Source organism: Collinsella sp. AM33-4BH (assembly GCF_003469205.1).
In the GTDB taxonomy this organism is placed as follows: domain Bacteria; phylum Actinomycetota; class Coriobacteriia; order Coriobacteriales; family Coriobacteriaceae; genus Collinsella.
Map to the genome: position 1 here is coordinate 1 of NZ_QSIN01000010.1, position 45,018 is coordinate 45,018.

Here is a 45,018-nt window from a genome sequence, read left to right on the forward strand (position 1 = left end):
TTAAAGGCTTTAGCCTGTGCGGGGCGCGCAGCGCGCCGCATCAGAAACCACCCGCTATGCGGGTGGGGACAACCGGCTTTACAAAGCCGCCCCCTCGCCGGACACTTGCGATTGTTCAGGCCGCAAGGAATCCGAGTCGAGAGGGCGGTGGTGGCGTATGGCCCAGAAGGCCTACAGCCTGTCGCACACGAAGTGGATGTGCAAGTACCACGTCGTGTTCACGCCGAAGTATAGGCGCAAAGTCATCTACAACCAAATAAGGTCCGACCTTGGGGAGATCTTCAGGAAGCTCTGCCAGTACAAGGGGATAGAGATCATCGAGGGGCACCTGATGCCCGACCACGTCCACATGCTGCTGGCGATACCGCCGAAGTACAGCGTGTCCAGCGTGATGGGCTATCTGAAGGGGAAAAGCTCGCTGATGGTATTCGACAGGCACGCGAACATGAAGTACAAGTTCGGCAACAGGAAGTTCTGGGCCGAGGGCTACTACGTTTCCACCGTCGGCCTGAACGAGGCGACGATCGCGAAGTACATCCGGGAGCAGGAGAAGGCCGACATCGCGCTCGACCGGCTGAGCGTCAAGGAGTGCGAGGACCCCTTCGATAGGGGGCCGGGGCGCAAATAGCGCCGGTTTGACCGGCCCGTCACGGGTCAACCTGCAGTGCGGCCCGAACCCCGTGAGGGCCGGCGCCTTTAGACGCGTGCCGGAAATCCAAGGGTTATACCCTAAGAGCAAACCACCCCTTTTAGGGGTGGTTTTGATGCCTCGCCCTTAAAGTAGTACCTTGCACTTTACGCTATCAAAGTGCTTGCTGCAAAAACGATACTGGAGGGCATCTATGGCACCAGCTTTGTCCGATCTTCAACCGCAATCAGCGCCCAAGGCCACCGCAGCGGCGCAGACCGCTATCGGTGACGGTCTCGTTGCAGAAGCTCAGGCTTTTGCAGACGAGCTCGCTGCGTGGCGACACGATCTCCACCAGATGCCCGAGCTGGGTAATAGCCTCCCACAGACCTCTGCGTATATCCAAGCGCGCCTGACTGAGATGGACATCCCATTTGCCACGCTCGTTGATGGTTCCTGCGTTGTGGGCCTTGTCGGCGCCGGTGCCGCCGCGGCCCAAGGCAATGGCGTCTGCACGGATGAGCAGGCCGGTACGGTCATCATGCTCCGTGGCGACATGGATGCCCTGCCCGTTGCCGAAGAGTCAGGTGAGCCTTTCGCCTCTACGAACGGCTGCATGCACGCATGCGGACACGATATGCACGCAACGGCGTTGCTTGGAGCGGCGCGCCTGCTCAAGGCCCGCGAGTCCGCGCTTGTTGATGCCAACGCCACGGTTAAGCTGCTGTTCCAGCCGGGCGAGGAAACCTTTGAGGGTGCCCGCGCCGCCATCGCCGACGGTCTGCTGCAGAACCCGCGCCCCCAGGTCGCCTTTGCCATGCATGTCAATAGCCAGTCGCCGCTTGGCCTGGTGCTCTACGGCAGCCCGGCGCTCTCGGGCGTGTACGGTTTTCGCATCACGCTTCAGGGCAAGGGCGGCCATGGCTCGAGCCCCGAGATCTGCATCGACCCCATCACGGCCGGCGTCCATGTGCATCTGGCGCTTCAGGAGCTCATCTCCCGCGAGGTGCCGGCGGCCAAGGAGGTCGCGCTTACCGTTGGCAAGTTCGCCGGCGGTCAGGCCGCAAATGTCATCCCCGACACTTGTGTGCTCGAGGGAACGCTGCGTGGCTTCGACGTCGAGCTCATGGAGCGCCTCAAGACCCGCATCGCGGAGGTCGTCAAAGGCGTTGCCACGACCTATCGTACGCCGGCGACTATCGAGACACTCTCGGATGTTCCCCCGCTCGTACTCGACGACGGCATGACGCAGGCGTCGCTTGGCTACGTGGGCGCGGTGCTGCCCAAGTCCGCCTTCCTGCCGCTGTTCCACGCCATGGCGAGCGAGGACTTCGCGTTGATCTCGAGCGAGATCCCGAGCGCGTACTTTACCGTGGGCGCTGCTGTGACTGATACGGACGAGCATTTTGCTCAGCATCATCCCAAGGCACGTTTTAGCGATGCCGAGCTTCCCCTTGGCGCCGCGGCTTATGCCGCCGTCGCTTTGGGCTACATCGCCGACCACCGGTAGCACCCAATCTTGCTACTCGTTTGCTTAAAAAGGAACAGTATGTCTCAGCAACGTAAGTTCTTCCCCGGCTGGCTCGTGGTGGCCTCCGGCTTTGTGATCATGGCCACGTGCTACACCATTTTCGTCAACTGCATGAGCCTGTTCCAGCCGTTGATCGTCAGCGACCTGGGCATTTCCCTTGCGCAGTACACCATCTCCAACGCCCACTATCGCTGCGTCTAAGCAGTTTGGCATGGCCGACCTGGGTAAGGTCACGGGCACCATTACCTCGCTCGAGATGGTTGGCGGCACGGTGGGCGCCATCGTCTCGGGAATACTGTTCGATGCCACGGGCTCCTTTACGAGCACATGGATCGTGTGTCTGGCGTGCTCGGTGGCAATGCTGGTGTTCCTGCTGGCGTCTGAGCCCATCGCGGCTAAGCTGCGCGCGAGCGTGGCGGGGGAGTAGGGACGACGTCGCTCGTAGCTCTTTGCCCCGTTTTGTCCGTGGCTGCCTTGGAAGCCGAATGGATGCTCGTACCGTCATTCGGTTTCCCATGTAGCCACGGGCTCAAGAGATGACCCGAAGTCTTTCCGTCCAACGGATTTTGTGATCCGAAGAGGCGGAAGGATTGCAGATTGCACACCGCGGCGGCGCATCTGGCCGAACGAGTCCCCATACCCTCGTTCGGTCAGATGCACCGCCGCTGTTTGTGTTTGTGCCGTATAATGACCACTACCTATGACGCGATACAAAAGAAAGGTGTTTGCCCATGCAGGCACAGAAGGCGGAGGGAACCCGCGACCTTATCGGCGCTGAGATGCGCGCTTGGCAAAAGATGCAGCAGATCGCTGCCGGCGTGTTCGAGCCGTTTGGCTTTAAGCCCATCGAGACGCCCGCCATCGAGCAGGTGGACGTGTTTGTCCACGGCATCGGCCAGTCGACCGACGTCGTGCGCAAGGAGATGTTCCGCGTGTTTAGCGGCGCCAACCTGGAGCGCGTCTTTACCGAGGGCACCGATACCAAGCTCAAGCCCAAGCAGCGCCTGGCGCTTCGTCCCGAGGGCACGGCTGGCGTGGTGCGCGCCGTCGTGGAGAACAACTTGGTGCCCCAGGGCTCCACGCCGTTTAAGGCTTACTACGCCGAGGCCATGTTCCGTGGCGAGCGTCCCCAGAAGGGTCGCCTGCGCCAGTTCCACCAGGTGGGCATCGAGTGGCTCGGTGCTCCCGATCCGGCGGCAGACGCCGAGTGCATCATTATGCTCATGGAGTTTTACAAGCGCCTGGGCTTCGATCTGTCCAAGCTCCGTCTGCTCATTAACTCGATGGGCGATGCCCAATGCCGTCCGGCCTATCGCGAGCAGGTTAAGCAGTTCATTCTCGACCATGCCGATGAGATGTGCGACGAGTGCCGCGAGCGCGCCGAGCTTAACCCGCTGCGCGCCTTCGACTGCAAGAACGACCACTGCCGCGAGATCATGGCCGACGCCCCGCTGATGGGCGACAACCTGTGCGATGAGTGCCGCGAGCACTACGAGCAGGTCAAGCGCTATCTGGACGCCGCCGGTATCGAGTACGTCGAGGATCCCACCCTGGTGCGCGGCCTGGACTACTACACCCGTACCGTCTTTGAGGTCGAGGCTCCCGGCGCCGGTGTCGGCTCCATCGGTGGCGGCGGTCGCTATGACGGCTTGGTCGAGCTCGAGGGCGGCAAGCCCACGGCCGGCGTCGGCTTCGCCGTCGGTTTTGAGCGCGCCCTGCTGGCCCTGCAGGCCTTTGGCAGCGACCTGGGCGCCGATGAGACCCCGTGCGTCTACGTTGCCAACGCCGGCAAGGATCTGCGTCAGAACGTCTTTGCCATTACGCAGGCGCTTCGCGCCGCAGGGATCGTGACCGAGGCCGACTACCAGGGTCGTTCGCTCAAGGCCCAGTTTAAGCAGGCCGACAAGGTGGGCGCCAAGCTCATCCTGGTCCTGGGTGGCGACGAGCTTGCCGCCGGCAAGGTCAAGGTGCGCGACATGCAGAGTCACGACGAGGTTCTCGTCGATTTGGCCAACGTGGTCGAGGCGGTTCGCGAGCGCCTGTAGCGCATGTTTTTTGAGCTGCGGGGCTGCTAACGTGCCCTGCTCATGGAGAGCGATTGTTACGGGGGTGTTTCGCTTTTATGCGGAATGCCCCCGTTTGCGTATGCCGTCCACCGAGAAATACGACCATTTGGGGCAAAAACCCTTGCAATGCAGAAAATACTTTTGTGTGGTAAAGCGCAATCAGCTCCGAAAGTTTTTGCCGAGTGCCTATAATGGATACCGCATGTTACGTGCATAGAAGGAGGAATGGGAGGAAACGTGGCTGAGAACCTAAGCAACCAGTCTGTACCCGAAGCCGCGGCGCGCGTCGCTGCCGTGGTCAACCGCCTCGTTAACCGAATCGGCTCGAATGCCGAGTCCAAGGAGCGTCTCGCCGAGATCGAGATCCCCGAGGAGCTGCGCGACAATCTGGCGCTGTTCTTGCGCCTGGAGCGCCGTGTGCTTAGCGAGTATGATCCCGAGATCGCGGACCTGTTCGACAAGATTTTGACAGCCGAGATTGTGGCCAATGCCGGCAACCCCGGTAGCCGTGCCGCTGACGAGGCCGTCGACGAGCAGGGCGTGCCCACCGCCGACGAGCCCACCGCCGTGGCATTTCGTGAAGTCGTCGATCTGATCGATAGTCTGCCGCTCGATAAGCAGCAGGTTATCGTCCGCGCCTTTACGAGCTTCTTCCACCTGGCAAACCTGTCTGAGGAGAACTACCGTGTGGCGCAGCTGCGCGAGCGTGAGGCCGGTGCGTCGACCGATACCGAGGTCGATCCCGCCAACGAGCTCACCGTCGCCTATCACCAGCTGGTGAATGAGCTGGGCGTCGAGGGCGCCAACGAGCTGCTCGGCAAGCTTGAGTTCCACCCCGTCTTTACCGCGCATCCCACTGAGGCCCGTCGTAAGGCCGTCGAGGGCAAGATTCGCCGTATCTCCAACCTGCTGGAGGAGCGTCCGCGTCTGGGTGGCTCCGACCTGGTGGAGAACGAGCGCCATATGCTGCAGGAGATCGACGCCCTGGTGCGTACGAGCCCCATCGCGCTCAAGAAGCCCACGCCGGTCGAGGAAGCCGATACCATCATCGACATCTTCGATAACACGCTGTTCGACGTTATCCCTGTCATCTATCGTCGTTTTGACGACTGGGTGCTGGGCGACAAGGCCGGCACCGTGCCGCCGCTGTGCCCGGCGTTCTTCCATCCCGGCAGCTGGATCGGTTCCGACCGCGACGGTAACCCTAACGTCACCGCCAAGGTGAGCCGTGAGGTCGCCGCCAAGTACTTCACCCACATGGTGCTCAAGCTCGAGGACAAGTGCCGCCGCATTGGCCGCAACCTTACGCTCGAGGCCACCTACAGCAAGCCGTCTGCCGAGCTCATCAACCTGTGGAACCATCAGGTCGAGATGAGTACCCAGTACACGGCTCGCGCCGAGCTGATTTCCGAGCACGAGCCGCATCGCGCCGTCATGCTCGTCATGGCCGACCGTCTGAACGCCACCGTGCGCCGTATCACCGACACCATGTACCACAGCGCCGATGAGTTCCTGGAGGACTTGCGCGTCGTCCAGCGCTCGCTGGCTGCCTGCGGTGCCGTCCGTGCTGCCTACGGCCCGGTCCAGACCATCATCTGGCAGGTTGAGTCCTTCGGCTTCCACATGGTCGAGATGGAGTTCCGTCAGCACTCCGTGGTGCACGCCCGCGCCCTCAAGGATATCCACGAGAACGGTATCCATGGCGATCTGCAGCCCATGACACGCGAGGTCATCGACACCTTCCGCGCTATCGGCTCCATCCAGAAGCGCTACGGCAAGAAGATGGCGCATCGCTACATCATCTCGTTCACCAAGAGCGCCCAGCATGTGGCCGACGTCTTTGAGCTTGCCCACCTGTCCTTTGCACACGAGGAAGACGTTCCCGAGCTCGATGTGATCCCGCTGTTTGAGCAGCTCGAGGACCTCGAGGGCTGCGTCGACGTGCTCGACCAGATGCTTACGCTGCCCGTGGTGCAAAAGCGCCTTGCCCAGACCAACCGTCGCATGGAGGTCATGCTGGGCTATTCCGACTCCTCCAAGGATGCCGGTCCTACCACGGCCATGCTCGCGCTGCACTCCGCGCAGGAGCGCATTGCCAAGTGGGCCGAGAAGAACGATATCGACCTGGTGCTCATGCACGGTCGCGGCGGTGCCGTGGGCCGTGGCGGCGGTCCGGCCAACAAGGCCGTGCTGGCGCAGCCCAAGGGTTCGGTCAACTGCTTCTTTAAGCTCACCGAGCAGGGCGAGGTCATCTTTGCCCGTTACGGCAACCGCACGCTGGCTCAGCGTCATGTTGAGTCCGTTGCCGCCGCAACGCTTTTGCAGTCGGCCCCGAGTGTCGAGAAGACCAACACCGAGACCACGCAGAAGTTCTGGGATATGGCCGAGAAGCTCAACGCCGCAAGCCACGAGCGCTATCTGGACCTGCTGAACACCGAGGACTTTACACCGTGGTTCTCGACCGTGACGCCGCTGACCGAGGTCGGTCTGCTGCCGATTGGCTCGCGTCCCGCCAAGCGCGGCCTGGGCGCCAAGTCGCTTGATGACCTGCGTACCATTCCGTGGATCTTCAGCTGGAGCCAGGCGCGCATCAATCTGGCCGCTTGGTACGGCCTGGGCACCGCTTGCGAGCAGCTGGGCGATCTGGACCAGCTTAAGGCTGCCTACCAGGAGTGGCCGTTCTTCCGCACGTTCATCGACAACATCGAGATGTCGATCGCCAAGACCGACCAGCGCATCGCCAAGATGTATCTGCACCTGGGCGATCGCCAGGATCTGTCCGAGAAGGTCTTCACCGAGATGCAGCTCACCCGTAAGTGGGTCCTTGCCATCGTCGGTGACGAGTGGCCGCTGCAGCGCCGCCGCGTGCTCGGCTGCGCCGTTCGCGTGCGCAATCCCTACGTCGACGCCCTGTCCATCGCCCAAGTCCGCGCCCTTCGCGAGGTGCGTATGAACCAGGACGAGATGGCGGAGGAGAAGAAGGCCGAGTATATGAGCCTGATTCTTTCGACTGTGACCGGCGTCTCGGCAGGACTGCAGAACACGGGGTAATCGATAGCCCTGTAGTCGTCCGGGCCCGCCATCAGCTTACTTTTAAGCACGTCCTCGGACATGCAAGAAGCCCTCGCTGCGCACTTCGTGCGGCGAGGGTTTCTTGCGTCCTGCGGAGTGTGCCTATAAGTAAGCTGATGGCGGGCCCTGCGATGTCCGGTCTTCGGCGGATTACTGCTGAGGAAAAGATAGCGCGCTTCGCGCACTCTGATGGGGCTTCGTGCTGCGGAATGCATTCAGAGGGAAACCCATCGGGCCCCTTCGTCCTCGGTCTTCGGGGATTAAAGCTGAGGAGAAGAATTGTGCGCTTCGCGCCTCGCGTCTTATCGATTGGGATTGAGATGCATTTGGCGCTTCTCGCCTTACGACTGTTCCGGCCGCGGTCCTTTTTGGGATCGCGGCCGTTTTGTTGTGGGTCAAATATGAACGTTGTGTTAATGGGTCGGTAGACGGTGGTGTTTTTCGGTGAGCGGCGTATCCTTCCAACGGTTTATCTAGTGTGTCAGTTGAAAGGAAGAGGGCGCTCGTCATTGTTTGAATGTGAACTGCCGTTTGACCACAAGACGTTGCATCTGGAACTCGAGGATAAGAACTTCGCGGGTGTGATGGAAGGTCACCAAAACGAGTTTAAGACTACGAAATCGCAGGAAGAGCTGGTAGAGGAGTCGCTTGCCAACCCTTATGGCTCGCCTTCGCTCGAGGAGCTTTGTGCTGGCAAAAAGGACATCGTCATCATTAGCTCCGATCATACGCGTCCCGTTCCCTCGCGTGTGACGATGCCTATTCTGCTGCATCACATTCATGCCGCTGCGCCCGAGGCCCGTGTGCGTATTCTGGTTGCTACGGGCATGCACCGTCCGTCGACGCACGAGGAGCTCGTCAACAAGTATGGCGAGGAGATCGTTGCCAACGAGGAAATCGTCATGCACGTCGCAACTGACGACAGCATGATGAAAAAGATCGGCACCCTGCCTTCTGGTGGCGAGTGCATTATCAACAAGATCGCTGCCGATTGCGACCTGCTGCTTGCAGAGGGCTTCATTGAGCCGCACTTCTTTGCCGGTTTCTCTGGTAGCCGCAAGTCCGTCCTGCCTGGCATCGCCAGCTACAAGACCATCATGTACAACCACAATGGTCAGTTTGTGAACGATTCCCACTCGCGTGCCGGCAACCTGTGCCACAACCACGTGAGCGAGGATATGTTTGCCGCTGCCGAGATGGCTCACCTTGCCTTTGTGCTCAACGTGGTGCTCAACGGCAAGCACGAGGTCATTGGCTCCTTTGCCGGCGACATCCACAAGGCGCACGAGGCCGGCTGCGACTTCGTGAAGAGCCTTGCCGGCGTTGAGCCCGTCGAGTGCGAGATTGCCATCACTACCAACGGTGGTTACCCGCTCGACCAGAACATCTATCAGGCCGTGAAGGGCATGTGCGCTGCCGAGGCCACGCTTCCCGAGGGCGGTGTGATCATCGATGTCGCCGGTTGTGCCGACGGTCACGGTGGCGAGGGCTTCTATCACAACATCGCCGACAACGATCCGGCAGAGTTTGAGCGCGCCTGCATCGACCGTCCCAAGGACGAGACCCTGCCCGACCAGTGGACGAGCCAGATCTTTGCCCGCATCCTGGCGCATCACCCCGTGATCATGGTCACCGACCTGTGCGATCACCAGATGCTCAAGGATATGCACATGACGCCGGTCAACACTATCGAGGAGGCGCTCAAGCTCGCCTTTGAGATGAAGGGTGCCGATGCCAAGGTTGCCGTCATTCCCGATGGCCTGGGCGTTGTCGTCGCGCAGCACTAGTGCGTGGCCCAAACGAATCGTTTATAACCGACAAGAAAGATAAGGTTTTATGCTTACCAAACTCCTCTGCGAATTCGGCGCGACGGCCCTCATGATCGTCTTTGGCGTGGGCGTGCACTGCGATACCGTGCTCAAGGGCACCAAGTATCAGGGCTCTGGTCATATGTTTGCCATCACCACCTGGTCTTTTGGTATCTCGGCCTGCCTGTTTATCTTTGGCGGCGCCGTGTGCATGAACCCCGCCATGGTGCTTGCCCAGTGCATCGTCGGCCTGGTGCCGTGGGGCAACTGCATCCCCTTCATGCTTGCCGATATGCTCGGCGGCTTTGTGGGTGCCGTGATCGCTTGGTTTATGTATGCCGATGAGTTCAAGGCTTCCGAGGGCGTCGTCGACCCCATTGCCCAGCGCAACATCTTCTCGACCAACCCCACCACCGAGGGTACGAACTATGCCCGCAACTTCTTCTGCGAGGCCATCTGCACCTTCGTGTTCATTAGCGCCATCCTTGCTGCTGCTAGCCGTGCTGGCGAGAACGTTCTGTTGCTCGCCATCTGCGTCGGCCTGATTGTCTGGGCCGTTGGCATGGGCATGGGCGGCATCACCGGCTTCGCCATGAACCAGGCCCGTGACCTTGGTCCTCGCATGGCCTATCAGGTGCTGCCGATTAAGAACAAGGCTGACAACAACTGGAAGTATGGCCTGCTTGTTCCTGGCATCGCGCCGTTTGTCGGTGCTATTGTGGCCGCGCTGTTTGTGCATGGTTTCTTGGGCATGTTCTAGTCGAAGGCTACATAGTTGTCCGCTGGCCGCATGGGGTAACTTCCCAGCGCGTCCTCGGACATGCAAAAAGGCTCGCTGCGCACTTCGTGCGGCGAGCCTTTTTGCGTCCTGCGGAATGCGCTGGGAAGTTACCCCATGCGGCCAGCTGCGGGATCTTTGCTGCGCTCGAGCAAGCAACCCAACATATATCTGAATTTGGATGGGAGGGGCTTGTTGCTGATAGGGGCGTTGAGCTGTTGTTGACACTTTGGGATGCGTGGCGCCCTAGGTTGGGGTGATGCTTTGGGATGAGCTTCTTACTTAGCTGAAGAGGGGCTGTATGGCTGAGAGGTAGTCTTTGGCTACGTTGGATTTGTTGGCTTGGAAGTTGTGCCAGGCCCACCATTGGACCATTCCTACGAAGCTTGAGGCTATGTGGTGTAGTAGGAAGCTTCGGTCCATGGTGGCGGCGGGGCCGTTTGGGTCGGTGGGGACGGTTTCGGCTGCTCGTGACATGATGGTCTTGCGTAAGCAGTCGGCGAAGACGCGTGAGCCGGCGCCGGCTACGAGGGCTCGTACGCCCTGGCGGCGTTCCCAGAGGTTGTTGAGGATATGCTCGACTTGTACGAGCGGATCATCGAGCGGTGTGCCATCGTCGTCGAGGGCGTGGGTGCAGATGTCGCTCACGAGTTCGGACAGTAGGTCATCTTTGCTCTTGAAGAGGCCGTAGAACGTGGCCCGACCCACATGGGCGCGAGCGATGATGTCGCCGACGGTGATCTTGCCGTAGTCCTCCTCGCGAAGGAGCTCGGAGAATGCTGCAACGATGGCGGCGCGGCTTTTTTCCTTGCGGGCATCCATGGCTATGCGTCCGCGTGAACGAGCAGGCAGCGGAGCGTGCCGGAGCAGCCCTCGTAAGGGCGCTTGCCGGCGCCGTAGCCGACGGCCTCGATGTGGTAACGGACCGGCAGGTGCTCGGACGTGCGCAGTGCGGCGACGACGGCAGCGCCCGTGGGCGTCACGAGCTCACCAGCGACCGGTGCAGGCGTGAGGGCGATATTGCCCGCCTGACACAGGTTGACGACAGCGGGGACGGGAATGGGCATAAGGCCGTGGGCGCAACGGATGGTTCCGTGGCCCTCGGAGAGCGACTCGACCACGATATCCTCAATACCCAGATCGTCGAGGCAGATGGCAACGGAGCAGACGTCGACGACGGAGTCGACGGCGCCCACCTCATGAAACAGGACGGTGTCGGGCGTTTTGCCGTGAGCCTTTGCCTCGGCATCAGCGAGTACGGAAAAAATGGCGAGGGCGCGACGCTTGGCGCCATCGCTTAGCTGCGAGCCATCGATGATGGCGGTGACGTCCGCCAAAGAACGGTGGTGATGGCCGTGGGCGTGATGGTGACCCTCGTGGCCATGACCGTGGGCCTCATGGTCATGCTCGTGGCAGTGCTCGTGCTCGTGCTCGCCATGATCATGATGGTGGTGCTCATGCTCGTGTGTGTGCTCGGCAGCCGCTTTGTTGCCGTAGAGCCAGGCCATATCGTGATCGTGGTTCTCGAGTTCCTCTGCAAGCTGGACGTCAAAGTCGCAGGCGTCGATGCCATGCTTGCTTACGCGTGTGACGGCGATCGTAAAGCCGTCGACCGGCAGCGTGGCGAGCTGCTCGCGCAGGTGCTCCTCGCTGGCGCCTAGGTCGAGCAGGGCCGCGACGGTCATATCGCCGCTGATGCCCGAGGTGCCGTCGATGATAAGCGTGTGCTGATGATTGGACATGGAATGCTCCTTAACGGGCGCAGGGCGTGCCGGCGCCCAGATGATTGATAAGACTTGCCTGGTAGGCGGCACCAAAGCCGTTGTCGATGTTGACGACCGAAACGCCGCTGGCGCAGGAGTTGAGCATGGCGAGCAGCGCGGCTACGCCACCAAAGCTCGCGCCGTAACCCACGCTGGTGGGAACGGCTATGACCGGACAGCTTACCAGGCCGCCGACAACGCTCGCCAGTGCGCCCTCCATGCCGGCGATGGCGATGACCACCTGCGCCTGAGCAAGCTCCTCGGCATGCGCGAGTAGGCGGTGCAGGCCGGCGACACCTACGTCGTAGAGGCGGTCGACCTCGTTGCCATAGAACTCGGCCGTCAACGCGGCTTCTTCGGCGACGGGCAGGTCGCTCGTGCCGGCGCAGGCGACGACGATGCGTCCGTTGCCGGTGGGGGAGGGCTTGCCGCCCACGAGGGCGAGCTGGGCGTCCGGGACATATCCCAGGTCGATGCCGTTGCCGAGAAGCTCAGCGGTGCGCGCGGCTTTTTCGGCATCCAAGCGCGTGACCAGGATGCGCTCCTGGCCGGCATCGCGCAGTGCTTCGATAATGGCGGCAATCTGATCGGCGGTTTTACCGGCCCCGTAGACAACCTCGCCGGCTCCCTGGCGCACCCCGCGCGAAAGATCGAGCTGCGCAAAGCCCAAATCGGCGGTCGGAGCCGTCTGGATGCGCGTGAGGGCGTCGGCAGGGGTGACTGCTCCGCCGGCAACATCGCTCAGCAATTGCTCAAGATCTCGCTTATCCATATATGTTCCCTTCGACGGCGCAAAGTCTAGCACTCAAAGGGTATGTTTCCGAACACTAAGACAAAATTGTTCGGAAACTATAGGACAGACTGATTCACTTGTTAGATGGATTGACTAGTCGCGCAGGATGATGTCCATGGCGAGCATCAGGTTGCGTTCGTCGATGGCAAACGGGGCCGCCTCGCGCGTCTTGGGCTTGGCGCAAAACGCGATGCCCGTGCCCGCGGCCTGAATCATGGGGATGTCGTTGGCGCCGTCGCCGATCGCGACCGTGTGGGCCATATCGACGCCGCACTCAACTGCCCAATCTAGCAGCTGGATGAGCTTGGACTCCTTGGTCACGATGTCGGCCGCCAGCTTGCCGGTGAGCTTGCCGTCCACGACTTCCAGGCGGTTGGCCAGGCAAAAATCGATGCCCGCGGCGGCCACGATCTTGTCGGCGACCTCGTGAAAGCCGCCGCTTACCACGCCGACCTTCCAGCCCTTGCTGTGCGCTGAGCGCACAAGCTCCAACGCGCCGGGGGTAAATGTCACGCGCTCAAAGGTGCGCTCGAACACGCTCTCGTCCAGGCCGGCGAGCAGCCCCACGCGCTCCTCGAGCGCCTGCTTAAAGTCAAGCTCGCCGCGCATGGCGCGTTCGGTGATCTGTGCCACCTGCTCGCCCACGCCGGCCTCTTCGCCCAACAGGTCGATGACCTCCTGGTTGATGAGCGTGGAGTCGATATCCATAACGATGAGGCGTGCAGTCATGGCGGGCCTTTCCGAGTGCTGTTTTATTGGGGCATATTGTCGCACGTGACGAGTGCGGGCGGGTGCCGCGGCGTGTCAATTGTTTCGTCTCCGTCAAGTCTTTGGGCAAGAGCTACTTTTTCGCGGCACATCGACACAGGTGCGATAAGATAGAACGCCATGTCTGGCTGCGCGGTTTACGCAGGCCAGGCAAATCTGTACGACGCCGCCCGGAACGACACGGGGCGGCACAGATCCATAAAGGAGGATCACTGGTATGAGCCAGACCCGTCCCATCGACGAGCATTCCATGCACACCCGTACCTGCGGCGAGCTTCGCCGCGAGAACGTGGGCGAAGAGGTCACCCTCACCGGTTGGGTGAGCCGTCGCCGCGACCACGGCGGCCTTATCTTCTGCGACCTTCGCGACCGCGAGGGCATCACGCAGCTCACCTTCGACCCCGAGCACTCCGACGGCGACGCCTTTAAGATCGCCGAGACCATGCGTCCCGAGTGGCCCATCAAGATTCACGGCGTCGTGCGCGCCCGTGGCGAGGAGACCACCAACACCAAGCTCGCGACCGGCGAGATCGAGGTCCTGACCGACCACGCCGAGGTGCTCAACACATCCGTCACCCCGCCGTTCCAGATTGAGGACGGCATCGAGACCAGCGAGGACACCCGTCTGCGCTATCGCTATCTGGACCTCCGTCGTCCCGAGATGATGGCCAACCTCAAGCTGCGCTCCGACTTTACCTTTGCCATTCGCGAGGCGCTGCACAACCGTGAGTTCATGGAGGTCGAGACGCCCTCCCTGTTCAAGTCCACGCCCGAGGGCGCCCGCGACTTCATCGTTCCCAGCCGCATCCAGCCGGGCAACTTCTACGCCCTGCCGCAGTCCCCTCAGCTCCTGAAGCAGCTGCTTATGGTCGGTGGCGTCGAGCGCTACTACCAGGTTGCCAAGTGCTTCCGCGACGAGGACTTGCGTGCCGACCGTCAGCCCGAGTTCACCCAGGTCGATATCGAGATGTCCTTCGTGGACCAGAACGACGTTATGAGCGCGCTCGAGGAGGTCCTGGCCGACGCCTTCGGCCGCATGGGTGTCGAGATGCCCACGCCGCTGCGCCGCATGGACTATTGGGAAGCCATGGACACCTATGGCTCTGACAAGCCCGATACCCGCTATGGCATGCACCTGGTCGACCTGACCGACATCTTTGCCAACTCCAAGTTCAAGGTCTTTGCGACTGCCGCAAACGAGGAGGGCTCCGTCGTCAAGGCCATCAACGCCAAGGGCGCCGGTGCCTGGGCTCGCGCCAAGATCGATAAGCTCGCCGGTGTGGCCTCCACGTTTGGCGCCAAGGGCCTGGCCTGGATCGCATTCCGCGAGGACGGCTCCATCAACAGCCCCATCGTCAAGTTCTTCTCGGACGAGGAGATGGCGGCTCTGCGCGAGCGCATGGGCGTCGAGCCCGGCGACCTTGTGATGTTCGCCGCCGGTCCGCGCCTGCTCTCCGACGAGATCCTGGGCGGCATGCGTTCCCACATGGCCAATGCGCTCGAGATCAAGCGCGAGGGCCACGACTTCCTGTGGGTCGTCAACTTCCCGCTGTTCCACTGGGACGAGGATCGCAAGGCTTACGCTGCCGAGCACCAGCCCTTCACCCTGCCGACCGAGACCGACATCGCCAAGATCGAGGCCGACCCGCTGGCAGCCGGTTCGTGCACCTACGACTTTGTCATGGACGGCTTTGAGGCCGGCGGCGGCGGTATGCGTATCCACAACGCCGAGATGCAGATGTCCATGCTCAAGCTCCTGGGCTTTACCGAGGAGCGCGCCGAGTCGCAGTTTGGCTTCCTCATGGAGGCGCTCAAGTTTGGTGCACCCCCGATGGGCGGTTTCGCTCTGGGTCTGGATCGCGTGTGCATGCTGCTCACCGGTTCCGACTCCATCCGCGACGTCATGGCGTTCCCCAAGACGGCCAGCGGCTCCGACCTTATGTCGGGCGCTCCGAGTGCCGTTTCCGGCGCCCAGCTCAAGGATGTCAGCCTGCGCCTGATGTAAGCGAGCGGCTACATATTGCCCGCAACGAGGGAAGGACGCGTGCCTTCCCTCGTTTTTTATGCGCCGAGATTGTGAGGGCATGGGATGACCGGGCGTCGCGGAAAGTGCGTCCCGGAATCTGCGTCCAGAACGGGTCGCGCTTTCCCAAAGGGGGTCCTCTGGGAAAGCGCGACCCAGAATTCGGCAAAATAATGGGACACAGTTTCCGGTTGAGCTGTCTAACGGAAACTGTGCCCCAGAATGAGCGCTCAAAACGGGCCGGGCTTTCCACAGCAACTGTCTGGCGGAAAGCCCGGCCCAGTTTCCTACAGCGAGTCTCTCTGAACGAGCTGCATGTGCATGACGGTGGTGGTGGGCTCGGCACCCTTGATCATGTCGAGCGCAATGTTGGCGGCCATGTGGCCTTCTTCGCGCAGGGGCTGGCGGACGGTCGTGAGTGCGGGGACGCAGCGCGTCGCAATCTCGTGATCGTCGAAGCCGACGACAGAAACTTCCGCCGGAACAGATAGGCCTGCCTCGTTGAGTGCGGTGATGACGCCAGCCGCGATACGGTCCGATCCGCAGAGCACGCCATCGAAAGCAATCTTGCGCGCGAGGATCTGGCGCATGGCCTGATAGCCGTCTCCGCTGTTCCAGCCGGTATAGATAACGTTTGCGTCTGGGAGGTCTTCGCCCAAGACGGCGCGGTAGCCGCGCAGGCGGTCGACAACAGCGGGGTTGTCTTGCGGTCCCAACACGGCGACGATATCTTTGCGCCCGCGCTCCTTCATGGCGTGTGCCGCAAAGCGTCCGCCCTCTTCGTCGTCAGAGTAGACCGTCGAGAACACATCGCGATAGGGGTGGCCCTCGAGCTGGCCGCACAACACGGTGGGTACGCCCAGCTCGCGCAGCACCTCGAGCAGCTCGCTGCCCTTGTAGGGGGAGACGTCGATCACGGCGTCGAACGAGCGGCGCTCAAAGTGCTCGCGTGCGCGGTTGCGCTCATGCGTAGAAGACGCCTGCAAGATAACGGGCAGATAGGACGACTCCGACAGTTCCTCGGTAATACCGCTCAAAAACTCGCTATAGGTGGGGTCGCTGAAGAGTTCACTCAGGGGCTCGGTCACGAGCACGGCGATGATTTCCGTGCGCCCGACAGCGAGCGCTCGGCCACGGGCATTGGGGACAAAATTGACTTTCTTGGCCGCCGCACGGACGCGCTTTTTGGTTTCCTCGCTAATGCGGGGCGAATCGTTGAGGGCGCGCGATGCCGTGGAGCGCGACACGCCGGCAGCTGCGGCAACCTCGGCAAGCGTAGGTGCGGTGCGAACTGGTTGGGTCATGGCGTCTCCTGGAAAATGCGGTCGATGTTGTCACTGATACGGGCTGGTGCGGATACAGCTTACTATAGTGCACCTGAACAGCGTTCATGATATCCGGTGACAGGTGTCGTTTTGCAACCAAGCCGCAATCGAATACGTCTCGTGTGGGTGAGATATCAGCGGGCGTGGCGGTTGCCTACGAGCTTAAGAACGATGTTTTGCGCTGAGTTTCGATACTCAGGGTGACATAAGTGTCGCAGCTGTACAACCGGTTGCACCGTTAATCCGACCAAATCGACCGTTCAGCGGACAACCGGTTGCACAATTTTTTGCATCGCCCGTAAGATAAGGACAACCGGTTGCACAAGAATCACTACGATGACGAAGGAGCATCACCATGGACGCCATTAACGATTGGGAAAACCAAGCGCTCACCCACAGGAACCGCCTGGCACCCCATGCGTACTTTATGGGTTACGAGACCGCCGATCTCGCCGCTACGTACAGCCGCGAGCTGTCGCGCGGGTTTGTCCAGCTGTCCGGCTCGTGGCAGTTCCGCCTCTTTGAGGGGCCTGCTGCCGTTTCCAACGAGGAGCTCTCCACGTACGAGCCCGAGTGGGATCACGTGGAGGTTCCGCACCTGTGGCAGGTGGATGGCTATGGCAACCTTGCCTACACCGACGAGGGTTTCCCGTTCCCGGTGGATCAGCCGTTCGTTCCCTCCGACGACCCCACGGGCGTCTACCAGCGCATCGTCAACCTTCCCGCCGTGCCTGCCGGCGCTCGCGAGATCATTCGCTTTGACGGCATCGAGAGCTATGGTGAGCTGTACGTCAACGGTCAGTTTATCGGCATGACCAAGGGTTCGCGCCTGTCTGCCGAGTTTGACGTGACCGACGCGCTCGTCGAGGGCGACAACCTGTTTGCGGTCAAGGCTCTGCAGTACAGTGATGGCAGCTATATCGAGGATCAGGACATGTGGTGGGCCTCGGGCATCTTCCGCGATGTGTACCTTATGCAGCGTCCCGCCGCGCACCTGGTCGACTTTAGGTTCCGCACGCACCGCGAGGGCGATGCCGCTCTGATCACGCTCGATACGGTGGCCGAGGGCGCTACCCGCGTCGTGTATACGCTCAGCGATGGCGGAAACGTGGTGGCTACGGGTGAGTGCGTCGACGGCCATGCCGAGTGCAGCGTTGCCGATGCCCACTTCTGGAATCCCGAGGACCCCTTCCTCTATGACCTTACGTTTGAGGTCTACGATGGCGACGAGGCCAGCGAGTACGTTCCGCATCGCCAGGGTCTTGCCGAGGTGACGGTCGAGGGCAATCATATCTACCTCAACGGCACCTACTTTAAGATGCATGGCGTCAACCGCCACGATCACGACGATCACAAGGGCCGCGCCGTGGGCCTCGATCGCATGCGCCGCGACCTGGAGCTCATGAAGCGGCACAACATCAACGCGGTGCGCACCTCTCACTATGCCAATGACCCGCGCTTCTACGAGCTGTGTGATGAGTATGGCATCATGCTGGTCGCCGAGACCGATATGGAGAGCCACGGCTTCGAGAATATCGGCAACATCGCCCTGGTCACCGACGATCCGGCATGGGAGCCGGCCTACGTCGACCGCATTGAGCGCCTGGTGATGCAGGAGCGCAACCACGCCTGCATCATTATGTGGTCGATGGGCAACGAGAGCGGCTATGGCTGCAACATCCGCGCGATGTACGCCAAGGCTCACGAGCTCGATGATCGTCCGGTCCATTATGAGGAGGACCGCAACGCCGATACCGTCGACGTTATCTCCACGATGTACTCCCGTGTTTCGCAGATGAACGACTTTGGCGAGCACCCATTCCCCAAGCCGCGCATCAACTGTGAGTACGGTCACTCCATGGGCAATGGTCCCGGAGGCCTGTCCGAGTACCAGGAGGTCTTCGATCGTTGGGATTGCATCCAGGGCCAGTTCATTTGGGAATGGTGCGACCACGGTTTGGCTGCTGTGACCGAGGACGGCGTTGCCTACGATATGTATGGTGGCGACAACGGCGATTACCCCAACAACAGCAACTTCTGCATCGATGGCATGGTGTTCCCCTGGCAGCAGCCGAGTCCGGGCCTTACCGAGTACGGCCAGGTTATCTGCCCGGTCCGCATGGCTTATGACGCCGAGGCAGGCGAGCTGACCGTCACCAACAAGCGTTGGTTCACCACCCTCGAGGATGTCTGCCTGTCGGCCGAGACCCTGGTGGACGGCGACGTGGTCTGCCGCAAGACGCTCATGCCCGGCGCGGTTGCCCCCGGCGAGTCCGTCCAGCTGCCACTGGTGATTCGCGAGGCCGCAGTGGGCGAGACCCTGCTGACCGTGCGCGCCTACACCATGGCCGCTCACGTCTGGTGCGAGCCGATGTTCCAGCTGGGCGCTAGCCAGTTTGCCATCGCAAACCATCCGGCGCCGACCATCGTGGCCCCCGCTCGTCCTGAGCTTACGGTTGAGGAGACCGAGCAGGAGATCCGCATCCACTCCCTCAACGGCGAGCTGACCTTCAGCAAAGTCAACGGTACCGTGAGCGAGTGGAAGGCATCCGGCCGCGACGTCATGGCCTCTGGTCCCCAGGTTGGTTTTTGGCATCCGCTCGTCGATAACCATGCCCAGGAGTATGACTCACTGTGGAAGGACAACTTCATCGATGTGATGCAGACGTCTACCCGCAAGGTTTCTTGGAAGCAGGATGGCAATGCGGTCGTCGTTACCGTGAGCCAGCGTATCGCTCCTCCCGTCCGCGCGTTCGGCATGCGCGTCGAGCTCGTCTACACCGTGCTTCCGAGCGGTCGAGTCGACCTCAAGGTTTCCGGCGAGCCCTACGGCGATTACTCGGATATCATCCCGCGCATCGGCATCTCCTTCGAGGTCCCCGGTTGCGATCGTGCCGTCGAGTGGTATGGCCACGGCCCGGGCGAGAACTATCCGGACTCGCTGCGCGCCAACCCGGTCGGTCATTACCGCACTACGGTCGACGACATGTTCACGCCCTACGTTATGCCTCAGGATTGTGCTAACCGCGAGGGCACCCGTTGGGTCGCCCTGCGCTCTAGCCACGGTGACGGTCTGGTCGTGACGCGTCCGAGCGACGCCGCCTCCAACCCGTTCTCGTTCTCGGCATGGCCCTATAGCTGCGAGGCTATAGATAACGCCAAGCACGTCTACGACCTTGTCAAGGGCGACACGGTTACGGTCAATATCAACGACCAGCTGCTCGGCCTTGGTTCGAACTCTTGGGGTTCCGAGGTGCTCGATTCCTACCGCACCCGTTTTGAGAGCTTCAGCTTTGAGGTGTCCCTGCGACCGCTGACGTCTGCCGATCTGGCTCAGGCGCTGGCACCCATTAAGGAGGCATAAGTCATGCATGTCTTTAACTCGCGCGCCGATTTCGACGCTCAGATGAAGTCCGTCAAGAAGTGGATGCGCACCGGTCAGGCGCTCGATGGCGTTGCCGACCTGCAGCACGACGTGGCTTACTCCATCGGCGACTCGTTGGTGTACTGGTGGGTCTATGCCCGCGAGGCCGCTACCGCCGATCTGGTCGGTCACCGTCGCTACCATGCCGTGCTCGCTCCGCTCGACGGCGACCTGACCGTCGAGGTTGCCCCCAAGGCAGACCTCACCTGCATCCGTGCTTACAGCGATATCGATGATCGCGAGCGCTTTGAGGGTGCGGGGGAGACCGTGACGATTCCCGCCGGCGGCGTTGCCGTCGTCGAAATTGACGAGGCCTACCGTGTCGTGGCCGATGCCGCGGATTCCCGCGTCGTGGTACTGCACGTGACGGTTGAAGGTTATTCCTTCCCCAACAAGTAGTATTCGTCCGTTTGGACGTTTGCTTCGCGCCGTTAAGGGGGATGGCTTTGTTGACTCCCTTTTCCCCATTCCCCTTAGCAGGTGCGCCGTCCACGATTGCGCTTGCAGTCCGGACGGTTTTAGATGAGATATAACGGATGATTGGGAGGGCTTATGAGCTCTGAAAAACGAGGAACGATTGGTTCGTTCGCTCTGCTGGGCATGACGGTCGCCGCCGTGTTCGGTATCAAGAACATCATCAACAACAACGCGGCCATCGGCTTGGCAGCTGCGCCGTCGTTCTTTTTCGCTACGCTTTTGTACTTTGTCCCCTATACCCTGGTTACCGCCGAATTCGTCGGCCTTAACAAGGACTCCGAGTCGGGCGTGTACGCCTGGGTCAAGACCTCGATGGGCGGTCGCTGGGCATTCCTGACGGCATTTAGCTACTGGTTCGTTAACCTGTTCTACTTTGCGTCCGTCCTGCCTAACGTCATCATCTACGCGAGCTGCGTGTTCTTTGGTGCCAATGCCGAGCTCTCGCAGCTGTGGATCACCATTATCGAGATCGTCGTCTTTGCTATCGCCACGTGGGTTTCGACCAAGGGTGCTAAGTGGATCGGCTCCATTTCCTCCTTCGGCTCGACCGCGGCTCTCGGCCTGACTGCCGTGTTCATCTTGCTGTCCCTGGCTGCTGCCTTTGGCGGAGCCGAGTTCGCTACGGCTCCTACCCCCGCTAACATGGCTCCCGACACGAGCAACTTCGCAACTATGTGGGGCTTCTTCGGTACGCTTGCCTGGATCATCCAGGGCGTTGGCGGCGCTGAGTCTGTCGGCGTGTTCCTTAACGACCTTAAGGGTGGCGTCAAGGCCTTCGTGCGCACCGTCGTTATCGCCGGCCTGACCATCGGCCTTCTGTATGCAGGCGCTTCGCTGCTGGTCAACCTGTTCATTCCCGAGGGCGGCGTTGCCATCTCCACCGGTATCTTCGACGTATTCGGCGCTGTCTTTGCCCACTTTGGCATTCCCATGGAAGTGTCCACGCGCGTCATTGGCCTGATCCTTCTTGCCGCCACGCTGGGCTCCCTCATGATGTGGACCTCTGCTCCCATCAAGGTCTTCTTCACCGAGATCCCCAAGGGCGTCTTTGGTAGCAAGATCGTCGAGCTCAACGAGCACGGCATTCCTGCCCGCGCTGCCCGGCTGCAGTTCGCCATCGTCGTCCCCATCCTGATCATCCCGGCCCTGGGCTCCGGCAACCTAGACGACCTGCTCATGATCGTCACCAACATGACGGCTGCCACCGCTCTGCTCCCGCCGCTGCTGATTCTGCTTGCCTACTTTATGCTGCGCAAGAACTTCGACGCTGCGCCCCGCGACTTCCGTATGGGTTCGCGCACCTTCGGTCTGGTCATTGCCGCCTTCCTGCTCGTTGTCTTCTGCTTCGTGCTTATCTGCGGCACCATTCCGCTCGATCAGCCTCTGTGGCTGACGCTGGTCTACAACGTTGGCGGTGTAGTTGTCTTCCTGGGCCTTGCCGTGATGTGGTACAACCGCTACATCAACCGCCTGCGCGAGACCGATCCCGAGGCCGCCGAGAACGAGCTTCGCCCCTCCGTCCTCGACATGATGGAGTAGCGGCTAGGATTAATCTACGGCTGTGGAATAAATCGATTCCCTTTCCTAAGGAGGGGCCTTACGAGGCCCCTCCTTTTGTGTTTTGGGGCATGGTTTTGGACCCCGTGGTCAAAAAATGCCAAATATGAGTACTGTTGCAAAAGAGGTGTCATATTTTTCGGCCTGTTCTGAGCAAAAACGGGCTCAAAATCAATTTATCTAACCCCCTTTAAAGGGCGTTTGACGGCTTTCAACCTCTTCGAATCGCTCAAAGCAGGCACTTTGCTCGCGATTTTGCTGCTACTAAATCGGTGACAGTACTCATATTTGCCACTTTTTGCCCACGAGGTGTTCAGAGGAGCTCTCGACAAGCATCTAACGCTACAATAACTACCACGTGGTTGGGTTTGCCGGCCGAATGTGCGATGCCGCGGGAGGGGACATGGTCGAGTTTACAAAGACGATTAAAGATCCGTTGGGACTGCATGCCCGCCCGGTTGCGCTGCTTTACGACATCATTGCCAAGCATCGTAGCAACGTATCGGTCAGTATCGGCGATCGCCATACCGACGGCCGCGATGTAATGGGGCTCATGGCTCTCTACGGCGAGTGCGGCGAGGACATCATCTTCCGCGTTTCGGGCGTAGACGAGGCTTCCTGCGTCACATCGATCAGAAACCTCTCGCTCTAAGCATGACAGGGCGCGGCAAAGGACAGCTCTTTGCCGCGCCTTTTTGTTTCGTATAGGAAACTTTTTCGAAATCTAAATGGGGACCCTTTCCAAAAAGTTAACCACGTGCTAGTTTACTATAGCGAACATAGACGTGGTTAACTTTTGCTGCGTCGATGTTGAGGACGAACTGACGTTAGGAGCTCACTCATGTCTTGCGGACCGCAGATGCCGGCTATGCCGCTTTCGATGGTAAAAGCGGGCGAAACCGTGCGCGTGTCTCGCGTAAAGGGCAATGAGGATATGAAGCACCATCTCAAGGACCTCGGCTTTGTCGAGGGCAACGAGATCCACGTGGTGAGCTCGAGTGGCGCCAATATCATCGTCACGGTGCTGGGTGCACGCTTTGGTATCGATTCCAAGGTTGCCATGCACATCATGACCGTCGGTTAGTTCGTAGCATTTCGCAAAAAGCTGAAAGGGGGACAAGTACATGAAGACGTTGGGTGACGTCAAGGTGGGCGAGAGCTCTACCATCGTCAAGCTTCACGGTGAGGGTGCACTGCGCCGTCACCTTATGGACCTGGGGCTCATCAAGGGCACGTCGTTTAAGGTCGTAAAGGTCGCACCGCTCGGAGATCCGGTCGAGATCAACGTGCGCGGCTACGAGCTTTCCATCCGCAAGGAGGAGGCTGCCGTCGTCGAGGTCCAGTAAGGGCCAGCGGCATGTATTCTTGCAGGTAAAGTTAGGTTTTTCTAACTTAGCAATGCAACGTTGAAGCACAATATCCAGCCCGCTCGGAGATGACAGCGCGGGCACACAAGGAAGAAGGATTGAATGGCGGATTCTCAGATCCATGTCGCGCTGGCGGGTAACCCCAACTGCGGCAAGACCACGCTTTTCAACCTGATCACCGGCGCCAACGGCTACGTTGGCAACTGGCCCGGTGTCACGGTTGAGAAAAAGGAAGCCAAGCTCCTGAGTGACAAGAACGTCACGATTACGGACCTCCCCGGCATCTACTCGCTTTCCCCCTACAGCCCCGAGGAGCAGTGCTCGCGCGACTACCTCATGAGCGGCGAGCCCGATGTCGTTGTCCAGGTGGTCGATGCCACCAACCTCGAGCGCAACCTGTACCTGGCGCTTCAGGTTATCGAGACCGGCCTGCCCGTGGTCGTGGCCCTCAACATGGCCGACCTCGTGGAGAAGAACGGCGACAAGATCGACACGGACAAGCTTTCCAAGAAGCTTGGCTGCCCGGTCATGATGATCTCGGCCCTTAAAAACAAGGGTATCAAGGAGCTGTTCGAGCAGGTCAAGAAGTCTGCTGCTTCCAAGGGCCAGGTGCCGGAGCACAAGTTCGATTCCTCCATCGAGGACGTTCTGGACCACATCGAGAACAACCTGCCGGCGAGCGTTCCCGCCAACAAGCGTCGCTACTACGCTGTCAAGCTGTTTGAGCGCGACGCGGACGCCTGCAAGCTCATCAACCTCACCAAGGAGAAGGCCGCTCGCGTCGAGCAGCTGGTCGCCCAGTGCGAGCAGGATTGCGACGACGACGCCGAGTCCATCATCACCGGCGAGCGCTATGGCGTGATTGCCCACATTATCGACGAGTGCATGACCAAAGCTCCGGCCAAGATGAGCGCCTCCGAGAAGATCGACCGCGTGGTTACCAACCGTATCCTGGGCCTGCCGATCTTTGTGGTCATCATGTTCTGCGTGTACTACATCGCCGTTTCCACCCTGGGCGGCACGGTGACCGACTTCACCAACGACCAGCTCTTTGGCACCGACGGTTGGTATGTGCTCGGCCAGGGCCGCGACGCCTACGACGCAGCTGTCGAGGCTGCGGGTGACGCCGCCGACTCGGTCGACCCGGCACAGTACGGCCCCTATGTTCCGGGTATTACCACCGTGGTGCACGATGCCCTTGTGGCGGGCGGCACCGAGGACGGTGGCCTGGTCGATTCGCTGGTCTGTGACGGTATCGTCGGCGGTCTGGGCGCCATCTTCGGCTTCGTGCCGCAGATGTTCCTGCTGTTCGTGATGCTGTCTTTCTTGGAGGACTGCGGCTACATGGCCCGCGTCGCCTTCATCATGGACCGCGTGTTCCGCCGCTTTGGCCTGTCCGGTAAGTCCTTCATCCCCATGCTCGTGTCCTCGGGCTGCGGCGTCCCCGGCGTCATGGCCACCAAGACCATCGAGAACGAGAAGGACCGCCGCATGACGGTCATGACCACCACGTTCATTCCCTGTGGCGCCAAGCTGCCGATCATCGCTCTGCTCATGGGTTCCATCATCGGCGATTCTTCCACCACCGCCGCATGGATCAGCCCGCTGTTCTACTTCTTGGGCGTCTTTGCCGTCATCGCCTCGGGCCTCATGCTCAAGAAGACCAAGCTCTTCGCCGGTCGCCCGACGCCGTTCGTTATGGAGCTTCCCGCCTATCACTTCCCGGCAATCCGCTCTTGGGCGCTGCATGTATGGGAGCGCTGCTGGGCCTTTATCAAGAAGGCCGGCACGGTCATCTTCGCGTCCACCGTCGTGGTTTGGTTCCTCTCCAACTTTGGTAGCTACAACGGTTCCTTCGGCTTCCTGCCTGCGATGGACGGCATCCCTGAGGAGTTTATGGACTACTCCGTGCTCGCCATGCTGGGCAACCTGGTCGCTTGGATCTTCGCCCCGCTCGGCTTTAGCACCTGGCAGGCCACCGCGCTGACTGTCTCTGGACTTGTCGCCAAGGAGAACGTCGTCGCCACCGCCGGCTCGCTGCTGTCCGTTGCCGACGCCGCCGAGACCGACCCGAGCCTGTGGACCGCGTTTGCGGGCATGTTTCCCACCATGGGCGCTTGCGTTGCCTTTGGCGCCTTTAACCTGCTGTGCGCCCCGTGCTTTGCCGCCATGGGCACTATCCGCAACCAGATGGACTCCGGCAAGTGGACCGCGATTGCCATCGGCTACGAGTGCGCCTTTGCCTGGGTGATCGGCCTGTTCATCAACCAGTTCTACAACCTGCTTGTCCTTGGCCAGTTTGGTATTTGGACGGTTGTAGCCATCGTTCTGCTGGTTGCGATGCTCTTCCAGATCTTCCGTCCCATGTCCAAGCACGCTTGGACCGACGAGGACGAGACCAACACCGCTTCCGCTGCAGTTTCCGCTTAAGTCCGAATAAGGATCAGCCCCTTTCCACGAGCCCGGGTGTCCCAGCGACACTCGGGCTTTTTGGTGAGGGAGATGTGGCGTTTCTGCAGATAAAACCGACCAAAATATACCTGTCCCTTATTGGCAGGTGGAGAATGGGGTAAAGTAAGTGATGGTTAACTAGAGGAGGCTTGCTATGGCACCTATCGATATTGTTGTACTGGCTATTATCGGTATTGCGTTTGTCGCCGTGTGCGTGCGCATTTATCGCAAGGGCACCTGCGCCGACTGCGCTCAAGGTGGCGTTTGCACAGGACATTGTTCCAACAAAAAGACCTGCGCCGCACTTAAGGGCGTGGACAAAATTGCCGAAGACTTGGGCCGCGGTATCAAGTAAGGTCCGTCATCCAAGCGCCCCGCGAGCATCCGTTCGCGGGGCGCTTTGCACATTTGGGGGCGAGCGTGGCGAGTTGAAGGGTGATTTTGGGGTATCGTTACCTGTACTGTTAATTGGCAACTTATCTATAACGGAGTAACCCCATGAGCGCTCGCGTAACCATGAAGGACATAGCCGCCGAGCTTGGCGTTTCCATCAATACCGTGCATAAGGCCCTGACGGGCAAGGCCGGCGTGAGCGAATCCGTGCGTGCCAAGGTGAATGCCAAGGCCGAGGCCATGGGTTACCACCGCAACACAAGTGCCTCGAGCCTGCGCCGCAAGGATATCAACTTGGTGTTTTGCCTGCCCCGCGCATCGCGCGAGGGGGCGTACTTTTTCCGTTACCTTTGGGAAGGCTGCAACCGCTTTGAGCAGGAGGTCATCGATCAGGGCATTACGGTTGAGCGCGTTGAATTTGGCGTGGGTGGCTACGCCGATGCGCTCGAGCAGATTGATGAGCGTCTGCAGGTGGGCGAGAAGATTGATGGCCTGCTTGCCTATGTTCCGGGCGATGACCGCGCAACCGAGCTCTTGAGGCAGATTGCCGAGGCGGGCGTGACAATCGAGCTCGTAGACGGCGACCGCCCGCACCTCGATCGCCTGGGTGCCAGTCTGGCGGACTATTCCGCGGCGGGCAGTCTTATGGCGGAGCAGGCGGCAAATCTGGTCCACGCTTCTGGGGCTGACGCCCGCGTGCTCCTGTTGGCGGGCGACCCTTATACCGACTCGCACTATCTGACCGCCCGCGCCTTTCATAATTACCTGCGCGAGCACGATATTCCATGGCGGGTTGAGGACCTTGCCGGTGCCCATGCGCAAGTCAAACAGCTCGAGCGCGAGCTTGAGCAGCGCTTGAGTGCGCCGGATGCTCCCGAGCTCATCTGTAGCGTTTTTGCCGTTGGTTCCGAGGTGGTCGCCGATGCGCTTGTTTCGAGCGGCAAGGCCGGCAAGGTCATGGTGATCGGCAACGACCTGTTCCCCGAGAGCGCCCTGGCCTTACGCCGTGGCATTTTTACCAATATCGTCTATAAGGACCCGGTGAGCTTGGCCTACCGTGGTGCCAAGACCTTGGGCGAGTATTTGCTGTGGGGTAAAACTCCGGCGGAGCCCGTGCAGAAGGGTGCTGTGGAGATGGTGTTTGCCAGCAACGTCGACCGCTACTGCGAGCTTGCGGGAATTTAGCCGTTTGGTCAGGTACCCCCTCTTGCGGCGTGCATTTTTTGGAGTATTCAGCAATGGCGTGTTCCGAAAGAGGCTCAGAACGACTGTTTTAAGTGCCTCCGATGGCGTAAATCGCCATCGGAGGCACTTTTTTATGCCGATCGGGCGCGATATGCGCATCAAATAGGGCGTCGAGGACGGTGCGCAGTACGCCCCGATGCTGAATATTCCCAAAAATGTACGCCGAGACATGACCCACCTGAGCAAAAACGCCCAGGTTCGGTGTTCGGGGACGTTAGTCCATCCGCAATGCATGCGTGTCACGGCTCCAACAACCGTTGAACGGACAAAATCGACCGTTCACCCCATGGTGGTTAGGTGAACGTTCACCTTTTAAGTCGCAATGAATTAGTATAGTGAACGTTCACCTAGAGGATAACGAGCGCATCGTGTGCCCGCTCCGCCAACAAAGGGGTTGTTTGATGAAAAACTTCATGGACGATCAGGATTTCCTGCTGAGCACCAAAACCGGCGAGGAACTGTTCCACAACTTTGCCGAGGGTATGCCCATCGTTGACTACCACTGCCACATTTCTCCCAAGGAGATCTGGGACGACAAGCGTTTTGAGAACATTACCGAGGTTTGGCTGGGCGGCGACCACTACAAGTGGCGCCTAATGCGTGCCAACGGCGTCGACGAGCGCTTCATTACCGGCGATGCCCCTGCTCGCGAGAAGTTCCAGAAGTGGGCCGAGACCCTGGGCCGCTGCGTGGGCAACCCCGTCTTTGAGTGGAGCCACCTGGAGCTTAAGCGTTACTTTGGCTACGAGGGCGTCCTGAACGGCAAAACCGCTCAGGAGGTCTGGGACCTTGCCAACGCCAAGCTCGCCGAGGCCAGCTTTACCTGCCGCAACCTCATCAAGCAGTCCAACGTCCGCATGATCTGCACTACCGACGACCCCGCCGACAGCTTTGAGTGGCACAAGAAGATTGCCGCCGACGACAGTTTTGACGTTCAGGTCGTTCCCGCCATGCGCCCCGATGCCGCCCTGCGCATCGAGCGTGGCCAGGAGTTCGCCGACTACTGCAAGCATCTCTCCGAGGTTGCTGGCGTTGAGATCAGCGACTTCGAGGGCATGAAGGCTGCCATCTCCAAGCGCTACGACGTTGCCCACGAGCTGGGCTGCCGCGCTTCCGACCACGCGCTCGACTACGTTATGTACGTTCCGGCTACCGCCGACGAAATCGAGACTATCTTTGCCAAGGGCCTTGCCGCCGAGCCGCTTACCGAGGACGAGGTCCTCAAGTACAAGACGGCCTTTATGCAGTTCGTCGCCGGCGAGTATGTCCGCCTTGGCTGGGCCATGCAGCTGCACTTTGGCTGCAAGCGTGACAACAACCGCGCTATGTTCGCCAAGCTCGGTCCCGACACCGGCTACGACTGTATCTCCAACTACACGCCGTCCGACCAGCTGGCCGATTTCCTCAACTCCATCCAGGAGTCCACGGGTCTGCCCAAGACCATCCTGTACAGCCTGAACCCCATCGACAACACCATGATCGATACCGTGATGGGCTGCTTCCAGGAGGCTCCGACCGCCGGCAAGATCCAGAACGGCTCTGCCTGGTGGTTCAACGACAACGAGATCGGTATGCGCGAGCAGCTCACGGCTCTGGCTAACGAGGGCGTGCTGGGCAACTTTGTGGGCATGCTTACCGATTCCCGCTCCTTCCTGTCCTACCCGCGTCACGAGTACTTCCGTCGCGTGCTGTGCGGCGTAATCGGCGAGTGGGTCGAGCAGGGCAAGTATCCGGCCGACATGGAGCTGCTGGGAGCCATCGTGCGCGACATTAGCTACAACAACGCGGTCCGCTACTTTGGCTTTGACCTGGATACCGTCGAGGCCTAAATCCGCATCGAATCACACCGAACTCGGGAGCGCCGTTGCCACACGCGGCGCCCCCGTTTTGCCTGCACGCTAACAGCAATCTAAGGAGAGACATCGATGGAGAACATCAGCTACGAGACGCTCGAGAAGATCGGCTACAAGGGCTACCTGCTGCCCAAGGACGCGCCCGAGAAGGTTCTGCAGTTTGGCGAGGGCAATTTCCTGCGCGCCTTTGTCGACCGCTTCTTTGACATGGGCAACGAGGCAACCGGCTGGAACGGCAAGGTTGTCATGGTCCAGCCCATCAGCGGTGCCTTTGGCTTTGCCGACGGCATTAACGCTCAGGACGACCTGTACACCGTGCTGGTGCGCGGCAAGGAGAACGGCAACACGGTCGACGAGTCCCGTGTGATCAGCGCCTGCAGCCGCTGCCTCAATCCGTATCGTGAGGACGACTACCGCGCCATGATGGAGGTCGCCGTCTCCGACGATTTGGAGATTATCGTCTCCAACACCACCGAGGCTGGCATTGCCTACGATCCGTCCTGCAAGGCCGACGACATGCCGCCCGCGAGCTTCCCCGCTAAGCTTGCCCAGGTGCTCCACACCCGCTGGGCCGCCGGCAAGCCGGGCGTCATTGTGCTCGCCTGCGAACTCATCGATCACAACGGCGAGGAGCTGCTGCGCATCATGAACCAGTACGTGAGCGACTGGGGCTGGGAGGACGAGTTTGCGCAGTGGATGGCCGACGACTGCACCGTCTGCACCACGCTCGTCGACACTATCGTCCCCGGCCGCATCCGCGACCCCAAGGAGGCCGCTGCCGTGGCCGAGCGCCTGGGCTACGAAGATCCCTTCCTGGCCGTGCGCGAGCCCTTCCAGATGTGGGGTATCCAGGGCGACGAGTCACTTGCCGAGAAGCTGCCCTTCGTGAAGGCCGGCCTGCCGGGCGTCTTTGTGACCCCCGATGTCACCCCGTACAAGAAGCGCAAGGTCCGCATCCTCAACGGCGCCCACACTGCCTTTGTTCCGGGCTCCTGGGTTGCCGGCTTTGACATCGTGCGCGATTGCATGCACGACGAGACCGTCCGTGGCTTCATGAACACCATGCTCTACGACGAGGTCATCCCGACGCTTGCCGCCGATCTGGATGTCGAGGACTGCAAGGCCTTTGCCGCCGCCGTCGAGAACCGCTTCGACAACCCGTTTATCGACCACGCGCTGCTCTCCATTTGCCTCAACTCAACCGCCAAATGGCGTGCTCGCGACCTGCCCACGCTCAAGGACTATGTTGCCGAGACCGGCAGCCTGCCCAAGTGCCTGGCGACGAGCCTCGCTACGCTCATTGCCTTCTATACGCAGGAGCTTGTGTCCCGCGAGGGCGATGGCCTGCACCTGCGCCGTGCCGACGGCACCGAGTACACCGCTCAGGACGACGCCTTCGTGCTCGATTTCTACGCTGCCCACGCCGGTGCAGACGATGCCGAGCTGGTGCACGACGTGCTCAGTAACGAGCAGATGTGGGGCGAGGACCTTACGCAGATTGCCGGCCTTGAGGAGTTCGTCGTCAACGCGCTTGCCGTCGTGCGCGTCGAGGGCGCCAAACAGGCCTTCGCCAACGCCCAGGCCTAAATCCTTCTGTGCGCCCGCCGGGCAACTGGCGGGCGCCCGCTGACTTCTGCTCAACCTGTAGGGTTAGGACCATTTGTAATGAACACTATCCAGATCAATCCGGCCGATAACGTGATCGTCGCGCTGTCGCCGCTTGCCAAGGGCACCGCTGTCGCGGTTCCCGGGGTGGGCGAGGTCGTTGCCGCGGAGGATATTCCGCAGGGCCACAAGATGGCCGTGCGTGCCATTGCGGCGGGGGAGGACGTCGTCAAGTACGGTCTTCCTATCGGCCACGTGACGGGCGACATCCAGCCCGGTCAGTGGCTTCATACGCATAACGTCAAGACCAACCTTTCGGGCGAGGTCGAGTACGCTTACAACCCGACGCATCCGGTCGTTGAGCCGGTTGCGCCCGAGACCTTTATGGGTTTCCGCCGCGCTGACGGCCGCGCCGCCACGCGCAACGAGCTGTGGATCATCCCCACGGTCGGCTGCGTCAACGAGGTCGCACGTGCCATGTGCGAGCAGGCTCAGGATCTGGTCGAGGGCTCGCTGGAGGGCGTTTACTACTTCCCGCATCCCTTTGGCTGCTCGCAGACCGGTGCCGACCATGCCCAGACGCGCCGTCTGCTGGTGGCGCTCTCGCGTCACGCAAACGCTGCGGGTGTGCTGTTCCTGTCCCTCGGTTGCGAAAACTGCACGCACCAGCAGGTACTCGACGAGCTCGGTGACTTCGATCGCGAGCGCGTTCGATTCCTCGCCTGCCAGGATGTAGCCGACGAGCAGGTCGAGGGTCACAAGATCCTGTCCGAGCTTGCCGACCTGGCCAAGCAGGCCAAGCGTGAGCCCATTCCTGCCTCCGAGCTGGTCATTGGCCTTAAGTGCGGCGGCTCTGACGGTCTTTCGGGCATTACCGCCAACCCCACGATCGGTCGCGTGAGCGATATGGTCGTCGCCCGCGGCGGCACGTCGGTGCTCACCGAGGTTCCCGAGATGTTTGGCGCGGAGAGCATTCTGCTCGATCGCTGTGAGAGCCAGGACGTCTTTAACGCAGCTGCCGACATGCTCAACGGCTTTAAGGACTACTTTATCAGCCACGGGGAGGTCGTCTATGAGAACCCGAGCCCCGGCAACAAGGACGGCGGCATTACCACGCTCGAGGACAAGAGCTGCGGCTGCGTGCAAAAGGGCGGATCTGCCCCCATCGTCGACGTGCTGCCGTATGCCGGTCAGGCTACCAAGCATGGCCTGAACATGCTGTGCGGCCCGGGTAACGACATGGTATCCACCACGGCCCTGACGGCTGCCGGCTGCCACGTAATCCTGTTCTCGACCGGCCGCGGCACGCCGTTTGGCGCACCGGCGCCTACACTCAAGGTGTTCACCAACCAGCGTCTGTGCGACCACAAGGCCAACTGGATGGACTTTAACGCCGGCGTGGTCGCCACGGGCGAGCGTACGCTCGACGAGGCTGCCCACGACCTGTACCAGCTGGTGCTAGAGACGGCGAGCGGCAAGCTTACGAGTGCCGAGCGCCGCGGCTGTCACGAGATCAGCATCTGGAAGGACGGCGTCTGCCTGTAGCGGTAAATGGGTTCGCATAGGGCGCTATTGACCATGGCCCCGTCGGGAGTGTTCCCGGCGGGGCCATGTTTGTTCTGTCTGTTCGGGCGTGTCTTTCTGAGGGTACGGGAGCGGCGAAAACAATAAACGTTCACCTAATCGACCTCAAATTTAAACCCACTCAATACCCATGTAATCGTGATTTTTTTCAAGTCAGATGTCCGTTTAACGGCAAAAAACGACCGTTCAAGGATAATATACAAGTGAACGTTCACCTATCATAAGCAATCGCGCATAATCTAGCTAAACGTTCACCCTGAACGACATGCAGACGGATGTCGGTATGGATTCCAATGTCTTGTTACAAGACAATCGAGAGAAGAGAGGGAGCTCGATGACTAATAAGATTGGAAAAAAGCGCAAAATCACATTCTGGACGCGCTTGGGCTTTGGTATGGGCGGCATGCTCAACTCCGGTGCCCTGAGCTTTACGCACAGCTACATGGTGCTGTTCCTGTCCACGGAGTGCGGCCTGTCCGCAGGCGAGGCTGCGCTGATTAGCTCGTTCGCCATCTATCTCAACGCCATTCTTTGCCCGCTGATGGGTTTTGTGGCCGATAACTTCTATGCCACCAAGATCGGCCGCATCTTTGGTCGTCGCCGTTTCTGGATCTTGCTCGCTATCCCGATGATGGTCGCTGAGCCGCTCATCTTTGTGGCTACGCCGTTTGGCTTCCCGTACTACTTTGCGCTGTACCTGATCTACAACGTCGCGTACACATTCTGCACTGCCAACCTGTCGCCGCTTACCATCGAGATGACCGATGACTTCAAGGAGCGTACGTACCTCACCGGCTACAAGCACCTCTTTGGTAACGCCGCCGGCTTCCTGATGGCAGCACTCGTCGGCTTTGGCTTTGGCACCTTCGGCGAGACCAACCCGTTCAGCTACTTCATTATTGCTACGATTAACGCTTCGGTCATGGCAATCTCGCTGCTCTGCGTGTACCTGTCTACGTGGGAGCACACCCCCGAGGAGGTCGCTCAGGAGAAGATCGAGAGCGTCGGCGAGGGTATCAAGAAGTTTTTCATCGACGTTATCTCTACCTTCCGCAACAAGTCCTTCCGCAAGGTCCTGTATGCGCAGGTCTCCACGAAGCTCGCCGCTGCCTGCTGGTCTGCGTGCCTGTCCTTCTTCATCGTCTACTGTCTGCAGATTCCTAAGTCCTACGAGTCCGTGATGGAGATGCCCGGCAAGGTCGTCGCTATCGTCTGCACCGCCATCTGGGTCGCCCTCATGGCCAAGAAGGGCTTCCACAAGTCTTGGTACCTGGCAAACGTCGGTTGCGCCGCGTGCATCATCGCCTACAACTACTTCGCCTTTGGTCAGATCAACGGCACCTCCACGGTCGCCATCGCCATGATCGCCTACCCCATCATCTTCGCCATCTGGAAGTTCTTCTACGTTGGCTTCCAGTATCTGCCCGATGTTCTGCTCAACTACATCCCCGATGTCGATGAGCTCATCACCCTGCGTCGTCGCGAGGGCATCTACAGCTCCGCACAGCAGCTCTGCCAGCAGATCGCCCAGGCTGTTGCCGTCAACGTATGGGCTATCGTCCTTGCTGCCTCCGGCTTCATTCAGACCGCCGGCAACAGCGACGCCGTGACCCAGCCCGCCACCGTGCCTCTGTACATCTGCGGCTACATGCTCATTGGCTGCGCCGGCTTCTTCCTGCTCGCGGCCGTCCTTGCCCGCGGCATCAAGATTGACAAGGAGCAGTGCGACATCCTTTGCGACGAGATTCACCGTGTCAAGGAGGGTGGCAAGATGGCCGACGTCAAGCCCGAGGTCAAGGCGCTTTGCGAGGAGCTCTCCGGCTTTAAGTACGAGGACTGCTTCGCCCACAACAATGTTGGCTTCCAGGACGGCAGCGTAATTCCCGCCGAGTAGGGCAGGCGCATCGTCCAAACCAAAGGGTCGTGCCACCGGAGATCCACCGGCGGGTACGGCCCTTTTTTAAAAACGAGTAGTATGAACTTCTGATTACATTTGAGGGAGAGACCCATGGAGACGAACGTTATCTGGCGCAACGCCCGCGCGGCCGTTATCGAGCTCGACGATGGCGGCTACTTTACCTGTGCCGATACGTGGGAGATTTTTGTCAACGATGAGCCCGCCGGTACCACGAACACGGTCGAGACCTATGTTGACGGCCTGGTTCCCGGTAAGCGCAACCTGATCCGCTTTGTCTGCGGCGAGCGCGAGCTGAGTGTGGGCGTCACCACGCCGGCCGAGCCCTTTACCATCAACGTTCGCGACTGCGGAGCCAAGGGCGATGCCGAGCACGACGACACCACTAATATCCAGGCTGCCATCATGGCCTGCCCCAAGGGCGGTCGCGTGCTGATCCCCGCCGGCAACTACCGCATCAAGTCCCTCTTCCTTAAGAGCAATATCAACATCGAGCTCGCCGAGGGCGCGGTGCTGCTGGCCCGTCACGACCGCGCGGCGCTTGCCTACATTCCGGGCATGGTCACGGGTGACGAGGGGGCTGGGTACGCCGGCACCGATATGCTGCCCCTGGGCCGTTGGGAGGGCGAGAGCTTCTCGACCTACTGTTCGACCTTTACGGGCCTGAGCGTGCACGACGTGTGCATCTATGGCCGCGGCGCCATCGACGGCCAGACCGATTTTGCCGAGGACAACTGGTGGAACAAGGACTTTAAGAACATCTTCCGTCCCGAGGAGGGCCGCGAGATCGCCCGCCCGCGCATGATCTTCCTGTCCGAGTGCGAAAACGTGAGTCTTGCCGGCTTTACCGTGCGCAACAGCCCGGCGTGGAATATCCATCCCATTCTGTGCGAGCACGTCGATGCCCTGTGCCTGTCCATCGAGGGTCCCAAGAACTCCCACAACACCGACGGTTTCGATCCCGAGAGCTGCGGTTTTGTCCGCATCCTTGGCTGTCAGTTCTCGGTGGGGGACGACTGCATCGCCATCAAGAGCGGCAAACTGGGCATTGAACCCGAGCTCCGTCCCGCCACGCACGACGTGCTGATCTCGCACTGCTACATGCACGACGGCCACGGCGCCGTGGTGCTGGGATCCGAGGCCGCCGGCGGCATCAAGGACCTCACCGTGAGCAAGTGCCTCTTTGAGCGCACCGACCGCGGCCTGCGCGTCAAGACACGCCGCGGACGCGGCAAGGACGCCGTCAACGAGGGCATCACCTTCGAGCACATTCGCATGGATAAGGTGCTCACGCCCTTCGTGGTCAACTCGTTCTACTTCTGCGACAAGGACGGCAAGACCGACTACGTGCAGTCTCGCGAGGCGCTGCCCGTCGACGACCGTACGCCCGGCTTTGGCGCCACGACGTTTTGCGATATCGAGGCCATCAACTGCCATGCGGCCGCGGCCTATATCACGGGCCTTCCCGAGAGCAAGGTGACGCGCCTGACGTTCCAGGATGTCCATGTGACCTTTGCCGCCGATGCCGAGCCCTTTGTGCCGGCCATGGCCTGCGGCGTGGAGCCCATGGTGCGCCAGGGCATCATCGCGCAGAACGTGAAAGTCCTCGACCTGCAGAACGTGCGCATCGAGGGTCAGGATGGCGACGAGCTGCAGCTGCAAAACGTCGACAAGGTTATCCGCGCGTAGGGTAGTGCTCCTGCACAAGTGAATACGGCATGTTGAGGCGTGCGACGGTCGGGTCTGCCCGGCTGTCGCACGCAATCTATAGGTGCCGGTATTGCACGGTGGGTGTTCTGTGACAGAAAGCGTAATGACAGATGAGTGGTAAAGAACAGCTCTTTGAGGTATCGCTCGAACGCGAAGGCGCGTATCGCAGCATTTCGGCGGCGCTCGAGGCGGCGGAGCGGTGTGTGCCCGATGCGACCGTGCCGGTGCGCGTGCTGGTGGCGCCGGGTGAGTACCGCGAACGGGTCGAAATTCGTCGTCCGCATGTGACGCTCGAGGGCGAGACGGCCGACAGCGTGCGTATCGTGGGAGGCCTGGGTGCCAAGATGCCTTCGGAAGATGGTAGCGGCCAGGATGGAAGACTCGGCACCTTCCGTACGTACACGGTGCTGGTCGATGCCGACGACGTGACGCTTGCGGGTCTAACAATCGAAAACAACGCCGGTGATGGGCGCGAGGTCGGCCAGGCGATTGCCCTGTATGCCGATGGTGACCGCCTGGTTGTCGATGTCTGCTGCATTAAGGGACACCAGGACACGCTCTTTTTGGGGCCGCTGCCGCCGCGCGAGGCCAAGCCGGGCGGCTTTATAGGCCCCAAGCAGTTCGCCCCGCGCCGCGTGGGGCGGCAGTATTTTCGACGTTGCCGGATCGAGGGCGATGTCGACTTTATCTTTGGCGGCGCGCGTGCCTACTTTGAGGGGTGTGAGATTCGCTCGCTCAACCGCAATATGGATGTCAACGGGTATGTAACGGCAGCCTCCACGCCTCAGGGCGAGCCGTACGGATTTGTGTTTCATGGCTGTTCGTTTACAGCCGATGAGGGCATTGCCCCCGGATCGGTCTATCTGGGTCGTCCATGGCGCGAGTGGGCCCAGACCGTTTTGCTCGAATGCTGGCTGGGCCCCCATATTTCACTCGAGGGTTGGTGGGATTGGAATAAGCCAGCGGCACATGACGGCACCCTGTATGCCGGCGGTGCCCTGTTTGGCCCGGCGGGTGATACTGCCGCTTGGGTGCCGTGGGCGCATTGCCTGACCGGTCAGGATTCCGAACGCTATGCGCGTGACCGAGTGCTTGCCGGCACGGATGGTTGGGATCCCGAGGGCGGCGACGGTGATGCGGTAGAGACGGCCGGGCTATCTGCCAATGGCCGCACCGTGCACATCGAGACGTACTACGAGGACGAACCTGCGCTGCGCGCCCGACTGAAGCGCGAGGGGCGCTCGGCCGCATTTACGGGCAAGACTCCCATAGACTTTGAGGCATGGAAGGCTGCGACCAGGACTCGTCTGTACGATATTTTGGGTCTTTCGCTTATGGACCGCGCCCCGATTGAGATTCGTGAGCTCAATCGCGTGCGGGTTGCCGGCAGCATCGTGCGTACTCATGCGGTGTTGCAGGTTGAGCACGATGTGTGGATGCCGTTTTACCTGTTGGAGCCGTCCCGCCCCAAGCTTGACGAGCGGGGACTCAAGCGCTGCTATATCTGCCCGCATGGTCACCAGGGGGCGGGTGCTGCAAGCATAGCCGGCGTTGCGGGCGTGCCGGCGGTCGACGATGCCGTGCGTAAGTTCAATTACGACTACGGTCTGCGTTTGGCGCGCATGGGTTACGTGACCGTCTGCCCCGATGCGCGTGGTTGGGGATACCGTCGTGACTGGAAGGGTCAGGGCGACGACGAGAACAGCTACCTGCGCGGTACGTGTCTGAATCAAGCACGTATGGCCGAGCCGCTGGGTCTTACGGTCGCGGGCCTCAACGCCTGGGACAACATGCGCTTGATTGATTACTTGGAGACACGCGGTGACATTGCCATGGACGACCTGGGCTGCTTTGGTTTTTCGGGCGGCGGTTACATGACGTTGTACCTGTCCGCGCTCGACCCGCGCGTGCGCAAGGCGTTTGTCTCGGGCTATCTGTACGGCGTTGATGATTCGCTACTGCACCTCAACGGCAATTGCAGCTGCAATTACACGCCTGGACTCTGGCGTCTGCTCGACATGGGCGACATTGCATCGCTTGTCGCGCCACGGCCGCTCTTGGTTCAGAGCTGCGAGAAAGACCATCTCAACGGCGCCCGCGGGCTTGCGAACGTAGACGAGCAGCTCGATATCGTTCGCGACGCCTACGCGCTGCTGGGCAAGGACGAAAACCTTCTGCACGAGGTCTGCCCGGGTGGACACCACCTGGGCGTGGCGCATCTTGCCGAGGATATCGAATGGCTCGATTCGCAAGTTGCGGAATGCGCCCACGCATAGCCCCTCGGATGTTGCGAATGAACGGTATGTACCTGTATGACCGCCGGTGTGCGGGTGAGGAGAAGAATATGGAAACGAAAAACTTGAGCGAATCGACCATCTGCTGCTTTGGCGATTCGACCACCTGGGGCGATAACGGATGCGGCGGGGGAGGCAACGATATCTCCTGGACTTCGCACCTGGGTGCGCTGCTGGGCGGCGCTACGATCGAGAACTTTGGTATTAAGGGTTCGCGTATTGCCGTCAAGGCCGACCGTAGCGATTCGTTTGTCGAGCGCTTGGACGGCATCGATCACACGGCAGATATCTGCATCGTCTTTGGCGGCGTTAACGACTTTAGCCGTAACGTGCCGCTGGGAGAGCTGGGCAGCACGGACGTGCACGAGTTCTACGGTGCGCTCGACTACCTGATCCGCACCATCACGGCGCGCTCGCCTCAGGCAAAGCTGGTGTTTATGACGCCGTGCAAGACGAGCGGCAAACACGAGAAGGATATTCCGGCAAGCAACGAGGCCAACCATCTGGGCCTGACGCAAGACGCCTATGTGCGCGCGATGCTGGAGGTCTGCGATCGCTACTCGGTGCCGGTGATCGACCTGTATGCGCAAAGCGGCATCAGCCCGTTTTTGCCGGAGCACCGCGAGCTCTACATGCCGGACGGTCTGCATTACAGCCCTACCGGCTATGAGCGCCTGGCGCATCGCATCGCTGCGGGCCTCACCGCCGTTTGCCGTTAAAAGTTTGCCGTTCACGGGGATTATAGGGTTAACGTTCACCCTATAATCCCCGTTCGCGTTACACTAGGGGAAACGTTCACCCATCAATAACGTCAGAGGGGACAGCAATGGGTTGCAATCAGATTCTGGACCGTTATATCGAGCAGTTGATCGAGACCTCTACGCCTCAGGCGCCGGCCTGGAATATCGAAAAGCTTCGCGCCGGCAAGGAGAACACCTGGAATTACATTGACGGCTGCATGATCAAGGCACTCATCGAGCTGTACGAGATCACCGGCGAGCAGCGCTACCTGACCTTCGCTGACGACTATATCGACTTTTTTGTCCAGGATGACGGCACCATCAAGCATTACGATCCCCAGGAATACAACCTCGACAACGTCAATGCGGGCAAAACCCTCTACAAACTCTATGACCTGGTGGGCAAGCCCAAGTACCGTGCCGCCATGGATACCATCTATCGTCAGCTCGAAACCCAGCCGCGTACCAAAGAGGGTGTGTTTTGGCACAAAGCCGTCTACCCCAACCAGATCTGGCTCGACGGCATGTACATGGCGCAGCCGTTCTACATGCAGTACGAGCTGAGCTTCCACAACCGCCGTGCCTGCTCGGATAGTTTCCATATGTTCCAGGTCGTGCATGACCTGATGCGCAACCCCCTCAACGGCCTGTACTATCACGCCTACGACGCGAGCCGCAAGCAGTTCTGGTGCGATCCCGTCACCGGCCTTTCGGCCAACTTCTGGCTGCGCGCCGAGGGCTGGTTCGCCATGGCGCTCATCGATACCTGGGAGCTCATGCCGCCCTCGATGTCGGCCGAGAAGGACGAGATCCGCAAGATGTTCCACGACCTGATCGACGCCATGCTGCCGTATCAGGACGAGAAGACCGGCATGTGGCACCAGGTCATCAACCTGCCCAATATCGCCCCCAACTATCTGGAGGAGTCGGGCAGCGCCATCTTTGCCAACGCCATCATGAAGGGCGTGCGCCTGGGCGTGCTGGGCGAGCGCTACTACCAGTACGGCCGCCGTGCGTTTGACGGCATCTGCGACACGTGCCTGTCCGAGCGCGACGGGCAGCTGGCGCTCGACAACATCTGCCTGGTGGCGGGTCTTGGCAACACCGCGCACCGCGAGGGCACGTTTGGCTACTACATGAGCGAGCCCGTCGTCAAAAACGACGCGAAGGGCGTGGCGCCGCTGGTGCTCGCCTATATCGAGACTATGCATCATGACAAGTTGGCCGGTAAGCGCGATCCGCTCGCCCCTTCGGGCGTGTGCTCCATCGATGACCCGTTTGGCGGCTACACCCCGGGCATCAACGCTCAAAAGGGGCGTGAATAGCGTGGGGGCCATTACTCCGGGCGTACGTTTGCACGATCTTGTGCAGGGAACCGTCGAGGAACGCATTCGCATGGCAGGAGAGCTGGGCTTTTCGTGCATCCAACTGCCGAGCAAGGTGCTCTACGCATCGATGGGGATCGATCGGGGCGGCCTGACTCGCGAGCTTGCCGAGCACCTGCGTGCGGTGCTCGACGAGGCGGACGTTTCGGTTGCCGTGCTCGGCTGCTATAAGAATCTGGCGACGCCCGATCGACAACAGCTCATGGATAACTTTGCCGAGTACGAGGCATGCTTGAACTTTGCCCAGATGCTCGGCGGATGTCCTGTTGGCACCGAGACCGGTCGTCCCAATGCGCAGAACCGCGTTGCTGACGACCGTATGACCGACGAGGCACTCGATGCGTTTATGGACGGACTCGCACGTGTCTGTGAGCGCGCCGAGGCCGTTGGTGGGCAAATACTGATTGAGCCCGGCTGGAACGAGACGGTCAACACACCGGATCGCTGCCGCGAGGTATTGGAGCGCGTCTCGAGCCCAGCGCTCGGCGTGATCTACGACCCGGTGTCGCTGCTGCACCCCAGCGTCGTTAACGAGGCGCAGGAAATCACCGCGCGTATGCTCTACTTATGCGGCAGCAAGATCCGCGTGCTGCATGCCAAGGATTTTGAAGTCGTCGACAACGAGGACGAGGCCGGTTGGTGCGACGGTACAGGTTCGCGCCTGGTGTGCCACGGCGTGGGCGAGACGGGCCGTTATGACTTTGAGCCCGTGGTGGCCTGGGCGGCTGCCGCCCGCCCTGGGATTCCCTGCGTGGTCGAGAACAGCGTGCCGGCGACGGTGGCTGGCTGCCTGACGACACTCGGGCGCATGTCCGCTCGCTGCGGGGCATCGCATCGCGAGATATAGCATTGGCTTTTGCTGTGGCGGCAAATTGAGCTTGTCTGACTGGGGGCGACGGTGAAGGGTCTTTATCGTCGTCTCATTGGATTACGTCAAAAAGGGGAGTTGCGTGGCTATCCACATTGTCGAAGAGGCGAATCGTTGCCTAGGTTGCAAAAGGGCGTTCTGCCAGCTTAAAGGCTGCCCGGTTCAGACACCTATCCCGCAGGTCATTGACCTGTTCAAACAGCGTCGTCTGGAAGAGGCGGGCGAGCTGCTGTTCCAGAACAATCCCATGAGCGCGGTCTGCTCCATGATCTGCAACCATTCGGGCCAGTGCGAGGGCGCGTGCATCCAGGGCCGCAAGGGCACACCGGTGCATTTTTCGAGTATCGAGAACTATATCTCGACTGCATATTTGGACCGTAAGGAGTGGAAGCCCGCGCCGTCGTGCGGCAGACAGGTTGCCGTGGTCGGTTCCGGTCCTGCTGGCATTACCGTTGCCATTAAGATGGCTCAGCTGGGCTGTGCTGTCACGGTGTTTGAGCAGCGTCCCGAGATCGGCGGTGTGCTGGAGTACGGTATCCCCGAGTTCCGCCTGCCCCGTGCACTCGTGCAAAAGTACCGTCACGTGATGTGCTCGCTCGGCGTGCGCGTTCGCCCCTCGACCACCATCGGCGGTGCGCTGCATATCGACGACCTGCTGCGCGACGGCTACGATGCAGTCTTTGTGGGCACCGGTACCTGGCGAGCCCGCAAGCTGGGTATTCCCGGCGAGTCGCGCGGCAACGTGCTGTTTGGTATCGATTATCTGGTCGATCCCACGAGCGTGGCGATCGGGCAGAACGTGGCGGTTATCGGCGCCGGCAATGTGGCCATGGATGTCGCCCGCACGGCCCTGCGCTCGGGCGCTCGTAAGGTTACCGTGTATGCCCGATCGCGCCATATTTCGGCCATCGATGACGAGGTTGAGCTGACCGAGCTTGACGGTGCCGAGATCGTGCGCGGCAAGGCGATCTGTGCCATCGACGATAACGGTCCGGTGTTCGAGACGGCTATCTTTGACGAGGACAACAACGTGGTGGGCTACGAGGAAGAGCTTGACCATGTGCCCGCCGACACGGTTGTGATTGCGGCCTCGCAGGTGCCCAAGGACAAACTGGTGCTTACGACGGGCGGTCTGGAGACCGACCATCGCGGTCTTCTTTCGGTCGATGAGCACGGCATGACCACCGTGCCTGGCGTCTTTGCCGCCGGCGACGTGGTCAACGGCCCGCTCACTGTGGTCCATGCTGTAGCTGGCGCCAAGCTTGCCGTCGAAGGCATGACTAACTACCTGGGCCTCTAACCCATCCCATCCATCAGTTGCGGTGGAATACGGACTGTTTTGGCTGTCAAAGGCCTTATCTACTCCGTATTCCACCGCAACTTTTTTGTGGGTCGAGCAGAAGCTGGGGAGCGCATGCGGTCGGGTACTGCGCGGTTGCTGATACGATAGGTAGGTCATCAACTGCCGCCGAGCGGCTCAAACGAAAGGAACCCTGTATGGAGTCCTCCGCCTATCCGATGCTCTTTAGCCCGATCAAGGTCGGTACGACCGAGGTCAAGAACCGCGTCTTTATGCCGCCAGTGTCAACCAACCTGGCCGATCATGGCTATGTGACCGACGACTTGGTCGATCATTACCGTGCCCGCGCCAAGGGCGGCGTGGGCCTGATCATCACCGAGGTCGTGACGGTCGAGCCCACCTATACCTATCTGCCGGGCGATATGTGCTGCTATGACGACACGTTTATCCCCGGTTGGGAAAAGCTCGCCGCAGCCGTCCACGAGCATGGCTGCAAGATCATGCCGCAGCTCTTCCACCCCGCCTACATGGCCTTTAACATTCCAGGCACGCCGCGCCTGATCGCTCCGTCCTTTGTGGGTCCGTCCTATGCCCGCGAGGCGCCGCGTCCCATCACGGTTGATGAGATTCACGAGCTCACACATCAGTTTGGCGATGCCGCTGTGCGCATGCAGAAGGCTGGCGTCGATGGCGTCGAGGTCCATGCGGCGCACGCTCACGGCATGCTTGGCGGCTTTTTGACTCCGCTCTACAACAAGCGCACCGACGAGTACGGCGGTTCGCTCGACGCCCGCATGCGCTTTTTGCTCGAGGTCATCGCTGAGATTCGCGAGCGCTGCGGCAAGGACTTTATCATCGACGTCCGTATTTCGGGCGACGAGTACACCGATGGCGGCCTGACCCTCAACGACATGATCTACGTCTCGCGTCGCCTGGAGAAGGCCGGCGTCGACATGATTCATGTGTCGGGTGGTACCACCATCAAGCGCGGCTCCGCGATTCCTGCCGCCGGCACGCAGCAGGCCTCGCATGCCGCCTGCTCGCGCGAGATTAAGAAGCACGTCAACATTCCCGTCGCCACCGTCGGACGCATTAACGAGGCCTGGATTGCCGAGGAGCTGATCGAGGACGGCGCCGCCGACATCTGCATGATGGGCCGCGCCAACCTGTGCGATGCCGAGTTCTGCAATAAGGCGGCTGCCGGCAACGCCGACGAGATCCGTCCCTGCATCGGCTGCCTGCGCTGCCTGAACGGCATCATGTTCGGCAAGCGCATCTCCTGCACTGTCAACCCGGACGTGGAGCGCGACGAGGCCGGCTACGAGCCTGCCGCCGAGGCAAAGAACGTGCTCGTTGTGGGCGCCGGCCCCGCGGGCATGGAGGCGGCCTACATCGCCGCCAAGCGCGGCCATAACGTGGTGCTCGTGGATAAGCAGGACGAGCCGGGCGGCGAGATGCGCATTGCGGCCGTTCCGCCGGCAAAGCAGGAGCTCACTCGTGTGATCAAGTATCAGTACCGTCGCCTGGCCGAGGCCGGCGTCACGTGCGTCTTTGGTACCGAGCTTTCGGCCGAGGACATTCAGCGCGATTACGCGGGCTACGAGGTTGTCCTGGCTTATGGCGCCGAGCCCATCGCTCCGGCCTTTATGCAGGGCTTTAAGCAGGTTATGACGGCTGACGACCTGCTGGGCGGCAAGGCTTTCCCGGGTAAGAAGATCGTCATCGTGGGCGGCGGCACCGTCGGCTGCGAGACGGCCGATTACCTGGCCCCGTTGGTCAACGACCTGTCGCCGGCCAATCGCGATGTCACCGTTATCGAGATGACCAAGACGCTCGCCGCCAACGAGGGCGGCGCCGGCCGCGCGGTGCTCATCACGCGCATGCTCTCCAAGGGCGTCCACGTGCTGACCGAGGCCAAGGTGACCGAGATCACCGAGGACACCATCAGCTACGAGAAGGACGGCGAGGTCCACACCATCACCGGTGCCGATACGCTGGTGCTTGCCATGGGCTATCGTCCCAATACCAAGCTGGCCGACGACCTGGCTGCAGCCGGTGTTGCCACCCACGTGCTGGGCGATGCCAACGAGTGCGGCAACATCCGCGAAACCATCGGCGATGGCTACAAGGTTGCCTGCGAACTCTAGTCAACCCCTGGAGCTAGGGGGACAGGCTGCTTTGCACCAACGTGGTGCCTAGGTATCTGACCCCTCTGCACCATTCGATAGCAAAAAGCGGCGGCCGCCCCGGGCTTCGGGGCGGCCGCGGCTTGCGTTGGCTGCGATGAGGCGTGCG

At 60.7% G+C, this 45,018-nt stretch carries 34 protein-coding genes; 29 read left to right on the plus strand and 5 right to left on the minus strand.

What is annotated here, in order from left to right; translation table 11 throughout:
- Positions 1 to 157: 157 nt before the first annotated feature.
- The 8 genes from tnpA to larD all read left to right on the plus strand — a co-directional run bounded on the left by tnpA (position 158) and on the right by larD (position 9,865).
- Positions 158 to 628, plus strand: coding sequence for an IS200/IS605 family transposase (tnpA, locus tag DW821_RS07945; RefSeq protein WP_118066391.1), 471 nt, complete (start codon positions 158 to 160; stop codon positions 626 to 628).
- A gap of 214 nt (positions 629 to 842) precedes the next feature.
- Positions 843 to 2,138, plus strand: coding sequence for a M20 family metallopeptidase (locus DW821_RS07950; RefSeq protein WP_118066393.1), 1,296 nt, complete (start codon positions 843 to 845; stop codon positions 2,136 to 2,138).
- Between the two features lie 39 nt (positions 2,139 to 2,177).
- Complete coding sequence (locus DW821_RS07955; RefSeq protein WP_117842799.1) at positions 2,178 to 2,360, plus strand: hypothetical protein; 183 nt, start codon at positions 2,178 to 2,180, stop codon at positions 2,358 to 2,360.
- 10 nt (positions 2,361 to 2,370) lie between these two features.
- Positions 2,371 to 2,586 (plus strand): hypothetical protein, encoded by a 216-nt coding sequence (locus DW821_RS07960; RefSeq protein WP_117842800.1) that lies wholly within the window; start codon positions 2,371 to 2,373, stop codon positions 2,584 to 2,586.
- Between the two features lie 304 nt (positions 2,587 to 2,890).
- Positions 2,891 to 4,204, plus strand: a complete 1,314-nt coding sequence (hisS, locus tag DW821_RS07965) for a histidine--tRNA ligase (protein ID WP_118066395.1) — start codon at positions 2,891 to 2,893, stop codon at positions 4,202 to 4,204.
- Positions 4,205 to 4,462: 258 nt separating this feature from the next.
- Complete coding sequence (locus tag DW821_RS07970) at positions 4,463 to 7,276, plus strand: phosphoenolpyruvate carboxylase (RefSeq protein ID WP_370221242.1); 2,814 nt, start codon at positions 4,463 to 4,465, stop codon at positions 7,274 to 7,276.
- A gap of 530 nt (positions 7,277 to 7,806) precedes the next feature.
- Positions 7,807 to 9,084 (plus strand): nickel-dependent lactate racemase, encoded by a 1,278-nt coding sequence (gene larA / locus DW821_RS07975; protein ID WP_118066398.1) that lies wholly within the window; start codon positions 7,807 to 7,809, stop codon positions 9,082 to 9,084.
- 49 nt (positions 9,085 to 9,133) lie between these two features.
- Positions 9,134 to 9,865: a D/L-lactic acid transporter LarD gene (larD, locus tag DW821_RS07980; RefSeq protein WP_118066400.1), complete on the plus strand. Its 732-nt coding sequence runs from the start codon at positions 9,134 to 9,136 to the stop codon at positions 9,863 to 9,865.
- A gap of 300 nt (positions 9,866 to 10,165) precedes the next feature.
- Here larD and DW821_RS07985 read toward each other — a convergent pair whose 3' ends face one another.
- The 4 genes from DW821_RS07985 to serB all read right to left on the minus strand — a co-directional run bounded on the left by DW821_RS07985 (position 10,166) and on the right by serB (position 13,168).
- A complete protein-coding gene (locus tag DW821_RS07985; protein WP_118066402.1) occupies positions 10,166 to 10,705 on the minus strand; it encodes a TetR/AcrR family transcriptional regulator in 540 nt (179 codons plus the stop codon).
- A gap of 2 nt (positions 10,706 to 10,707) precedes the next feature.
- On the minus strand, positions 10,708 to 11,625 hold the full coding sequence (locus tag DW821_RS07990) for a LarC family nickel insertion protein (RefSeq protein ID WP_117773177.1): 918 nt from the start codon (positions 11,623 to 11,625) through the stop codon (positions 10,708 to 10,710).
- 10 nt (positions 11,626 to 11,635) lie between these two features.
- On the minus strand, positions 11,636 to 12,418 hold the full coding sequence (gene larB, locus DW821_RS07995) for a nickel pincer cofactor biosynthesis protein LarB (RefSeq protein ID WP_117773175.1): 783 nt from the start codon (positions 12,416 to 12,418) through the stop codon (positions 11,636 to 11,638).
- A 114-nt stretch (positions 12,419 to 12,532) separates the two neighbouring features.
- Positions 12,533 to 13,168, minus strand: a complete 636-nt coding sequence (serB, locus tag DW821_RS08000) for a phosphoserine phosphatase SerB (protein ID WP_117563673.1) — start codon at positions 13,166 to 13,168, stop codon at positions 12,533 to 12,535.
- 256 nt (positions 13,169 to 13,424) lie between these two features.
- On the opposite strand from serB, the gene aspS reads away from it, so the two are divergent.
- Complete coding sequence (gene aspS, locus DW821_RS08005) at positions 13,425 to 15,212, plus strand: aspartate--tRNA ligase (RefSeq protein WP_117817672.1); 1,788 nt, start codon at positions 13,425 to 13,427, stop codon at positions 15,210 to 15,212.
- A 305-nt stretch (positions 15,213 to 15,517) separates the two neighbouring features.
- Here the strand turns inward: aspS and DW821_RS08010 are convergent, their stop codons facing one another.
- Entirely contained in the window at positions 15,518 to 16,534 is a 1,017-nt protein-coding gene (locus tag DW821_RS08010; RefSeq protein ID WP_117817674.1) for a LacI family DNA-binding transcriptional regulator, read from the minus strand.
- A 376-nt stretch (positions 16,535 to 16,910) separates the two neighbouring features.
- Here DW821_RS08010 and DW821_RS08015 point away from each other — a divergent pair, with 376 nt between their 5' ends.
- The 20 genes from DW821_RS08015 (at position 16,911) to DW821_RS08110 (ending at position 44,870) form a co-directional block, all read left to right on the plus strand.
- Positions 16,911 to 19,919 (plus strand): glycoside hydrolase family 2 TIM barrel-domain containing protein, encoded by a 3,009-nt coding sequence (locus DW821_RS08015; protein ID WP_117797114.1) that lies wholly within the window; start codon positions 16,911 to 16,913, stop codon positions 19,917 to 19,919.
- A gap of 3 nt (positions 19,920 to 19,922) precedes the next feature.
- Positions 19,923 to 20,378 (plus strand): hypothetical protein, encoded by a 456-nt coding sequence (locus DW821_RS08020; protein WP_117765414.1) that lies wholly within the window; start codon positions 19,923 to 19,925, stop codon positions 20,376 to 20,378.
- Positions 20,379 to 20,531: 153 nt separating this feature from the next.
- Complete coding sequence (locus tag DW821_RS08025; protein WP_118066404.1) at positions 20,532 to 21,995, plus strand: amino acid permease; 1,464 nt, start codon at positions 20,532 to 20,534, stop codon at positions 21,993 to 21,995.
- Between the two features lie 421 nt (positions 21,996 to 22,416).
- Positions 22,417 to 22,665: an HPr family phosphocarrier protein gene (locus tag DW821_RS08030; RefSeq protein WP_158559602.1), complete on the plus strand. Its 249-nt coding sequence runs from the start codon at positions 22,417 to 22,419 to the stop codon at positions 22,663 to 22,665.
- Between the two features lie 189 nt (positions 22,666 to 22,854).
- Positions 22,855 to 23,097, plus strand: a complete 243-nt coding sequence (locus DW821_RS08035) for a FeoA family protein (RefSeq protein WP_022094360.1) — start codon at positions 22,855 to 22,857, stop codon at positions 23,095 to 23,097.
- Between the two features lie 40 nt (positions 23,098 to 23,137).
- Positions 23,138 to 23,359 carry a FeoA family protein gene (locus tag DW821_RS08040; protein ID WP_006234774.1) on the plus strand — a complete coding sequence of 74 codons (222 nt, stop codon included), beginning with the start codon at positions 23,138 to 23,140 and terminating at the stop codon, positions 23,357 to 23,359.
- A 123-nt stretch (positions 23,360 to 23,482) separates the two neighbouring features.
- Complete coding sequence (locus tag DW821_RS08045) at positions 23,483 to 25,810, plus strand: ferrous iron transporter B (protein ID WP_118066406.1); 2,328 nt, start codon at positions 23,483 to 23,485, stop codon at positions 25,808 to 25,810.
- A gap of 175 nt (positions 25,811 to 25,985) precedes the next feature.
- Positions 25,986 to 26,186: a hypothetical protein gene (locus DW821_RS08050; RefSeq protein WP_117797110.1), complete on the plus strand. Its 201-nt coding sequence runs from the start codon at positions 25,986 to 25,988 to the stop codon at positions 26,184 to 26,186.
- Between the two features lie 143 nt (positions 26,187 to 26,329).
- Positions 26,330 to 27,409, plus strand: a complete 1,080-nt coding sequence (locus DW821_RS08055; protein WP_117797109.1) for a LacI family DNA-binding transcriptional regulator — start codon at positions 26,330 to 26,332, stop codon at positions 27,407 to 27,409.
- A gap of 461 nt (positions 27,410 to 27,870) precedes the next feature.
- Positions 27,871 to 29,298, plus strand: a complete 1,428-nt coding sequence (uxaC, locus tag DW821_RS08060) for a glucuronate isomerase (RefSeq protein WP_118066407.1) — start codon at positions 27,871 to 27,873, stop codon at positions 29,296 to 29,298.
- 96 nt (positions 29,299 to 29,394) lie between these two features.
- Complete coding sequence (locus DW821_RS08065) at positions 29,395 to 30,909, plus strand: tagaturonate reductase (RefSeq protein WP_118066409.1); 1,515 nt, start codon at positions 29,395 to 29,397, stop codon at positions 30,907 to 30,909.
- Positions 30,910 to 30,987: 78 nt separating this feature from the next.
- Positions 30,988 to 32,472, plus strand: a complete 1,485-nt coding sequence (locus DW821_RS08070; RefSeq protein ID WP_118066411.1) for a UxaA family hydrolase — start codon at positions 30,988 to 30,990, stop codon at positions 32,470 to 32,472.
- 373 nt (positions 32,473 to 32,845) lie between these two features.
- Positions 32,846 to 34,405, plus strand: a complete 1,560-nt coding sequence (locus tag DW821_RS08075) for an MFS transporter (protein WP_158558724.1) — start codon at positions 32,846 to 32,848, stop codon at positions 34,403 to 34,405.
- A gap of 114 nt (positions 34,406 to 34,519) precedes the next feature.
- On the plus strand, positions 34,520 to 36,115 hold the full coding sequence (locus DW821_RS08080; protein WP_118066413.1) for a glycoside hydrolase family 28 protein: 1,596 nt from the start codon (positions 34,520 to 34,522) through the stop codon (positions 36,113 to 36,115).
- Between the two features lie 131 nt (positions 36,116 to 36,246).
- Positions 36,247 to 38,412, plus strand: coding sequence for a pectinesterase family protein (locus DW821_RS08085; RefSeq protein ID WP_118066415.1), 2,166 nt, complete (start codon positions 36,247 to 36,249; stop codon positions 38,410 to 38,412).
- Between the two features lie 68 nt (positions 38,413 to 38,480).
- On the plus strand, positions 38,481 to 39,149 hold the full coding sequence (locus tag DW821_RS08090) for an SGNH/GDSL hydrolase family protein (protein ID WP_233541142.1): 669 nt from the start codon (positions 38,481 to 38,483) through the stop codon (positions 39,147 to 39,149).
- Positions 39,150 to 39,256: 107 nt separating this feature from the next.
- Positions 39,257 to 40,495, plus strand: a complete 1,239-nt coding sequence (locus DW821_RS08095) for a glycoside hydrolase family 105 protein (RefSeq protein WP_118066417.1) — start codon at positions 39,257 to 39,259, stop codon at positions 40,493 to 40,495.
- A gap of 1 nt (position 40,496) precedes the next feature.
- Entirely contained in the window at positions 40,497 to 41,402 is a 906-nt protein-coding gene (locus DW821_RS08100; protein ID WP_158567559.1) for a sugar phosphate isomerase/epimerase, read from the plus strand.
- A gap of 103 nt (positions 41,403 to 41,505) precedes the next feature.
- Positions 41,506 to 42,723 (plus strand): FAD-dependent oxidoreductase, encoded by a 1,218-nt coding sequence (locus DW821_RS08105; RefSeq protein ID WP_118066421.1) that lies wholly within the window; start codon positions 41,506 to 41,508, stop codon positions 42,721 to 42,723.
- A gap of 197 nt (positions 42,724 to 42,920) precedes the next feature.
- Positions 42,921 to 44,870 (plus strand): NAD(P)/FAD-dependent oxidoreductase, encoded by a 1,950-nt coding sequence (locus tag DW821_RS08110; RefSeq protein WP_118066423.1) that lies wholly within the window; start codon positions 42,921 to 42,923, stop codon positions 44,868 to 44,870.
- Positions 44,871 to 45,018: the final 148 nt, after the last annotated feature.

Bases quoted from the DNA above. Each gene is read 5' to 3' on its own strand.
- aspS (WP_117817672.1), top strand. From the start codon at position 13,425: ATGAGCCAGACCCGTCCCATCGACGAGCATTCCATGCACACCCGTACC.
- DW821_RS08020 (WP_117765414.1), top strand. From the start codon at position 19,923: ATGCATGTCTTTAACTCGCGCGCCGATTTCGACGCTCAGATGAAGTCC.
- DW821_RS07950 (WP_118066393.1), top strand. From the start codon at position 843: ATGGCACCAGCTTTGTCCGATCTTCAACCGCAATCAGCGCCCAAGGCC.
- DW821_RS08035 (WP_022094360.1), top strand. From the start codon at position 22,855: ATGTCTTGCGGACCGCAGATGCCGGCTATGCCGCTTTCGATGGTAAAA.
- DW821_RS08070 (WP_118066411.1), top strand. From the start codon at position 30,988: ATGAACACTATCCAGATCAATCCGGCCGATAACGTGATCGTCGCGCTG.
- DW821_RS08055 (WP_117797109.1), top strand. From the start codon at position 26,330: ATGAGCGCTCGCGTAACCATGAAGGACATAGCCGCCGAGCTTGGCGTT.
- DW821_RS08030 (WP_158559602.1), top strand. From the start codon at position 22,417: ATGGTCGAGTTTACAAAGACGATTAAAGATCCGTTGGGACTGCATGCC.
- uxaC (WP_118066407.1), top strand. From the start codon at position 27,871: ATGAAAAACTTCATGGACGATCAGGATTTCCTGCTGAGCACCAAAACC.
- DW821_RS07985 (WP_118066402.1), bottom strand. From the start codon at position 10,705: ATGGATGCCCGCAAGGAAAAAAGCCGCGCCGCCATCGTTGCAGCATTC.
- DW821_RS08110 (WP_118066423.1), top strand. From the start codon at position 42,921: ATGGAGTCCTCCGCCTATCCGATGCTCTTTAGCCCGATCAAGGTCGGT.
- DW821_RS08050 (WP_117797110.1), top strand. From the start codon at position 25,986: ATGGCACCTATCGATATTGTTGTACTGGCTATTATCGGTATTGCGTTT.
- DW821_RS08015 (WP_117797114.1), top strand. From the start codon at position 16,911: ATGGACGCCATTAACGATTGGGAAAACCAAGCGCTCACCCACAGGAAC.
- hisS (WP_118066395.1), top strand. From the start codon at position 2,891: ATGCAGGCACAGAAGGCGGAGGGAACCCGCGACCTTATCGGCGCTGAG.
- DW821_RS08045 (WP_118066406.1), top strand. From the start codon at position 23,483: ATGGCGGATTCTCAGATCCATGTCGCGCTGGCGGGTAACCCCAACTGC.
- DW821_RS07990 (WP_117773177.1), bottom strand. From the start codon at position 11,625: ATGTCCAATCATCAGCACACGCTTATCATCGACGGCACCTCGGGCATC.
- DW821_RS08065 (WP_118066409.1), top strand. From the start codon at position 29,395: ATGGAGAACATCAGCTACGAGACGCTCGAGAAGATCGGCTACAAGGGC.
- larD (WP_118066400.1), top strand. From the start codon at position 9,134: ATGCTTACCAAACTCCTCTGCGAATTCGGCGCGACGGCCCTCATGATC.
- serB (WP_117563673.1), bottom strand. From the start codon at position 13,168: ATGACTGCACGCCTCATCGTTATGGATATCGACTCCACGCTCATCAAC.
- tnpA (WP_118066391.1), top strand. From the start codon at position 158: ATGGCCCAGAAGGCCTACAGCCTGTCGCACACGAAGTGGATGTGCAAG.
- DW821_RS08025 (WP_118066404.1), top strand. From the start codon at position 20,532: ATGAGCTCTGAAAAACGAGGAACGATTGGTTCGTTCGCTCTGCTGGGC.
- DW821_RS08080 (WP_118066413.1), top strand. From the start codon at position 34,520: ATGGAGACGAACGTTATCTGGCGCAACGCCCGCGCGGCCGTTATCGAG.
- DW821_RS08010 (WP_117817674.1), bottom strand. From the start codon at position 16,534: ATGACCCAACCAGTTCGCACCGCACCTACGCTTGCCGAGGTTGCCGCA.
- DW821_RS08075 (WP_158558724.1), top strand. From the start codon at position 32,846: ATGACTAATAAGATTGGAAAAAAGCGCAAAATCACATTCTGGACGCGC.
- DW821_RS08040 (WP_006234774.1), top strand. From the start codon at position 23,138: ATGAAGACGTTGGGTGACGTCAAGGTGGGCGAGAGCTCTACCATCGTC.
- DW821_RS08090 (WP_233541142.1), top strand. From the start codon at position 38,481: ATGGAAACGAAAAACTTGAGCGAATCGACCATCTGCTGCTTTGGCGAT.
- DW821_RS08085 (WP_118066415.1), top strand. From the start codon at position 36,247: ATGAGTGGTAAAGAACAGCTCTTTGAGGTATCGCTCGAACGCGAAGGC.
- DW821_RS08095 (WP_118066417.1), top strand. From the start codon at position 39,257: ATGGGTTGCAATCAGATTCTGGACCGTTATATCGAGCAGTTGATCGAG.
- larB (WP_117773175.1), bottom strand. From the start codon at position 12,418: ATGGATAAGCGAGATCTTGAGCAATTGCTGAGCGATGTTGCCGGCGGA.
- DW821_RS07955 (WP_117842799.1), top strand. From the start codon at position 2,178: ATGTCTCAGCAACGTAAGTTCTTCCCCGGCTGGCTCGTGGTGGCCTCC.
- DW821_RS07960 (WP_117842800.1), top strand. From the start codon at position 2,371: ATGGCCGACCTGGGTAAGGTCACGGGCACCATTACCTCGCTCGAGATG.